Here is a 56,663-nt window from a genome sequence, read left to right as displayed (position 1 = left end):
GCCGAGGACTACGAGGTCCAGCCGGGCGACAGCCTGTGGCACATCAGTCAGCGCACCGGCATGTCGATCGGCGCGCTGCGCACCGCCAACGGGCTGGAACCGGACGCGATCCTGCGACCGGGCGACACCCTGAAGGTGGTGCGGGCCGACCCCGACCGCGGGCCCGACGGCCAGCGCATCGAATACGAAGTGCGTCCGGGCGACTCCCTGTCAGCCATCGCCCGCCGTCATCAGGTCAGCATCCGCGACCTGCGCCGCTGGAACAGCCTCAATGGCGACGGCATCCGCGCGGGCGAGACCCTGACCTTGTACCTGGCCAGCGCCGATCAGGAGGCCATCGCCCAGGGCGACGCCTGAATCGACACTCCCCACAAAGACACGAAACGGGCAAGGTCAGGGGACTTCACAGGAAGACAGGAAGGTCCGAAGGAATCCATGCCGCCAAGCGGCGCCGAGCTCGGACGGTAACCGGGCCAGCCCGGCCCATCCTGTCTAAAGCCTTCTATCCTTCCACCCTTCCTGTGAAATCCCTTGACCTTGCCCGTTTTCGTGCCTTCGCTGTGGCTCGCTGGCGATCCGCAGCCGGCGAAGCGCATGGCGACCGGCGGCAAAGACCGCGACTGGATTACACGGGGGTATCGGATTCCCGGGGTCTGGGGCGAGTGGCCTCCGGGTCCAGCCCCGCGGCCCGGAAAAGCTGCTCGAAGCGCCGCTGCGGCAGCTGCAGGCGCAGCTGGATACCCCCGTCCGGCGCGGTCTGCTCGGCCTCCACCGCCTTCTCCCCGTACAGCTGCGCGCGCAGCCGCCCCGCGGCGGCCGGGAGCTCCACCCAGCCCTCTACCATGGCCTCGGTGAAAGTCTCGGCCAGACGCTGCTCCAGCCGCTCGACCCCCTCGCCGGTGCGGGCCGACAACCAGAAGGCGTCGTCCGCGAGCCCGAAGCGCTGGTCCGGATCCTCGGCCGGGTTTTCCAGCTGGTCGATCTTGTTGTAGACCCGCCAGCACGGGACATCCTCGGCACCGATCTCCTTGAGCACCTCCTCGACCTGGCGGATGCGCGCCTCGCGCTCGGGATCGGCGGCATCGATCACATGCAGCAGCAGGGCCGCCTCGCGGGTCTCGGTCAGGGTGGCCTTGAAGGCCGCGACCAGCTCGTGCGGAAGATCGCGCACGAAACCGACCGTGTCCGCCAGGATCAGCGACTGGTGCGGCGCCAGGTCCAGCCGACGCAGGGTCGGGTCCAGGGTCGCGAACAGCTGGTCCGCCTGGTAGACACGGGAGTGCGTCAGGCGGTTGAACAGGGTGGACTTGCCGGCGTTGGTATAGCCCACCAGCGAGACCGTGGGGATCTCGTTGCGCAGGCGCGCCTGGCGGCCCTGCTCGCGGGTGCGCTCGACCTTCTCCAGACGCCGCTCGATGTGCTTGATGCGTCCGGCCAGCAGCCGGCGGTCAGTCTCCAGCTGGGTCTCCCCCGGGCCGCGCAGGCCGATGCCGCCCTTCTGCCGTTCCAGGTGGGTCCAGCCGCGCACCAGGCGCGTGGACATGTGCCGCAGCTGCGCCAGCTCCACCTGCAGCTTGCCCTCATGGGAACGCGCACGCTGGGCAAAGATATCGAGGATCAGGCCGGAGCGGTCCAGCACCCGGCACTGCAGGTGCTTCTCCAGATTGCGTTCCTGGCTGGGCGACAGCGCGTGGTTGAAGATCACCACGTCGGCCTCGAACGCCTGCACGGCCTCGCGGATCTCGTCCGCCTTGCCGGCCCCGACGAACAGCTTGGGATGCGGACGGTCACGCGACCCGCGCACCACCGCCCGGACCTCGGCGCCGGCCGAGCGCACCAGCTCGTCGAATTCCTGTACCTGGGCCTCGATATCGGGGTTGTCCCCGATGTTCAGCGCAACCAGGACCGCGGCATTGCCAACGGCGGCATCACCGCCACTCTCGGGACGTTCAAACAAGCTGGTGCAGACCTCCGCTCATGTTCAGGCGTCGTCCCCGGCCGAGGCCGCCTGCTCGTTCTCGTTGTTCATGTTCACCTGACGGGCCGGGACGATGGTGGAGATCGCATGCTTGTAGACCATCTGCGACACCGTGCTGCGCAGCAGAACCACGAACTGGTCGAAGGATTCGATCTGCCCCTGCAGCTTGATCCCGTTCACCAGGTAGATCGAGACCGGGATCCGGTCCCGACGCAGCGCATTCAGGAAAGGTTCCTGCAACATTTGCCCTTTGGCCATCGGTGCATTCCTTGATCGTTATTATTGGCGCCCGGCCCATCCGGCGTCTGCCCACTCGACGCTTTCCAAGCCTTTGTGAAGCGTAGCATACCGGCCGCCGCCCGCCGCCCGCCATGCCTGCCCGGCGTTAGCTGTGATCCCGCGACGGCGGGTCCGACGCAGCCGCCACCGCCCGGGTGCCCGCGGCCGTGCGAATCGCTGCCAGGGTCTGCGCCAGATCCACCCCCTCGGCCGCCAGACGGGCATGCAGCGGGAAGCGGCGCAACCCGGTGAGCTGGCGCTTGGCGAGCTGGCGGGTGGCCGCAATGGCGCGCTCGCGGAAGGTCGCGAAGTCGTACTCCCCGGCCAGCCATGCCCAGCCCTGGCGATAGCCGACTGCCCGCTGCGAGGGGTGTTCCGCGGTCAGGCCGGGACGCCGGGCGAGCGCCATCAGTTCGTCGACAAAGCCGGCCTCCAGCATCGTGTCGAAGCGTTGAGCGATGCGGCGGCGCAGGCGGTCGCGATCCTGCGGCCACAGCGCGAGCGAGACCCAGTCCGCGGGAACCTCCGGCGCCGCTCCACTCTGGAAGGAGGACAACGGCCGGCCGGAGGCGGCAAAGACCTCCAGGGCGCGCAGGATACGCTGCGGATCGTTCGGGTGGATCCGTGCCGCCGCATCCGGGTCGACACCCGCCAGCTCGGCGTGCAGGGCCGCGGAACCCGCATGGTCCAAACGCGCTCGCACCTCCGCGCGCACGGCCTCCGGCACTGGCGGGATCGGGTCGAACCCGTCCAGCAAGGCCCGCAGGTACAGCAATGTGCCTCCCGCCAGCAGGGCCACGCGGCCACGCGCGTGGATGGCGGCGATCGCGGCACGCGCATCCCGGGCAAAATCGGAGGCGTTGTAGGTGTCCTCCGGGTTGCGGACATCCAGCAGGTGATGCGGGACCCGGGCGCGCTCACCGGCATCCGGCTTGGCCGTGCCGATATCCATGCCGCGATAGACCAGTGCCGAATCGACGCTGACGATCTCCGCGTCCAGGGCCTCCGCCAGCGCCAGCGAGAGCGCCGTCTTGCCTGCCGCGGTCGGCCCGGCCAGCATTACCACCGGCGGCCGCTCGGGCCCGAACCCGTCCGGCGCGGACACGGCGTTCAATGCACGCGCCCGGGCCGCGCAGCGCGGCCGCACCGGGGCGCCAGCGCAGGTACAACCATGGCTCGGCGCTGCCTCACCGCCCGCGCAGGAACAGGCGATCCAGCGCCTGATGATCCAACTCGACCCAGGTGGGCCGGCCATGGTTGCACTGGCCGCTGCGTTCGGTGGCCTCCATATCGCGCAGCAGCTGGTTCATCTCGGGGAGGGTGAGACGGCGGCCGGAACGCACCGAGCCATGGCAGGCGATCGTGCCCAGCACGGCATTCATCGCGCCCTCGGCCCGGTGGCTGTAACCGACCGCCGCCAGGTCCGCCAGCACGTCGCGTACCAGCTGGGCGGTATCCTGACCGCGCAGCAGGGCGGGGGCCGCGCGCAGCACCAGCGTCTCGGGGCCCGCCCGGTCGAGTTCGAAGCCGAGCTCGCCCAGCACCTCGGCCTGGGTCTCGGCCAGTTCCGCCTCGGCCGGGGTAACCTCGAGGTTCTCCGGCACCAGCAACGGCTGCGAAGTGACGCGCGCGCCTTCCCATTCGCGCTTGAGGCGCTCGTAGGTGATGCGCTCGTGGGCAGCATGCATGTCCACCACGATCAGCCCGCGGGCATTCTCGGCGAGGATAAAGGTCTCGGCCACCTGCCCCAGGGCAAAGCCCAGCGGCGGCATCCCGTCGCCGTCCGGGCCCGGATCGGGCGAGGTCGCGGCAGCGCCGACCGCTCCCACGGCATAACGGTCCGGGCGGGCCTCGGCGACCGCGGGGGCGCCGCGAAACTCGGCCCAGGCCGCCTGAAAGTCCGGGTCACGAGACGGACGCGAAGACTCCCGGAATCCGGCCCCGGCACCGGAACCAGCCAGCCCCAGCCCGGACAGCCCGCGCTCCTGCCCGGGCGGCGGGGCCGCGATGCGCCCCCCGGGCACTCCCCCCGTCACCGGCACGGCCGTGGCATGCCCGGCATCACCCGGACGCAGGGCCGCCAGCGCCTTGTGCAGACTGTGGAAGATGAAGTCATGCACCATCCGCGATTCCCGGAAGCGGACCTCCTGCTTGGTGGGATGGGCATTGACATCCACCTGCGTCGGATCCAGCTCCAGCTCCAGCACGAACATCGGATGACGTCCGTGGTAGAGCACGTCCTGATAGGCCTTGCGCACCGCGGCAGCCAGCACGCGGTCACGAATCGCGCGGCCATTGACGAAGAAGTACTGCTGGTCGGGCTGCGCGCGGGACTGGGTCGGGGCGCCCAGCCAGCCGGACAGGGCGAGCCCGGCGCGCTGTTCGTCCACCGCAGTCGCGTGTTCCAGAAATGCCTCGCCAAGAAGGGCGCGCACCCGCTCCGCCGGGTCCCGGGCCGCCGGCAGGTCCAGGGTGACACGGTCGTTGTGACGCAGGCTGAAGGCTACCTCCGGACAGGCCGCCGCCTGGGTCCGGATGACGCCCTCGCAGTGGTTGTACTCGGTGCGTTCGGTACGCACGAACTTGCGCCGCGCGGGGACGTTGAAGAACAGATCCCGCACCTCGACCGTCGTGCCCACCGGATGCGCCGCCGGGGCAGCCTCGCGAAACACGTCGGAGCCATCTCCGGTCAGCCGCCAGCCGTTGCGCTCGCCGTCCACCATCGAGGTCAGGGACAACCGCGACACGGAGGCGATGGAGGGCAGGGCCTCGCCGCGAAACCCCAGCGTATGCAGGGCCTCGAGGTCATCCATGCAGGTGATCTTGCTGGTGGCGTGACGCGACAGCGCCAGGGGCATCTCGTCGCGATAGATCCCGCTGCCGTTGTCGCTGATCTGGATCAGCCGGACGCCACCCTGCTCTAGACGCACGTCCACCCGCGTCGCACCGGCATCCAGGGCATTCTCCAGCAGTTCCTTGACCACCGACGCCGGGCGCTCGATCACCTCGCCGGCCGCGATCTGGTTGATCAGTTGTTCGGAGAGCTTTGCAATCGCCACGGGCGACACCTGGAGACGGGAAACCGGGTGCCTAGCCTAACCGTGCCGGCGCCGCGGTGCCTAGAAAGCGAGCCCGGCAACGATGCAGGACGTGACCGGGTACCGGGCGGGAGTAGAAGTCCTCGGTGGACGCAGGCCTGTGCGCCCACCCACTGACCCCATTCAGGAATCGCGCGGGATCTGCAGGACCTGACCGGCGTAGATGCGGTCGTCGCTCACGTTGTTGGCCGAGCGCAGCTCCGCCAGAGACAGGCTGTAGCGATCGGCGATCCCGGAGAGGGTCTCGCCCGGGCGGATGATGTGCTGGTCCGGCTGCCCGTCCGCGATCAGCGTGCCCGGACGCGCATGGGTGGAGAAGTACGAACGCAGGCCAGTCAGCATCGCATCCGCCAGCGAACTCTGGAAGCTGGCACTGCGCAGCTTGCGTTCCTCCGATGGATTGGAGATGAACGCCGCCTCGACCAGGATGGACGGCACGTCCGGCGAGCGCAGCACCGCAAAGTTGGCGCGCTCCACCTCCGGCTTGCGCACCTTGCCCACCCGGTGCAGCTCGGAAATCATGCGCTCGGCCAGCGTGTTGCTGGCCTCCAGGCTGCCGCTTTGCGCAAGATCCAGCAGCACGTTGGTTAGGGAGTCGTCCTTGCCGTTGATCGGCACCCCGCCCAGGCTCAGGTCGGCCTGGTTCTCGCGCTGGGCAAGGAAACGCGCCGCCTCGCTCGAGGCCCCGCGCTCGGACAGCATATAGACCGAAGAGCCCTGCACGCTGCGGTTCGCGATCGCATCCGCATGGATGGACACGAAGACATCGGCATCCGCCTTGCGCGCACGCTCGATGCGTTCGCGCAGCGGCAGAAAATAGTCGCCGCTCCGGATCATCACCGCCTTCATGCCGCGTTCACTGTCGACGCGCTCGGCCAGGCGCCGCGCGATCTGCAGGACCACGTCCTTCTCGCGGGTGCCTGCCGGGCCGATCGCCCCCGGGTCGTGGCCGCCGTGGCCGGCATCGATGGCCACCACCACGTCGCGCAGATTCTCCTGCGAGCGTCCGCGACGGGCGCCGTTGCTGTTCTCGGCCACGCGCGGGGCGATGGCCTCGCCGGCGTTCAGGTCCAGCACCAGGCGGTGCGGGGCCCCCTGGGCCGGCATCAGCACAAAGCTGCGCGGCTCCACCGGCTTGCGCAGATCGAAGACCACGCGCAGGTCCGAACCATTGCGCGCTGCATGGCGCACGGCCTTGATCGCCGAGCGCGGGTTGTCGCTGATGGCAAGATCCTCGATCGCTCGGGCGTTCTCGAGGTCCACCACCAGGCGGTCGGGGGATTGCAGATGAAACATGGAGTAGTCGGCTTCGCCGTCCATGTCGAAGACCACGCGGGTGGTATCACCGTCCACCGACATGCGGACGCGCTGCACGCCGGTTCGAGCCAGGGCCGGCAGCGGCATACCGACCAGCCCGAGGGCAGTCATGGCGCGCAGCAGCTGACGGCGGCGCAGATTCGGCGATGTTGGTTGGCCCACGGCGATTCCCTTTGTAATCAGGGGGTCTGCCTACATTGTGGACGCTTTTTCTGGAAAAGCAATAGCGATTTTCTCGCCATATGAATTAGATACCACGCCTTTTGCGCGTGTCAGGCCAAGTCTTGGCAGCCCAGACCGGCCTGCTTGAGTGCCTGACGGTAGGGCGCGGCCTGCGGCCCCTCCAGGCGCAGCTCGCGCCCGGCAGCGGTATCCGCGCGGTGCGCCAGACGCACAACCAGATCCGGCGCGGGCAGCCAGCCGGCGCCGCGCTCCGGCCACTCCACCAGCCACAGGGCCCCGTCACCGAAGTCCTCGCGCACGCCCAGATACTCGAGCTCCTCCGGATCACCCAGGCGGTAGAGGTCGAAATGCAGCACCTGGCGCCCGTCCAGGGTGTAGGGCTCCACCAGGGTGTAGGTGGGGCTGCGCACCGCCCCGTGGTGCCCCAGTTGCCGCAGCAGGCCACGTACCCAGGTGGTCTTGCCGGCCCCCAGGTCACCCTCCAGGAACACGATGCGCGGGGCCTCCAGCCGCGCCAGCGCGGCACCGGCGGCCTCGGTGGCCTCAAGGTCGGCCAGTAACAACGGGGCAGGCGCGGCGGTCACGACACGGCCCCGGCCGCGGCCGGCAGGGCCGCGGCGAGATCCCCCGCCAGCATCCCGCGTTCACCGCCGATGCGGTCCCGCGCGATCCTGGCCGCTGCGCAGTGCCAGGCCGCCCCGGTCTCGGCGGCCTGGCGTGCCGCGGTGCCCTGTGCGCGCAGGGCACCAATGATGCCGGCCAGCACATCGCCGCTACCCGCGGTGGCCATGCCCGGATGACCACCCGTCACGCACGTGATCGGGTCTGCCCCGGGGCCGGCGACCAGGGTCCCCGCGCCCTTGAGCAGCACCACCCCGCCCAGACGCTCGGCCAGCGCGCGCACCTGTGCGGGTCGCGCGGCCTCGATACCGGACACGTCAGTTCCCTGCAGGCGGGCCGCCTCCCCGGGATGCGGGGTCAGCACCCAGTCCCGCCCCCGGCGCGGCGCGGCCGCGAGCAGGTTCAGGGCGTCGGCATCCACCACCGCCGGACAGGCGGCGTCCGCGACCGCCAGCCAGAGTTCCCGCCCCCAGGCGTCCTGCCCCAGCCCCGGCCCGACCACCACCGCGTCCACCCGGCGCAGCAGCGCCTGCAGCGGCGCGGCACCGGACACCCCCTGCACCATCAGTTCGGGGCGCTCCAGGTTGGCCCAGGCGGCATGTTCGGGGTGGGTGGCCAGGGTCACCCGACCGGCCCCGGCCCGCAGCGCGGCTGTGGCCGCCAGGCGCGCTGCGCCGGAATACCCCGGGGCCCCGCCCACCACCAGCACGTGACCGCAGTCACCCTTGTGCGCCCCCGGGCGCCGCGGCGGAAGCCCCTCCTGCCAGTCGTCAGGCCCCAGCCGGCGGGCGACCGGGGGTACCGCGGCAACAATCGCGGCGGGCAGCCCGAGGGTGTCGATCTCCACGGCACCGGTGTAGTCCACGGCGGCACCGGTATGCAGCCCCAGCTTGTCCGCGATCAGCGTCAGGGTACGGTCGGCGCGCACGGCGCGGGCGCACACCTGCCCGGTCTCGCTGTCCACGCCCGACGGGACATCGGCCGCAAGAATCGGGCATCCACTTGCGTTCAGGCGCTCCACCAGCTCGCCATAGGCATCGTCCAGCGGCCGCTCCAGACCGATCCCGAACAGGCAGTCCACCCAGACATCGGCCGCCTGCGGATCGAACGCCTCCAGCATCAGCACCTCGCCACCCGCTTCCTGCCAGCGCCGGCAGGCGCGGCGCCCGTCGGACTCGGGCCGCGCCCGCGAGGGCCCGCCATGGACCCGGACCACCAGACCCTCGGCCCGCGCGAGCCGGGCCAGCACGTAGCCATCGCCGCCGTTATTGCCGGGCCCGCAGAGGATCCCGAGGCGCCGCGCCTGCGGCCAGTACCGGCGCAGACCGTCCAGCAGGGCCCGCCCGGCGCGCTCCATCAGTTCGCCAGGGGCCATGCCCGGCAGGGCCATGCCGGCGGCATCCAGGGCGCGCATGCCCGCGTTGTCGAACAGTGCGCTGGTCAACGCTTGTGGGTCGGGTTCATGATTCACGCCATCACCTCCTCCGCGGAAGTCGAAATCGTGCCTGAGCGTCTCGATTCACGCCAATGTGCCGAACTGGCCGGCCGCATCCGGCAGCGCGCACGCGACCTGGGCTTCCAGGGCGTCGGCATCGCGCCCGCCGAGGTCCCGGTGCAGGATCGCCAGCACCTGGACGCCTGGCTGGAGCAGGGCAGCCACGGCGAGATGCACTGGATGGCCGCCCGCGCGGCCCTGCGCCACAAGCCGAATACGTTGTTTCCCGGGGTGCAGCGCATCATCAGCGTGCGCATGGATTACTTCCCCCCGGCCACGCGGCGCCCGGCCATCCAGCTCGCCGAGGGCGATGCCGCCTACGTGTCGCGCTACGCCCTTGGCCGCGACTACCACAAGCTGCTGCGCAAACGGCTGACTGCGCTGGGGCAGTGGATCGAGGGCGAAATCGGGCCGTTCGGCTATCGCGCCTTTACCGACAGCGCGCCGATCCTGGAGAAGGCCCTGGCGGCCCGTGCCGGGCTTGGCTGGATTGGCAAGAACACCAACCTGCTCGCACGCGAGAGTGGCTCGTGGTTCTTCCTCGGGGAGCTGTTCACCGACCTGCCGCTACCAACCGATACCGCCGCCACGGAACACTGCGGCCAGTGCACCGCCTGTCTCGAGGTCTGCCCCACGCAGGCCTTTCGCGGCCCCTACGACTTGGATGCGCGGCGCTGCATCTCCTATCTGACCATCGAGCTGAAGGGGCCCATACCGGAGGATCTGCGACCGTTGATAGGCAACCGCATCTACGGTTGCGACGACTGCCAGCTGGTCTGCCCCTGGAACCGTTTTGCCGAGGTCTCCGTGGAGCCGGACTTCAGCGCCCGGCACGGCCTGGACGCGGCGCGGCTGGTAGACCTTTTTGCCTGGGACGAGGCCGAGTTTCTTGCGCGCACCGAAGGCATGGCGATTCGGCGCATCGGGCATACCCAGTGGCTGCGCAACCTCGCGGTCGCCCTGGGCAATGGACCGGCGACGGTGGCGGCCAGCGCCGCCCTGAGCGCGCGCGCCGACCACCCCTCGGCGCTGGTGCGCGAACATGTCGCCTGGGCCCACCGCCGCCTGCGCAGCCAGGGGTCGCGGGACAACCAGACCGACACGCTCGACCGCCTGACCCACGCCCCCGGCGGGAACGCGACGAATTTCTGAGCGCGGCGGTTGCCACCCGGCGCCCCACGCGCGACACTCGAACGGCAGCCCGCCCACCCGAGCAACCTGCCAGCGGGGCACCACCCCGGCTCGAATCGCCAGGACACCCTCCCAACGCCATGCCCGAACAATCGGACGCCAAGCGCTACCAGCGGATCTTCGAACAGGCGCCCGAGGCCCATCTGGTCCTCAGCCGCAGCGGCGGCATCATCGCCGCCAACCGCGCGGCATGTGACCTGCTGGGCTACAGCGAGGCCGAGCTGATCGGCGGCATTCACGTCACCGACCTCGACCTGAACGCCACCCAGGAAGACGTGGAGCAGGCCCATTCCGCCCCCCGGCAACGCCTGCCGGCCCACTTCGAGAGCCGCTACCGGCGCCGCGATGGCAGCGAGTTCCCGGCCGAGGTGCACATCAATGCGATCCACACCGACGGGGAGCTCGAAGTATTCACCACGGTGCGCGACATCACCCGCGAGCGACAGTCGGTCCAGGCCCTGCGGACCGTCGAGGCCCGGCTAGGGGCGACCGTCCGGCATGCGCCACTGATCCTGTTCGCGCTCGATGCCGAAGGCCTGTTCACGCTGTCCGAGGGCAAGGGTCTCACTGCCCTGGGCCTGCGCCCCGGCGAGGTCGTCGGCCGTGATGTCCGCGAGGTCTATGCCCAGCATCCCGAGATCATCACCGCGGTGGAACGGGCCCTGCACGGCGAGACCTTCGAACTGGAGGTTGCGGTCAACGGTGCCCGCCTGAGCGTGTCCTGGATGCCGCTTCAGGATGCGGGCGGGGTGCTCGGCGTGGCCTGGGACATCACCTCCCTGCGCGCTGCCGAGGCAGCCACCGGGGCCGAGCGCGACCGCCTGCTGACGACCCTGCAGTCGATCGACGACGGGGTGATCACCGCGGATACCGAAGGCCACCTGACCTATCTCAACCCGGCGGCGGAGACCCTGCTGGGCCTGGATGCCGTCAGCGCCCAGGGCCAGCGGGTCGACGACCTGCTGGCCCTGGAAGACACCCGCACCGGCGCCAGCGTTCGGCGCCCGGTCGAGCAGTGCCTGGAGCACGGCGACACCATGGAGTCCCCGGAACGCGTGCTGCACAGGGCCGATGGCGGCACCCGGGTGGTGCGCGTGCTGGCGTCACCGTTGCGGCGCCCGGACAGCGCCCCGCAGGGTGTAGTAATCGTGCTGCACGACCACACCGAGCTGTGGCGTATGACCCAGCAGCTCAATCACCAGGCAACCCACGACGACCTGACCGGACTGTGCAACCGGCGCGAGTTCGAGCACCGCCTGGAGGCGGCACTGGACAACCTGGAGCCGGGACAGACGCCGCACGCGGTGTTCTACATGGATTTGGACCAGTTCAAGATCATCAACGACACCTGCGGACATCAGGCCGGCGACGAACTCCTGCGCGAGCTCTCCGAACGCCTGCGACACCAGATTCGCGAGGACGACACGCTGGCCCGCCTGGGCGGCGACGAGTTCGGGCTGCTGCTGCGTCATTGCCCGCTGGAACGCGCCAGGACCATCGCCGGGAACATCCTCGAAACCGTGCGTGACCTGCGCTTCGCGTGGGAGGGCCGCCGCTTCGATGTCGGGGTCAGTATCGGGCTGGTTCCGGTTGCCCCCCCGGTGCCCACGCTGCCCGAGGTCCTGAGCCAGGCAGACTCCGCCTGCTATGCGGCCAAGGAGGCCGGCCGCAACCGGATCTACGTGTGGCAACCCTCCGACCTGGGACTGCGGCGCCGCCGCGGCGAAATGGAATGGGTGGGACGCATCCGCGCGGCTCTGGAGGAGGAACGGTTCACCCTGTTCGGGCAGGCCGTGCACCCGCTGGCGAATACCGCCATGGATCTTGCCCATGTCGAGGTCCTGATGCGCCTGCGCGACGAGGACGGCCGCCTGGTACCACCCGGGACCTTCATCCCGGCCGCCGAACGCTACCACCTGATGCCCGACATCGACCGCCACGTGATCGACGCCACCTTTGCTCTGCTGGCCCGCCATCGCGCCACACACGGCGAGCGCCCTCAGGGCGAGCCCGCCGTCGCGATCAATCTCTCGGGACAGTCGCTGGCGCAGGAGAGCATGCTGGAGTTCGTGGTCGATCGCCTGCAGCACTACGCCATACCGCCACACAACATCGTCTTCGAGATCACCGAGACCGCCGCCATCAGCCATCACGAGCGCGCCCAGAGCCTGATCCGGGCACTGCGCTACATGGGCTGCCGCTTCTCCCTGGACGACTTCGGCAGCGGGCTGTCCTCTTTCGGCTACCTGAAGAACCTGCCGGTGGACTTCATCAAGATCGACGGCAGCTTCGTGCGCGACATCGCGCACAACGCAGTGGACACGGCCATGGTCACCGCCATCCACCGCGTGGGCCACGTGCTGGGCCTGCGCACCATCGCGGAGTGCGTGGAGTCGGAAGCCACCATGGAGCGCCTGCGTGAGATCGGCCTGGACTTCGTACAAGGGTTCTTCCTGTCGGAACCCACCCCCTTGGAACAGCTGTTGCCCCCGGCGCCCGCGAACGACCCTGCCTGAAGCCGCCACCAACCAATTTCTGAGTGTTTTCCTTGGTTTTTGCCGGCGCTTTCGCGCGCCGCGCAGGGACTTGCTAGCGTGCAGGCAAATCCCAATCGTGAAACCACGCACTCATGCCGTATTCGGAAGAACGTATCACCTCCACGCACCGCTGGTCGGACAAGACCTTCAGCTTCACCACGACGCGGCCGGAGGGCCTGGAGTTCAAGAACGGGCAGTTCGTGACGCTGGGGCTGCGCCCCGAGGGCAAGCTGATCCCGCGTGCCTACTCGATCGTCTCCGAACCCGAGGCCGAGGAACTGGAGTTCCTGAGCATCCACGTGCCCGATGGCGCACTGACCAGCCGCCTGGCCCAGGCCGGACCGGGCGACTCGATCTGGATCAACACCAAGGTCACCGGCTCGCTCACTTTCGACTACGTGCAGCCGGGCCGCACCCTGTACATGCTCGCTACCGGCACGGGGCTGGCCCCGTTCATTTCTCTGATCCGCAGTCCGGAGCTGTTCGAGCACTTCGACAATGCGGTACTGGTGCACAGCGTGCGTACCGTGGAGGAACTGGCCTACCGCGAGGAGATCGAGTCGCTCATCAGCAACCGCCTGCGCTACGTACCGACGGTGACCCGCGAGAACCACGACTTCGCCTGCCCGATCGCGCAGCAGCCGTACGACAACAATCAGCGCGGGGCCGACATGTTCCGCTCCGGCGAGCTCAGCCGCATCCTCAACCTGCCCCCGGCCGACCCGGAGCACGACCGCGTGATGCTCTGCGGCAACCCGGCGATGAACCGCGAGATGAGCGAGTGGCTGGTCGAACACGGCTGGACCCAGACCAACTACAAGGGGGTCGGCAACTTCACCGTGGAACAGGCCTTCGTGACCACGATGTCCGACGCCGACGACTGAGCCCGCTCAGCAGCGCTCAAGTTCCCGCCAGCAGGATCCAGCGCGCCTCGTTGATCCGCTGCAGGGTGGCCGTGTCGCCGCCCCGGTCCGGGTGGTGGCGCTGCGCCATCCGGCGGTACTGGCGGCGGACGCTGTCGGCATCCACGGGGTCGGTCAGCTCCAGCACCGCCAGCGCCTGATCGCGCCGCTGATCGCGCCCCATGCGGGCCCAGAACTCGCCCAGAAGCGCCTCCACCGCGGCCGCATCCATCCGCTCCAGCCGGGCCAGGTCCAGGTAGTAGGCGCGCAGCGGATCGTGTTGCGCCGGCAGGCCCGCCACGCCCGGCCGGGGTCCGCCCGTGACCGGTTCGATGCCGATATCCAGACAGTGAATACGCACCCACTCGCCTTGCGGCAGCAGCCTGTCGCGCAGCCGGTACAGGCAGTGAAACAGCAGGAAGTGGGTCTGGAACAAGCTCAACGGCTCCCGCAGCCGCGCGTCGGCAAAAAGTGCCACCCCGTCGTCGCGCAACTGCGCGATCAGGGCGTGTTCGCTCAGCCCGGATGGGCGCGCCCGCAGGCACCCCAGCACCGGTTCCAGCAGCGCCGCCACCGGCGCTCCGGCCGTGTCATCCGCCTCGATCATGCCTCCGGGAACTCCCCGTCGACATACACCCAGCGCCCGTCCTCGCGGCGAAAGCGGCTGCGCTCGTGCAGGCGCACCCCCTGCCCGCGCACCCGCGAGCGGGCGACGAACTCGACCCAGCCCTCCTGATCCTCCGGCCCGCCGGCCCCGGTCGCGCGGATCGCCAGTCCCAGCCAGCGCTGCTCCGGCTCCAGCGTCAGGGACTGCGGTCGCGTCGCCGCGGCCCAGGTGGCCAGCAGATAGTCCTCGCGCCCCTCGACGAAGGCGGCATAGCGCGAGCGCATCAATGCCTCCGCCGTCGGGGCCGCGGCTGCGCCGTCCAGAAACGGCCCGCAGCAGGCCGTCCGGTCCAGCCCGGACCCGCAGACGCATCCATCCCCCTTGCTGCAACTGGCCTTGCCCACGCGATACCTCCCCTCATCGAAGTCCCCGCCAGCATGCCCGAGCCATTGCCCCGGGTCGAACCCTTACTTTGGGGCTGGTCTTCCGCCCGTGGAAACGTTAGGTTGCGAAAGCACCCAGGGAGATACCGATTCATGGCCAACATCCTGATCATGGGCTGCGGCGATCTCGGCTGCGGCGTCGGAGAACGGCTCGCGGCGGCCGGACACACGGTCTGGGGCCTGCGCCGCCAGCCGGAACGCATCCCGGAACCGATCCAGCCACTGGCCGGCGACTTCGCCCGCGCCGACGCCCTGCCGGACCTGCCCCCGGCGCTGGATACCGTCTATTTCATCGCCACCCCGGGCGAGTTCACCGACGCCGCGTACCGCCGCGCCTACGTCGACGGCCTGCGCAACACCCTGGCCGCGCTGGAGCAGGCCCGCCAGCACCCGCGCCGCATCGTGTTCGTCTCCAGCACCTCGGTCTATGGCGCCGACGACGGGCGCTGGGTGGACGAGACCAGCCCGACCGAGCCCACCCGCTTCTCCGGGCGCTGTCTGCTGGAGGCCGAGCAGCTGCTGGCCGCCAGCCCGTTTGCCGGCGTGGTCGTGCGCTTTGGCGGGATCTACGGGCCGGGGCGCGAATACCACCTGCACAAGGTGCGCGAGGGTATTCGCGGCCAGCACGAGGCGCCGGTCTGGACCAACCGCATCCACCGCGAGGACTGCGTGGGGCTGCTGACCCATCTCTTCCACCTGGACGAGCCCGAGTCGCTCTATCTGGGCGTCGATGACGAACCGGCCCTGCGCCACGAGCTGCTCGGCTGGCTGGCGCAGGAGATGGAACTCGATCCCCCCGGGATGCCGCCGATGCCGGCCGGCGAGGTCTGCGGCAAGCGCTGCCGCAACGAGCGGCTGCATGCCAGCGGGTATCGCCTGCGCTACCCCGACTACCGCACCGGCTATCGCGCGCTGCTCGACCGGCTCGCTACCGCCTGAGTCAAGCCCTCACGCTCTCTGGCTGGACCGGGTTCGGGCCCCGATGTTTAGGTGGTTACGCCTAGCCGCGTGCCTTGTGGTGGCTGGCCATGGTTCGTCGCCTGGTGTTTACGGTGCCTCCGGTCCACATACTGCCGTGCGCTGACTCGCCAGCGCGCCCCGAGTGACTTCTTTGCTCGTGCAAAGAAGTCACCAAGAAACACGCCCGACTGCCGCGACCCCGGCCCGCTGTGCGGGCCGGGGTTTCCCTCGCTCCGAGGGTTTTCGCGGGCGGCGCTGAACTCGCTACGCCTTCGGCTCCGCTCAGACATCCAGCGCCTCTGATCCCGCGAAAACCCTCTCCACTCGGCGCGACGACAACGGGGGGCTCAAGGTCAAGACAACGGCCGCCCCGACGGTCTTACCAGTGGATGAAGGCTAGGTCTTCGAACATCTTGGGCACGCTCGGCCGTTGGCCGTTGCGTGCCGCGCCCGCGAGCGGGCGCCTGGGGCTTTCGGACGGCGATGCGCAAGGTTAGGCAGGTATATTGGGATGTCTCCTGTTTTGACCTTACTCCCCCGTATGGAGCCCCTCGCGGAGGGCGTGATGGGCCGGGAGAAGGCGCTGGATGTCTGAGCGGAGCCGAAGGCGCAGCGAGTTCAGCGCCGCCGGCCCAGCGCGCCCGGAGCGAGGTTCCCGGGCGGAATCCGGGTGCCCTTCTTTGGGTACTTTCTTGGGCAAGCAAGAAAGTACCTCGCGGCGCGCTGGCGAGTCAGCGCATGGCAGGCGGCGGACCGAAGGCACCGTAAACACCAGAGGACGAACCAGGGCCAGCCACTACTAGGCAGGCGGCCAGACATAACCAACGTAAACGCGATAGCGGACAGCGGGCGATGAGCGCGTCGCGCCGTTATAATGCGCGGCTTTCGCCCATTCCGACCCGAGCGCGCCCGCGATCATGGACAAGAGCTTCGACCCCAAGAGCATCGAGCAGACCCAGTACGAACGCTGGGAGGCCGCGAACATCTTCGCGCCGCCGGAGTCGGGCGAGGCCAGCTACTGCATCCTGCTGCCGCCGCCGAACGTGACCGGCACCCTGCACATGGGGCATGCGTTCCAGCACACGCTGATGGATACCCTGATCCGCTACCGGCGCATGCACGGCGACCGCACCCTGTGGCAGGGCGGCACCGACCACGCCGGGATCGCCACCCAGATGGTGGTCGAGCGCCAGCTCTCCGCCGACGGCAAGGGCCGCCACGACCTCGGACGCGAGAAGTTTCTCGAGGCGGTCTGGGACTGGAAGGACCAGTCCGGCGGCACCATCACCCGCCAGATGCGTCGCCTGGGCGACTCGGTGGACTGGTCGCGCGAGCGCTTCACCATGGACGACGGGCTGTCCGCGGCGGTGCGCGAGGTCTTCGTGCGCCTGCATGAAGAGGGCCTGATCTACCGCGGCAAGCGCCTGGTCAACTGGGACCCGGTGCTGCACACCGCGCTGTCCGACCTCGAGGTGCTGTCGGAGGAGGAAAACGGCCACCTGTGGCACTTCCGCTACCCGCTGGCCGACGGCTCCGGGCACCTGACCGTCGCGACCACGCGCCCCGAGACGATGCTGGGCGATACCGCCGTCGCGGTGCACCCGGAGGACGAGCGCTACCGCCACCTGATCGGCCAGACGATCAAGCTGCCGCTGGTCGGGCGCGAGATCCCGATCATCGCCGATGACTACGTCGAGGCCGAGTTCGGCTCCGGCTGCGTAAAGATCACCCCGGCGCATGACTTCAACGACTACGCGATGGGCCAGCGTCACGACCTGCCGGTGATCAACATCCTGACCATCGACGCCTGCCTGAACGACAACGTACCCGAGGCCTATCGCGGCCTGGACCGCTACCAGGCGCGGCAGAAGGTCGTCGACGACCTGGACGCCCTGGGGCTGCTGGAGAAGATCGACGACCACAAGCTGATGGTCCCGCGCGGCGACCGCTCCGGCACCGTGGTCGAGCCCTATCTGACCGACCAGTGGTACGTGAAGGCCGGCCCGCTGGCCGCGCCGGCGATCAAGGCGGTGGAAGACGGGCGCATCCGCTTCGTGCCGGAGAACTGGTCGAAGACCTACTTCGAGTGGATGCGCAACATCGAGGACTGGTGCATCTCGCGCCAGATCTGGTGGGGCCACCGCATCCCGGCCTGGTACGACAGCGATGGCAACGTGTACGTCGGGCGTTCCGAGGACGAGGTGCGCGAGAAGCACGGCCTGGGCGCCGAGGTGGCGCTGGAACAGGACGAGGACGTACTGGACACCTGGTTCTCCTCCGCGCTGTGGCCGTTCTCCACCCTCGGCTGGCCGGAACAGACGCCGGAACTGCGCGACTTCTACCCGACCAGCGTGCTGGTCACCGGCTTCGACATCATCTTCTTCTGGGTCGCCCGCATGATCATGATGGGCGAGCACTTCATGGGCGACGTGCCCTTCCGCGAGGTCTACGTCACCGGCCTGATCCGCGACTCGGAAGGCCAGAAGATGTCCAAGTCCAAGGGCAACGTGATCGACCCGATTGACCTGATCGACGGCATCAGCGCCGACGACCTGGTGGCCAAGCGCACCCAGGGCCTGATGCAGCCGCAGATGGCCGCGAAGATCGAGAAGACCACGCGCAAGGCCTTTCCCGACGGCTTCCCCGCGTTCGGCACCGATGCCCTGCGCTTTACCCTGGCGGCACTGGCCACCACCGGGCGCGACATCAAGTTCGACCTCGGCCGCATCGAGGGCTACCGCAACTTCTGCAACAAGCTGTGGAACGCCTCGCGCTTCGTGCTGATGAACGTCGAGGGCCACGACTGCTCGGCCGCCGCCGACCCCGCCGAACACCGCACCCTGGCCGATCGCTGGATCCTCGACCGCCTGGCCGAAACCGCCGCGACCGCCACGCAGCAGCTCGATGCCTACCGCTTCGACCTCGCCGCGCAGACGCTGTACGAGTTCACCTGGCACGACTACTGCGACTGGTACCTGGAGCTGACCAAGCCGGTCCTGAACGACGCGGCCACCCCGGACGCGGTCAAGCGCGCCACGCGTAATACGCTGGTCACCGTGCTCGAGGCCCTGCTGCGCCTGCTGCACCCGGTGATGCCGTTCATCACCGAGGCGATCTGGACCAGTGTGAAGCCGCATGCCGGCATCGGTGATGACGTCGAGTTCCTGGTGCAGTGCCGCTGGCCGGCGCAGGACGGCTTCCCGAATGACGCCACCGCCACCGCCGAACTCGACTGGGTGAAGGACTTCATCACCGGGCTGCGCCGCATCCGCGCGGAGATGGACATCGCCCCGGGCAAGCCGCTGCCGGTGCTGGTGAAGAACTGGAGCGAGGCCGACCAGGAGCGCTACACGCGCCACCGCGGTCTGCTGGAATTCCTCGCGAAACCCGAGAGCGTCACCTGGCTGGACGCCGGCGACGAGGCCCCGGAATCCGCGCTGGCGCTGGTCGACGAGATGCAGCTGCTGATCCCGCTGGCCGGGCTGATCGACAAGGATGCCGAGCTGGCACGACTGGACAAGGAGATCGGCAAGCTCGACAAGAACCTGGAGCAAAGCGAAAAGCGCCTTGCCAATGCAAGCTTCGTCGACCGTGCCCCGGTCGAGGTGGTGCAGAAGGAACGCGACCGCGTCGCCGAAATGCACGCCACCCGCGACCAGCTCGCCGCCCAGCGCGAACGCATCCGCGCGATGTAAGGGCAGGGTCAAAGGCGGTTAACAGGAAGATGGGAAGACAAGAAGTGGTTTTGGCTGACGGGTACAGATGAACGCCGGGTCGCACCCGAGGCAACTACTACTAGTGGGCGACCTTTAAGCCCCGTCCATCTTCCAAACTTCGCATCTTCCTGTGGACCGTCTTTGACCTTCGTCAGGTGATGCGTTCGAGCATGCCGCGGTGGCGGATCAGGCGGGCGAAGCCGCGACCCACGTGATACCAGTGCAGCATCCAGGCCTCCCGTGCCAGCCGGGCCGCGGACACACGCGAGTCCAACTCGGCCGGACAGGGGCAGACGCGCAATCCCATGCCACGCGCCATCGCCGTCGACCGGGCGAGATGGAAGCGGCTGGTAATCAGCACCAGCGGCTCGTCGTCATGCGGCTCCAGCGCCAGCAGGTCACGGGCGTTGCGCAGGTTCTCCAGGGTGTGCCGGGAGGCATCCTCCGTCTGGATACGCTCGGCAGCGATGCCATAGCGGCGCAGAAACGCGGCGCCCGCGGCGGCCTCGGTCGGGCCCTGCGGGGACGTCTGCCCGCCCAGTACGAGGATCCGGGCATCGGGGTTGCGCCGCGCCAGCCGCACCGCGCGCAACAGGCGCAGGCGGTACCCCGCCCCTGGCGCCCCGGCCTCCAGTTGCTGCCCCAGTACAAGGATGCACCGGCCCCCACCAGGACAGCGAAGCCGTCGCGACCAGCGCAGGGCATGGGTCCACAGCAGCAGCCAGGAGAGGCCGCCGGTCGCCAGGATGATCAGGTTCGACAGCGCGAAGGTCGCCAGGCCATCCGCGCCGATGCGTCCCAGTCCGACCCGTGCCGCGCCCACGCGAGCCTGCTCAGGCCTCGTCTTCGGGCGTGGTGCCACCGGTGAAATGCAGCCGCGCGTTGCGCCGGCGCCGCGCCCAGAAGTGCAGGGCCCGCGGCAGGTTCAGCGCCATCTGGGTGTAGTACACAGCCTTGAAGGCGCGCAGCGACCACTGCACGCGGGTATTGCGGTAGACATCGCCGGCCAGCAGGGAGATCACCGCCTGCTCCATGCCCAGCGTGTTGCGCGGCCCCATGAACAGCTTGCGCATCACCGGACTGTTGAAGCGGTAGATCAGCCAGGAGAAGCGGCGCACGCCGCGGCGCACGTCACGCTCGAAGGCGCGCAGGTAGCGTCCGGCACGCGCCGGGCGCTCCAGGCAGCGGTCCACCGCATCGGCGGCGCGGAAGGCGCCCGACATCGCGATATACACCCCGCTGGAGAATACCGGGTCAACGAAGGTAAAGGCATCGCCCACCAGCAGGTAGCCCGGCCCGTGGGCCTGACGCGAGCGGTAGGAGAAGTTGCCGGTGGCATTCACCGGGCCGGCCAGTTCCGCTCCCTGCATGCGTTCGAACGCCGGGGGGCACAGCTTCAGGGTCTCCCACAGGAACGCCTCCGGCTTGGTCCGGCGCGTCTTCAGGTATTCCGGAAAGCACACCGCGCCCACGCTCATCGCACCGTCACGCAGCGGGATCATCCAGATCCAGCCATGCTGGAACCAGTAGATGCTGATGTTGCCGGCGTCGCGGCCCGGGCGCCGCGGCACATGGTCGAAGTGTCCGAAGATGGCCGCGCTGTTGTGCTCGGGGTTGCGCATCTTCAGGTCCAGGCGCCGCGCCAGGAAGGTATCGCGCCCGGAGGCATCGATCACGAAGTCGGCCTCGAACTCCAGCGTATTGCCACCCGCATCACGTGCGGTGACCAGCTGAGTGCCCCCCTGCGCCGGGTCGGCCAGGGCCACGTCGGAGACGGTCACCTCCTCCAGCACCCGCACGCCCAGACGCGTACTGTTTTCCAGCAGCAGGTGATCGAACTCCGAACGCCGCACCTCGTAGGCCGAGGCCGGGGTGTCGTCGTTCAGGGCACGCTCGAAGTAGTAGGTGCGCGGCGCATCGGGCGCCTCGGGTATGGTGAACTCGGCCCCGTGCTTGGGGATGCCGATGGTCGCGATCGCCTCGGCGACCCCCAGTTCCTCGAACAGCGGCATGTTCATCGGCAGCAGGGATTCGCCGATATGGAAGCGAGGATGGCGGGCCTTTTCCAGCAGCACCACATCGCGGCCCTTCTGCGCCAGACGCGAGGCAACGGTGGAACCGGCAGGACCTCCCCCGATCACCAGCACCTGACAACGACCGTCCGTTGCCATCTTCTCTTCGGGTTGTCCCAAACTCCGCCTCCAGAATTCCCATCCAGCCCGCCAGAACGGCGACCCGAACTGGTCGCGAGGGTACCACGGCCCCCCGCGTGTGAGTATCATCGGCCCCCAGCAGGGTTACCGCCGCGTGAACCGGAAGTTCGACGGCGATCACGTAACCGCACCACACCATCATCCCGGGGGGGGGAACACGTGGCATCGCAAACAGCGTTCGAACAGGAAGTCGCCCGACTGATCGTCGACAGCCTCAATCTGGAGGACATCGCGCCCGAGGACATCGAACCCGAGGACGCCCTGTTCCGTGAGGGCCTGGGCCTGGACTCCATTGATGCCCTGGAGCTGGCCCTGGCGATCTCGCGTGCCTATGGCGTCCAGATCCGCTCGGACGACGAGAACAATCGCCAGATCTTTGCCTCCCTGCGCGCGCTGAGCGCCCATATCGAGGCCAACCGAGCCGCGTCGTGAACACACCCCTCGCCGCCAGCGTGGCCCTGGGCTATCCGGTTGCGGTGGTACTCGGCGTCACCCACGGCTGGCCCCTGCTGCCGCTGAGCATGCTGGCCGCCCTGATCCTGGTGGCCAGCTGGGGGGTCCTGGCGGCCACCGGCCGCGTGCTGCTGGCGACCGGCCTCGGCGCCGGCATTGCCCTGCTCCTGGCGTTCGATGCCGGCAGCTGGCTGCTGTACACCGTGCCGGTACTGGTCATGGGCCTGCTGAGCTACCTGTTCGCGCGCTCGCTGCGGCCCGGTTCGACCCCGCTGATCACCCGCTACGCCCTGGCCATGGGCGCCTCCGACACCGCGCCGGTCCATCGCTACACGCGTCGCCTGACCCTCGCCTGGGCCCTGCTGTGCGCCACCATGGCGCTCGCCTCCGTCGCCCTGGCGCTGTTCGCCCCGGCCGGCGCCTGGGCCCTGTTTGCCAACGGCGTCAACTACCTGCTGCTGGCCGCCCTGTTCCTGCTCGAGTATCCGCTGCGCCGCTGGCTGCTGCGCAACGAACCCCGTAACGGCTTCTTCGCCTACCTGATCGAGCTGGCGCGGGCGGATCACCAGCGCATCCTGAGGCACCCGTGACGGCCGCATCCTCCGCGGAAAAGGCCACCCGCCCCCTGATGACCAGCGCCCCGACGCCGCTGGCGTACATCGGGGAGCGACCCATTACGCGTGCCGCCTTCCTTGCCGACGTTCAGGCCCTGGCCGCACGCCTGCCTGCGGCGCGCGCCGCGTTCAACCTGTGTCAGGACCGCTACCACTTTGCGGTTGCCTTTGCGGCCCTGCTGCTGCGCGGCCAGACCAGCCTGCTCCCGCCGAACCGCGGGCGCACCACCCTGGCCGAGATCGCCAGCCAGCATCCGGATGCCCACGCCCTGGTGGACGGGCCGGACGCCGAGATCGATGTGCCGATCCTGCGGGTCTCCGCCAGCGGCGAGGCCGGCGTGGCCGCGAGTCCGATCCCCGAGATCCCGGCGGACCAGACCGCGGTCCTGGCCTTCTCCTCCGGCAGCACGGGTGCGCCCACGGCCCATGCCCGCTCCTGGGGCGCGCTCGACGCCGTCACCCGCCAGGCCGTGGCGTGTTTCGAGCTGCAGCAAGGCCCGGGCCCGGTACTGGTCGGGACCGTCCCGCCACAGCACATGTACGGGCTGGAATCGACCCTGCTGTACGCGCTGCTGGGGCATGCCAGCGTCCTAGCGGAGCGTCCGTTCTATCCGGCGGACGTTCGTGCGGCGCTGTCTGCGCATGCCCCGGCCGTGCTGGTCACCACCCCCTTCCATCTGGGTGCCTGCCTGCGCGCGGGCCTGGACTGGCCGCGGCCGCAGCGCATCCTCTGTGCCACCGCGCCGCTGCCCCCGGAGACCGCCGCACAGGCCGAGCGGGTGTTTGGATGCCGCCTGGACGAGATCTACGGCTGCACCGAGGCCGGGGCCATCGCCACCCGGCGCACGACGGCGGAGACCGACTGGACCGCCTACCCCGGTGTGCAGGTGTTCGGCACCGATGCGGGCCGGGTTCGGGCGCAGGGTCCCCAGCATCCCGAGCCCGTCCCGCTTCCGGACCATATCGAGGCCCGCGACCCGCACCACTTCCGCATGGAGGGCCGCCTGGCCGATCAGCTGAATATCGCCGGCAAGCGCGCATCCCTCGCCGACCTGAATCGACGCCTGAACGCCATCCCCGGCGTGCTGGACGGCGTGTTCATTCCGCCCGCGCAGGCTGCGGATGGCGCAGGCATCGCGCGCCTGGCGGCCCTGGTGGTCGCTCCCCGGCGCAGCTCGGCCGAGATCCAGGCCGAGCTGGCCCAGTGCATGGACCCGCTGTTCCTGCCGCGCCCCCTGGTCCGTGTCGATCACCTGCCACGCTCCGCCACCGGCAAACTGCCGCGCCAGGTCCTGCTGGATCTGCTCGCCAGGCACGGCGAATGCGCCTGAGCGCAGCCCCCTGATGGTCACCCCGGTCCAGTCCGGCACCCGCCGCATCGGCGCCGACCACCCGGCGCTGCCCGGTCACTTCCCCGGCCACCCGGTGGTCCCGGGCGTGGTTGTACTGGACCAGGTCGCGGCCGTCGCACAGGCACACGGCCTGGGCTCGATCAACGCGCTGCCGCAGGTCAAGTTCCTCGCGCCGCTGGCACCGGAGACCGATTTCCGCGTCGAGATCGACCCGCCCGGGCGCGGCGGCCGCCGGGCCTTTCGGGTCATCACCGTGGATGCCGCGCCCGAGATCACCCTCTGCGCGGGCCAGCTCGTCACCGCCACACCCGCGGCATGAGTCGGGCCTGGTTCCAGCAACAGGAGCGGGGATCCCCGCTGGCCCTGCGCATCATCCTGTGGGTGGCGTTGAACCTCGGGCGCCGGGCCAGCCGCGCGCTGCTGTACCCGATCACCGCCTATTTCCTGCTGTTCGCTCCCCGCTCGCGCCACCACAGCCGCCGCTACCTGCGCCGCGTCCTCGGCCGCGAACCCGGGCTCGGCGACCTCGCCCGGCATCTGCACTGTTTCGCCGCGGTCACCCTGGATCGAGTCTTCTTTCTGGCCGGCCGCGACGACCGCCTGGACGTGCGGGTGCATCACCGCGAGGTCTTCCTGCGCCATGTCGAGAGTGGCCGCGGCGCCATCCTGCTCGGCGCCCACCTGGGCAGCTTCGAGGCCCTGCGGGCACTGGCCGTCGGCAAGCATGACTTTCCGGTCCGGGTGCTGATGTACCCGAACCACAACGAGGGCATCACGCGCCTGCTGGAGAGCCTCAATCCGGACGTCGCCGCCGCGGTCATCCCGCTGGGACGCACCGAGACCCTGATCCAGGCCCGCGAATGTCTGGACCGGGGCGAACTGGTGGCCACCCTGGGCGACCGCGTCGCGGAGAGCGACAAGATGGTCGCCTGCCGCTTCCTCGGCGACACCGCCCTGTTCCCGCAGGGCCCCCTGCTGCTCGCCGCCGTGCTCAAGGTCCCGGTGATCCTCTGCTTCGGGCTCTACCGTGGCGGCAACCGCTACGATATCGTCTTCGAACCCTTCGCCGAGACCATCGAGGCCCCGCGCGGCCAGCGCGACGAGGCCCTCGCACAATGGGTACAGCGCTACGCCGACCGCCTGGAGTCCCGGGTGCGCGAGGCCCCCTACAACTGGTTCAATTTCTATGATTTCTGGGATGAAGGCGCCCGCCGGGGGGAAACCGATCAATGAACAGGCTCGCATGGATACCCCGGCTTTCCCGCGACCCGGCGCGGCGTGCAGTGAAGGCGAGGCCTGACCTTCGTCGTGTCGCGGCCGCCCTGGCCCTCGCCACAGGCATGTGCCTGCCCATTGCCGCCCCAGCGGATGACCGTCTCGGGACGATCCTGGATACGCTCGCCCGGGACGAACCCGCGACCCTGGTGTTCGAGGAACGCCGCGACGACCCAATGCTGGAGTTCGCCGAGACCCGCACGGGCACACTGGCCTTCGAGCCCCCCGACCGACTGACCCGAGCGGTGGAGGGTCCGCGCGGCGAGACCGTGCGTATCGAGGGCAACACCCTCACCCTCGAGCGTCGCGGCTCCAGCCGCGAGATCGATCTCGACGAACAGCCGGCTCTGGCCACCCTGACCGGCCTGTTTCGGTCCCTGCTGAACGGTGACCGCGAGACGCTGGAGACGGATTTCGAGATCGAACGCACGGGAGATGCCGCCGACTGGACCCTGGAACTGACGCCGCGCGACCGCGCGCTGCGGCGCATGGTCCCCGAGCTGACCCTGAGCGGGGCCGACGGCGAACTCCGCGAACTGATCACCATCGAGGCCGGCGGCCACCACAGCCGGATGCGGTTCGAGCCACCGCAGGCCGCGGACTGAAGCATGCCGCCGCGCTCCCGGGCCGCTCTGGCGCTGTGGCTGGTCGCGCTGCTGCTGGCGGCCCTGACCCTCGGCCTGCGCGGCGAAGTGGTCACCGACCTCCAGGGCTTTGCCCCGGACCCCGTCAGCGCCAGCGGCATCCCGCTGGATGCGGGTGCCGGCCCGGCCGGGCGTACCCTGCTGCTGGCCATCGAGGGGGGTGATGCCAGAGCCCGCGCCGATGCCAGCGATGCCCTGGTGGCCGCACTGGAGGCCGCACCCGGCGTCGCGGGCATCCACAACGGCCGTCCGGACCCGGACGCGCCAAGCCTGGAACTCCTGATCGAATACCGCTACCTGCTGAGCCCCGAGATCGACGCCGGGCACTTCGAGCCGGAACGCCTGGGCAAGGAGCTGGAGGCCCGGCGCGACGATCTCTCCAGTAGCGTTCCGGCACTGCCGCGCGAGCTGATCCCGCGCGACCCCACCGGCCAGACAGCGGTTGTGCTGGAACAGCTCGGCAGCGGTGGCGGGCGCGCCGCGACCGGCCCCGGCGGCGTCTGGGTCGATCGCGACGCCGGCCGGGCGCTGCTGGTCCTGCACAGCCACGCCGAGGGCATGGATCTGGATGCCCAGGCCGAACTGATCGCGCGCACACGCGCGGCGTTCACACGTATGGCCGCGCCCGACCTGCAACTGCGCATCGCGGGGCCGGCGCAGATCGCCGTCGAATCCCGCGCCACCATCCGCACCGAGGTGGTCTGGATCACCAGCGCGGCCAGCCTGGCCCTGGCCCTGCTGCTGGCCCTGGTGTTTCGCCATCCGCACCCGGTGTGGCTGGCCGCGGTACCGCTGGCCAGCGGCATCCTGGTGGCCGCGGCGGTCGTGACCCTGGTGTTCGGTCATCTGCACGGGATCGCGCTGGCCTTCGGCATCACCGTGCTCGGGATCGCGCTGGACTATCCCCTGCACCTGTTCAGCCATGCCCAGCGTCCGCGCAGCGCCGATATCCATCAGGTGGCCCGCGAGCTGTGGCCCGCGATCGCACTCGGAGCGGGCAGCACGATACTGGTCTACGCGCTGATGGCCATGACCGGTTTTTCCGGCATGGCCCAGCTGGGCCTGTTCGTGCTCACCGGGGTCGCGGTGGCGGCCCTGGTCACACGCTGGGTTCTGCCTCCGCTGCTGCCGGCACGCCTGCGCCGCGAGGGCCTGCCCCCGCTGCGCCTGCCCCTGCCCGCCGCCCTCGCGGCGCCAGCGCCGACCGCCCGCTGGGGCCTTGCCGCGCTGGCGCTGGGCGCCCTCGGCGTGATCGCGACCGCAGACCCCTTCCCCTGGGAGGATCGCCTGTCCGCGCTGCACCCGGTGCCGGAGGATCAGGCCGCGCTTGACCAGGAGCTGCGCAGTGCGCTCGGACTCGCCGACGTGCGCCATGCCCTGCTGGTCCACGGCGACACGCCGGAGCAGGCGCTGCAGGCCAGCGAGGCGCTGACACCGGAACTGCAGGCCCTGCGGGCCGCCAGGATCCTCGACGGTTACCACCACGCCGCGCAGATCCTGCCCAGCCAGGCCCTGCAGCGCAGCCGCCAGGACGCGCTGCCGACCGCCGCCACCCTGCGCGAGCGGGTCGATGCAGCCGCAGCGGGGCTGGGCTTTCGCGCGGGCGCCTTCGAACCGTTCGTGGCCGACGTGGAGCGCGCCCGTCAGCAGACCCCGCTGGCCCCGGAAACCCTGCCCGAGGGCCTGCTGCGCAACGCCCTGGCGCCCCTGCTGCAGCCGCGCGCCGACGGGCCCGGCTGGATCGCCTGGGTGCGCCTGCGCGGGGTGCAGGATCCGGACGCCCTGGCGCGCTGGGCCGACACCCTTGCGCTGGACGGGGATCGCGTGCAGTACGTCGACTTTTTCCGCGCCTCCGCGGACCTGGTCATCGACTTTCGCAACGAGGCCCTGCAGCGTCTGGCCCTGGGCATCCTGGCCGTAGCTCTGCTCCTGCTGCTGGTGACACGAGCCCCGGGACGCAGCCTGCGCATCCTGGCCGCGGTGGGCACCGGCCTGGTGCTGACGGTCGCAACCCTGATCCTGCTGGGGGTGTCGCTGTCGCTGTTCCACCTGATCGCGCTGCTGCTGATTACCGGCCTGTGCCTGGACTACGCGGTGTTTTTCAGTCGTCCGCTCGCGGATGCCACCGCGCGCCTGCGCAACCTGCGCTCGGTCAGCGTCTGCGCCCTGTCCACACTGGTCGTATTCGGGCTGCTGGCGCTCTCCAGCCTGCCGGTGCTGCAGGCCATGGGTCTCACTGTGGTGCTGGGCGTGGTATTTTCCTTCCTCGCAGCGGCCCTGCTGGCCCCCGAGGGCCCGCCACGCGACTGATCCGACCGGCTGTCCGTTCGGCCCATCCAGCCGGTGCTGCCTCCGGCCACAACCCGCAGAAAGCCGCTTCATGGATCCCCTGGTTATCACCGCCCACACCCTGACCAGCGCCGCCGGCACCGGCCGCGCCGCCAATGCCGAGGCGCTGCGGCGATCCGCGAGCGGGCTGCGGCCCTGCGACCTGCCCGCGATCCACCTGGACACCCATATCGGTCGCGTACCCGGCGTGGAGGCGATCACCCTGGAAGGGGCACTGGCACCGTTTCTCTGTCGCAACAACCAGCTCGCCGAACTGGGGCTGCGCCAGGATGGATTCGCCGAGGCCGTGGCGGCGGCAGCCGCCCGTCACGGGCCCGACCGCGTGGCGGTCCTGCTCGGGACCAGCACCTCCGGTATCGCGGCCACCGAGGCCGCCTACCACCAACGCGACCCGCAGACCGGTGCCCTGCCGCCGGACTACGACTACCAGCACACCCAGAACATGTTCTCGCTGGCGGATTTCGTGGCCACCCGCCTCGGTCTGAACGGCCCGGCCATGGTCGTGTCCACCGCCTGTTCGTCCAGCGCCAAGGTATTTGCCGACGCCCAGCGCTTCATCGCGGCGGGGCTCTGCGATGCCGCCGTGGTGGGCGGCGTCGACAGCCTGTGCAGCATGACCCTGTATGGTTTCAACGCCCTGCAGCTGGTCGCCGCTCGGCCCTGCACACCGCTGGACCGCGACCGTGCGGGGATCTCCATCGGCGAGGCCGCGGGCTACTTTCTGCTGGAACGGGCAGGCAGCAGCCGCCATGGCCCGCGCCTGATCGGTCACGGCGAATCCAGCGATGCCCATCACATGTCCGCGCCGCACCCGGAGGGCCGCGGGGCCGCCGCCGCCCTGAACCAGGCGCTGGCACGGGCCGGCTGCCGTGCTGAAGATGTCGATTATGTGCTGATGCACGCGACCGCCACGCCGGCCAATGACCGTGCCGAGGCCCGCGCCCTGAACGCCGGCCTGGGACCGAACTGCCGGGTCGCCGGCAGCAAGGGCCTGACCGGCCATACCCTGGGTGCCGCCGGGGCCGTCGGGGTCGCGCAGGCCCTGGCCAGCCTGGACGGCCAGTTCGTGCCCCCGACGGCCGGCCTGCGCACACCGGACCCGGAACTCGGGCTGGACGCCCGCACCGAGGCCGAAGAACGCCCGGTGACCCGCGTGCTGGTCAATGCCTTCGGTTTCGGCGGCAACAACTGCAGCCTGCTCCTGGAGACCACCGCATGAACCCGATCGGCCTGTATGCCGTGGGTCTGCTGGGCCCGGGGCTGGAAGACTTCGCCAGTGCCCGTGCCGTGCTCGCGGGCGATGCCGTCCTCACCCCGGACGCGGTACGCGCCCCGCCGCCCGGTCTGCTCCCCGCCAACGAACGACGCCGTACCACCGCCACCATCCGGCTGGCGCTGAAGGTCGCGGAGGAGGCGACCGCGGACGCAGATCGCAGCCAGCTGCGCAGCGTATTTGCCTCGTCCTCCGGCGACATGGACATCATCGACCGGATCTGTGACGCCCTGACCCAGCCCGACCCGGTCGTGTCGCCGGTGCAGTTTCACAATTCGGTGCACAACGCCCCTGCCGGCAACTGGTCGATTGCGACCCGTAACCCGGCCCCGGCGACGGCCCTCTCGGGATACAACGCAAGCTTTGCCACTGGCCTGCTGGAGGCCGCGACACTGCAGCTGGCCGAGGGCGGCGAGGTCCTGCTGGCCTGTTACGACGTGCCGTCGATGGATACCTTCATCCGGGTGCGGCCCATCACCCATCCGTTCGCGGTCGCGCTGCGGCTGGGGCCGGCCTCCGGAGCCCCATGGCGCCTGACGCTGGATTTCGCACAGGGCGCCCCGGAGGACCGCTGCCTGAGCGATGACCTCGAGACCCTGCGCGACAGCAACCCGGCCGCGCGCGCGCTGCCCCTGCTGGAACAGCTGGTCCGGGGCCACGGCGGACATGTTAGGCTAAAGGCACCATTGGGCCGCTCTCTGGGTATCCGGATCGAGCCCTGACCATCCGCCCGGATCAGGAAGATCCCGCGTATGTCGCTCCAGCCCGACACCCTCAATCACGACGCCATCTGCCAGCGGCTGCCGCACGCCGGCGCGATGTGCCTGCTGGACACGGTGGAGGCCTGGTCCGACAGCCGCATCCACTGTCGTGCCAGCAGCCACCGCGACCCGCACAACCCGCTGCGCAGCGAGGACGGGCTGCCGGCCCTGGCCGCCCTGGAATACGGCGCCCAGGGCATGGCGGTGCACGGGGCCCTGCTGGCCGCTTCCGGGCCTGCCCGCGCCGGCTACCTGGCGGCCGTGCGGGACCTGCAGGTACAGCCCGCCCCACTGGATGGGCTCGAACACCCCCTGGACATACACGCCGAACGCCTGCTGTCGGATGCCGGCAGTTCCATCTACCTGCTGGAGATCACCGCCGGCGGGCGGGCGGTGCTCAGTGCCCGTGCAACCGTGATCCTGCAACCCGCCGACGAGGAACCCGCCCCATGAACCCGCGCGCCCTGATAACCGGTGCCAGTGGCGCTATCGGCACCGCCATCGCCCACACCCTGGCCGCCGCCGGTCACGAGGTGATCCTGCACGCCCACCGCAACCGCGACACCGCCGAAGCCGTCGCCACGACGATCCGGGACGCGGGCGGCAGGGCCCGGGTCGTCGTATTCGACATCACCGATGGCAGTGCCTGCCGAGAGGCCCTGGAGCCGCTTGCCGCCGAGCAGCCCGTGCAGATTCTGGTACACAACGCGGGCGTACACGACGATGCCCCGCTGGCCGGCATGAACCCGGGGCAGTGGGCCCACCCGATCGAGGTCGGACTCAACGGCTTCTACAACGTAACCCAGCCCCTGCTGCTGCCGATGATCACCACCCGCTGGGGCCGCGTCATCGCCATCACATCGGTAGCCGGTCAGCTCGGCAACCGCGGCCAGTCCAATTACGCGGCGGCCAAGTCCGGACTGCACGGGGCCATCCGTTCGCTCGCCCAGGAAGTCGCCTCGCGCGGCATCACTGCCAATGCCGTGGCCCCGGGCATCATCGAGAGTCCGATGAGCGCCTCCAGTTTCGACACCGAGGCCATCCGCTCCATGGTGCCGATGCGGCGCGCCGGGCAGCCGGAGGAAGTCGCCAGCGTGGTGGGCTTCCTCGCCAGCGCCGCGTCGAGCTATGTCTCGGCGCAGGTCATCGGCGTCAACGGCGCCCTGGCCTGACCCTGCCATGTCCGAGATTGTTGCCCTGATCCCGGCCCATAACGAGGCCGCCACCATCGAGGCCGTCATCGCCGGGGCCCGGGTGGATCGGGTGATCGTGATCGACGACGGATCCGACGACGCCACCGCAAGCCTCGCCAAGCGGCAGGCCGAAGTCCTGCGCCAGGGCTGCAACCAGGGCAAGGCCGCCGCGCTGTGGGCCGGTATGCAGCACGCCCTGACCAGTGGCGCCAGCGCCGTGGTGACCCTGGACGCCGATGGCCAGCACGACACCACGGAGATCCCGGCCCTGCTAGCCGCCTGGCGCGAAACCCCGGATCGCCTGATCCTCGGTGCCCGACTCAAGGGGCGCGAACACACCCCGCCGCTGCGGCTGTTCGGCAACCGCATGGCGGATTTCTGGATCGCCTGGGCCTCGGGGCAGCCGCTGCAGGACTCCCAGTCCGGGTTCCGGCTGTATCCGGCAGCGCTGCTACGGCAGCTCGACCTGCCCCACCACCGGGGACGCAGCTTCGTGTTTGAAAGCGAGGTCCTGATTGCCGCCGAACGCCTGGGCTTTCCGGTCCGGGTGGTGCCGGTCCGCTGCATCTATCCGGAGAACCACCGCCCCAGTCACTACCGCCCCACCGCGGACACCCTGCGCATCATTGCCATGGTGGCCGGCCACCTGCTGCGCCGCGGCATGCGGCCGCTGGGACTCGTGCGTTCGCTGGGCGTGATCCCGCGCTAGCAGGAGTCCGCCAGAACCAGGCAGGCGATCCTGGAATTGGCGAACCCGCGGGGCTACACTCGCGGCGCATGCAAAAGGGAGAAAACACCATGAATACCAGGACGTTGCTGATCATCCTCTTCACCGCACTGATCGCGCTGGCCGGCTGCCGTGGCACGGTCCCGGTGCATGACATCAGCGATACCACGGTCCGGAATGTCGATGGCGATCAGCCCAGCGCGGAACAGATGGAACGCGCCATCCGCACCGCGGGCGTCGCGCTGGGCTGGCGCATGGAAGAGACCGAACCGGGTCTGATCGAGGGGCGCCTCAATCTGCGCGAGCACGTGGCGGTGGTGGAGATCCCGTACGCCGCAGGGCAGTACAGCATCCGCTACAAGGACAGCAGCAACCTGAATTACGCGGACGGGCAGATCCACCCCAACTACAACAACTGGGTCCAGAACCTGGACGACCAGATTCGGGCCCAGATCTCCGCTCTCTGAGCCTCGGAGCCAGCGCGGAAAAAGAGCCGCTACAGGAAGACGGGAAGACCGGAAGGGATGCAGGGGGCGTAATCCGGACGGATTCCCCAACGCCATGATCAACTTCCGGTCTTCCAGCCTTCCTTTCAGCGCTTTTCAGCTTTTCCCCTGGGCTTCGTGGCGGTAACGGTCGGTTCCGCCGCGGCGGTCAGTCAGTCAGTCGGGACGCGGGCGTTCGTCCGGCTTGCGGTTCTCGCCGCCCGTGGCCTTGTGCGCCGGTTCGTCGTCCTGGGCATCCGACTCGTTGGCACCCCCGGCCGCCTCGCCGGGGCCCGCGCCATAGTCACGGCGCGTCATGTGTGACAGCAGCTGGCCGGCCCGGTCCTCCAGACGCTCGCGCGTGGGCTTGTCAGCCAGTTCCTCCGCGCTCTGCGCCAGATGGTGGTAGAGGTCGCGGTAGGATCCCGCCATGGTCGCGAACAACGTGGCCGTGCGATCGAAGTGGTCATTGACCTGGCCCCGGTAGCGCGTCAGTTCCTGCATGCGCCGGTCCAGTTCCTCTTCCAGCTCGCGGATCAGCTTGCGTTCGTCACTGGTCACACGCCCCACCCAGAAGCCCACCAGCGCCGCCACCACGATGGCCAGAATCCCGAGGGCCATCCACAGCCCTGTTGCTGTCTGCTCTTCCACCACGACATCCTCTGCAAATGGAGCCGCCATTGTGCCGCAGGCCCACGCCGAACGCACTGTCAGGGCCGCACGCATGTCGCCAGACGCGTGTGGCGGCATCGCTTTTGCGAGCCGGGGCGCAGGATCGGGGCCCGGTAAACACCGCCCCATACGGCCGCGCCCGGTGCCCGCCGGATCCGGGTGGTCGACACAAGCGTGCCCGGAGCGCGCGCCCTGGCCATGCTACCCTCGCCACAGCCCGTCAGAATACCGTCCGGAACGCAACACAAAGAGCCCGTCACGCCATGATCGATCCGCAACACGCACAGCAGATCCGCCAGGCCCAGGCCGGCCTGATCCATCTCGTGGTTCAGGCCACGCAGAACCCGGAGACCCGCCGCGAACTGGAACCGGTCCTGAACCAGGCCCACGAGGCCGGCTGGGGTGAACTGATCAAGCGCATCCGCCGCGTCCTCGAGGGGGAACGCGATGCGTCCCTGCTGCACGGCCTGGATGACGAAGACACGGTGATCCTGACCGCGATCCTGTCCGGCCTGCAGGACCCATCCACCCTGCCCGATCCGGACCAGAGCGGAGACCCGACCCAGGCCGCGCCGGGGCTGGCCCAGATGATCCATGGCGCCGCCCGGGGCGATGCCCAGTCGCTGCACTGGCTGTCCCAGATGGCCGAGCAGATGAGTCGCGCCGGGGGTGACATGGCGCGGCTGGGCGGTATCACCAAGCGCCTGGTGGATGGCGAGCGCGATCCCGACGTACTGTGTCGTGGCATGGGATCGCAGGGGGAATCACTGGTGCTGTCGATCCTTGCGGAGCTGGGCAAGCTGGAGCATCACTGAGGCCATCATGCTGCCCACCGCCTCGCGATCACGCCGGTACCGCACAGGGTGGCCCGGGCCGCGTCTGATCCTGATCGCGATGGCCCTGTGGCTGTTGCAGGGCTGTGCCGCGGTCACGCTGCAGCCTCCTCCGGCACCGGACGACCCGGTCACCGTCGCCGTGCTGGATCACGGCCGCCATGCCAGCCTGGTCCTGCCGGCTGCAACCCCGAACACCTGGATGCGCTACTCCTACGGCGACTGGAATTACTACGTCGAACGCCGCACCAACCTCTCCGTGGGGCTGGCCGGCCTGATTACGCCCACCCGGGCCGGGCTCGGCCGCCAGATCCTGGGCGGCGCGGACCTGCCGGCCGCGATCCGCGACCAACTGCGGGTTCCCCTGGAGGCCTCGCATCTGCTGATCGTGTCCGGCGCCCGGGCAACCGCCCTGCGCGAGGAACTGGAGGCCATCTGGCTGGACGGGCATGACGATCGTCAGGTCACGGCCGAATGGGGCATGGCCTTCGTCGAGCACCCGGAGGCCTACACCCTGCGCAACAACTCCAACCGCATGGTCGCGCGCTGGCTGACCCGGCTGGATGTCGAGGTCTCGCGCGCCCCGATCCTGTCGAACTGGCAGGTCGAATCTCCCTGAGACCCGCGGACGCACCACCACTTCGAACCAACCCCGAAAGGCGTGCACAGGAAGACGGGAAGAATGGAAGCTTCCTGAAAAGCCGGGCCCACCAGCTCCGCGCGCGATGACAGGACAGGGCGATGGCTCCCCGGCCGCACAGACCCCGGGCCAGAGGGACTGCACCCCTTCCTACCTTCGCATCTTCCTGTGCATGCTTTTTGGATGGGTTGTCCCTGCCGGGCTTCGCGGTTCACGGGCGGCGACCGGTCAGAGGCCGTGGGCCCACTCGAGCACCGCGTCCTGCAGGTTTTGCCCCATGCCGCGGTGGGCCCGGGGGTCGTTCACCAGCACCACCACGGCCAGGTCTTCTCCGCCCCGGGTGCGCACATAGCCCGCCACCGCGGACACCTCGTTGAGGTGCCCGGTCTTCAGGTGCATCCGCCCGCGCAGTTCCCGCTGGCTGCCATTGCGGAAGCGATTGCGCAGCGTCCCGTCGAGCCCGGCCAGCGCCAGCGAGGACTGGAACTCCGGGCGCTGCGGATGCTCCCAGCCGGCGCGCAGGATCGCCCCCAGCTGCGCGGCGCTCATGCGGACGTCGCGACTCAGGCCGGCCCCGTTGTCGACCACCATGCCGTCGACCCCGACCCCAAGCCCGTGCAGCGTCTCCACCAGCGCCGCGCGCCCCTTTTCCATGGTCGCAGGCGGCGTGGAATGCCGGGCTCCCAGGGTCAGGAGCAGGTGGCGCGTCATCACGTTCGAGCTCCATTTGTTGGAGACCCGGATCAGGTCCGAAAGCGGCCGCGAGGTGTGGCGCAGGATCGGCTCGTCATACAGCACCGGAAGCACGCCGGGGCGGATGTCGCCGGTCAGCTCGCCGCCCCACTGCGCCCAGTGCAGGCGGAACATCTCGGCATGATTGGCCTCGGGCGTGACGACCGAACGCAGCAGCTCGTAATCGCCGCAATTGACCGGGTACTCGCCCGCCAGCGTCACGCGCTGTGCCTCGGGATCGGCATGAAAACGGATACCGCGCTGCCAGCCCCCGCAGCTGCCCCGCGTTGGCTGCAGGCGGTTGACCACATCCAGCCCCGGCAGGGGTGGGTCCACGGTCACGTCGATCCCGTTGCCGCGGCGCTCCGGACGCACGCGAAAGCGCTGGGCATTGGCATTCACATGCAGGGCGTAGGGCAGCTGATTGTAGGCCCGCAGTGGCTGATCGTTGAAATCGGACGGGCTGCCCGCGGTCAGCTCGAAATGCGAGGCATCGAGGATCACGTTGCCCTCGATCCGCCTGAGCCCGGTCTGGCGCAGCTGTCCCAGCATGCGCCAGTGTTCCTCGCTCACCATGCCGGGGTCCCCGGTGCCCCGGATCACCAGGTCTCCGCGCAGGACGCCGTCGCGCACAGGGCGCGTGACCCAGATCTCGGTCGTCCAGGTGTAGTCCGGCCCCAGCGCGTGCAGCGCCGCCAGCGAGGTCGCCAGCTTCATGGTGGACGCGGGGTTATACAACCGGTCGGTATTCAGGCGCGCAAGCACCTCGCCATCCGACATCCGCTGCACCCAGAGGCCGACGTTGTCCGGCGGCAGACGCTGACTCTCGATGGCCCGCTGCAGGGCATCGGGCAGATGCTCGAACTGCGCCTGAGCTTTCGCTGGCACCAGCGCCGCCAGCAGGAGCAGCCCCGCCGCCACGCCCGCAAACCCGAGCCGAGCGCACACCCGGGCGCGGGAGAAGATGCAACATCGAGACATACGACTGGCCATCCTGCACGAAACCAACATGAAGGCTTCTATAGTGTGCCGCGGCCCGCCCCGGAACAAGCCCCGGCCGCGGCCGGATTCACGCCCGGGGCCAGGGGAAGTCGAGCACGTCCTCGATATGCGCGCACCCCAGCAGCTGCATCAGCAGACGATCCACCCCGAGCGCCACGCCTGCGCAGTCGGGCAGTCCGGCGTCCAGGGCCGCCTCCAGGTGATGGTCCAGGGGTGGAAGGGGCTGCCCTCGCGCCCGTCGCATTGCGATGTCGCGCTCACGGCGCTGGCGAAACACGTCCACGTCGATCAGCTCATGGTAGCCGTTGGCCAGTTCCAGCCCGCCCCAGTACAGCTCGAACCGGGCGGCGTACCCGGGTCGCTGCGGACAGGGCCGCGCCAGCACCGCCTGGCTCTCCGGGTAATCCACCAGGATCGTCAGCCGGTCCGAAGGGAAATCGGGCGCCAGCACCAGGCTGATCAGGGCATCCAGCCAGCCGTCGCGGTCCAGTTCACCGCCGATGCTGAGACCCCGTGCCGCCGCGACCCGCTCCAATTCCGCGGCGTCCGCGGTGACCGGATCCAGCCCCAGGGCAGACCGGAACAGGTCGGCATACGCCACCTCCTCGCAGCCCCGGGGCGCGCGCCACTCGGGCACTTGCGCCGCCAGGTCCGCGATCAGGGCGACCACCTCGCGCGCCAGCGCGTGGTGGTCCAGATCGTGGCGATACCATTCCAGCAGGGTGAATTCAGGGTTGTGCCGGGGCCCGGATTCGCCGCCACGAAAGACCCGGGCGATCTGATAGATATCCGGCGCGCCCGCAGCGAGCAGACGCTTCATCGGGTATTCGGGCGAGGTCTGGAGGTAGCCACATGCGCCGTCGGGCGCCTGAGCCACCCAGCTTTCCAGCATCGGGTCCTGGGGTGCCCCCTGGCTCAGGATCGGGGTCTCGACCTCGAGCACCCCGCGCGCCGCGAAGAACGCGCGCAGGCCAGCCAGCAGGCGGGCCCGCGCGCTGCGGGCCACGCCCGGCGCCGCCGGGCGCCAGTCACTCATGGCGGCCGACGCCGATCAGACGCGCGAGACGTACTCGCCGGAGCGGGTATCGACCTTGACCGTCTCGCCTTCCTCCACAAACAGCGGGACCTTCACCACCGCGCCGGTCTCCAGGGTGGCCGGCTTGGTACCGCCCTGCGCGGTATCGCCCCGCAAGCCCGGATCACACTGGGTGATTTTCAGCTCGGTGAAGGACGGCGGCACCACCGACAACGGCTCGCCGTTCCACAGCGTCACGGTGCAGACATCCTGCTCCTTCAGCCACTGCCCGGAATCCCCCAGTGCGGCTTCAGTCACGGCGTACTGCTCGAAGGTATCCGGCACCATGAAGTGCCAGAACTCGCCGTCGGTGTAGAGGTACTGCATCTCGGTATCCATCACGTCGGCGGCCTCCACCGACTCGCCGGACTTGAAGGTCTTCTCCAGCACCCGACCGGTACGCAGGTTGCGCAGCTTGACCCGGTTGAAGGCCTGGCCCTTGCCCGGCTTCACGAACTCGTTTTCCACGATGGACTGCGGGTCCCCGTCCAGCAGGAGCTTGAGCCCGGCCTTGAATTCGTTGGTACTGTAGGTTGCCATTGCGTGCTGTTCCTCGATGATTCGTGGCGCGGGCATACGGCCCCGTCCGGAAACGATCCATGCCCACAAAGCCCGTCATGATAACGCGCGAACCGCGCGGAACCCAGCCACCCGCGCCGCGCCCGACGCCGGCCTGGCAGCAGGCGCTGGCCAGTGCCATCCGCGACCCGGAGATCCTCCTGCGACGCCTGGGCCTGGCGCCGGACGCCGTACCCGGGATGCAGGAAGCAGACCGGCTGTTCCGCACCCGCGTCCCGGAGAGCTACCTGGCGCGCATGCAGCCGGGCGATCCGCGTGACCCGCTGCTGCTGCAGGCCCTGCCCCGCGGCGAGGAGACGCACGAACAGCCCGGGTTCGTCAGCGACCCGGTCGGCGACCACGACGCCCTGGCCGCGCCGGGGCTGGTGCACAAGTATCACGGCCGCGTCCTGCTGCTGACCACGGGGGCTTGCGCCATTCACTGCCGCTACTGTTTTCGCCGCGAGTTCGACTACGCCGACCACAGCCCCGCGCGCGATGACTGGGATGCCGCGCTCGCCTATATCGCCGGGCACCAGGAGATCCGCGAGGTCATCCTCAGCGGGGGGGACCCGCTGGCACTGGGCGACCACCGCCTGGCCCGGCTCGCCGAACGCCTGGCGGATATCCCGCACCTGCAGCGCCTGCGCATCCACACCCGGCTCCCGGTCATCCTGCCGGAGCGGGTCGACGCGGCCCTGCTGGGCTGGCTCGGGCAGGGCCGACTGCAGCACATCATGGTCCTGCACGCGAACCACCCGCGCGAATTTGCGGCACCGGCCGACCAGGCCCTGCGCCGGCTGGCCGCCGCCGGGGTCACCCTGCTCAACCAGGCCGTGCTGCTGGCCGGCATCAACGACGACGCCGATACGCTGGCCGAACTGCAGGAGACCGGGTTCCACCTGGGTGTACTGCCCTACTACCTGCACCAGCTCGACCGCACCCGGGGTACCGCGCACTTCGAGGTATCCGCCCATCGTGCCCGGGCCCTCTATCGCGAACTGCATGCGCGCCTGCCCGGCTACCTGGTGCCGCGGCTGGCCCGCGAAATCCCCGGCGAACCCGGGAAAACCCTGCTGGCGCCGTTTCCCGCTCGTGAATGAGGCGCGCGAGCACCCGCACCAAATACACGGTTTGCTGCTAAAGTAATGGCGTGATCCCGAATTCCCCGGGGGGCGCGCCGCAAGCCGCGCCGCCCGGATTCCGAACCTGTACGCAACCGGCCCTGCGACCACTGGACACCTCATGCTGCAAAGCCTGCCCGATCTGCCTGTCCAACCGGCCGGTCCCGGCAGTTTTCCGCATCAGACCCCGCAGGCCCTGCGAGCATGGTGCGCGGAGCTTCCCGGCAGCGAGCCCGAACTCGCCATCCGCCAGCTTGGCGAAGCCCTGGGCGACCTCAACACGGTCGCCCTGCGGCCCGGGCGGCGCGCCGAATTCCTCGACATCCTGGAGCAGCACCTGCTGCCCCTGCTCCCGACCGTTGAACGTCTGCTGCGCCAGCGACCGCTGCCCCTGGGGGCCCGCAGCCGCGAACGCGCGGAGCTCTTCGGCAGCGTACTGCGCCAGCTCGCCCAGGCCGAGCTGCTGGTCGTTCGCGAACGGCTGGACACCGAAGACCCGCGCCACGGCAACCGCCTGACGCGCCCCCTGCAGGCGGCCGTGGCCCTGCTCGGGGCCCTGAGCCTGCACTACTGGCGTCTGTACCGCAGCGTGCCCGCGGGCCACTGGCAACAGACGTTCGACCTGCTGCGCCTGGCCCGCAACCAGGGCATCTCCGGCCAGCCCGCCACCAGCGAGCAGCGCTTCGGCCCGCTCCAGGTCGACAGCATCGAACGCATGGCGGCGCGGCTGATCGTGCTGGGCAGTACCGATACCAACGCGCTCAAGATGGGGGAGATCGATCTGCTGGTGCGCTGGATCAATGATCTGGCGGTGGAGTGCCGCGCGGCCCCCGACTCCAGCGCCCACCCGGACCTCCCGGTCCTGCGCTGCGATCTGGATCGCGACCATGCGCCGGGACTGGTCCTGCGCGGCAGCCCGGATGGCGACTCCGCCTGCTTTGTCGAGCTCGGTCCGGTGCTGGAGGCCCTGCGCGAGCATCCCGAGCGCCTGGAGCCCGGCTCCCGGCGCGAGCCCAGCCAGCTGGCCGAGCACCTGCTGCGCCTGTGGTCGCATCTGCCGACCCGCCGCCACAGCCGCGAAACCGCGCGCGACCAGCAGCGCATCTGTGTGCTAGGGCTGGAGCGCATCCACGATTTTCTGCAGTCCGAACTGGAGGCCGCCCGTCGGGCGCACGAGGCAGCCGCGGAGGACGGCCCGGAAGGCCCCGGGCCACGCCCCCTGCAGAAGCGCGACCGCGGCGTCAGCGTCTTCGAGATGTCCAGTGCCGCGCGCCGCGGGTCCGATCTGGCCCTGGTCGACGGCCCGCGCACCGCCGGGCGCAGCCAGGATCTCCAGCCGCTGGCCGACGACACCCCGGACAGCGGCGCCATGGCCTGGGAAGACATCAGTCACGGGCTGGAAATCGCCTCGCATGAGGAACCCCGCGGCCCTATTACCAAGCGCCACCCGCCGGAACACTGGAAGGTGGACGACATCGGTGCCGGCGGCGTGCGCCTGCGCCTGGACAACCCGCAGCAGCCATTGCTGATCGGCGACCTGGTCGGCCTGCGCGCGGTGGATGGCCATCGCTGGACGGTCGGTGTGCTGCGCTGGATCCGCTACGAGGATCCACCGGATGCGGCAGGGGATGGCGCCACCAGTATCGGCGTGGAGTTTCTAGCCAACCGCTGCCTGCCCATGCAGATCCAGGATTTCCGCAACGGGCTCGCCGCCGGGACCCCGCAACCGGGCCTGTTCGCGCCGCAACGCACCGATACCGAGGGCGCAGCGCTGTTCCTGCCGGCACAGGTATTCGATCACGAAAAACGGGTGGTCTGCTGGCTGAACGGCCGCGCCCGGGTGCTCGAACTGGACAGCGAGCGCACAGGCACTACGCTGTTCACCGAGGTCGGGTGCCGGATGACCGCGCGCGAGGTGTCGCAACCGTCCGCCGACACCGCCGAACCCGACGATGGCCCGTCACTCACGACCCGCAACCCCGAAGATTGGTCTCCATGAACGAAACCATCCGCACCCTCTTCGTCACCAACAACCCCAACCGCGCCGAAGAGGTCATCAGCAGCATCCGGACCCACGGCAGCGCGATCCGTCCGGAACAGGTCGCCACCAGCGACGCGCTGGCCGCGGCCCTGGAGGAACGCCGCTTTGACGTGATCGTGCTGATCGAACCGGACTTCGGGCTCAGCCGCGAACACGTCGACGAGGCCCTGCACGCCTCGGGCCGGCGCACCCCGCTGGTCATCCTGACCGAGCGCCCGGAGGGCGAACGCCTGGAGGATTACGTCGCCGGCGCCCACGCCGTGGTCGACCACGAGCTGCACGAGTTGGCCGGCATCCTCACCGTGCGCGCGGCCGAACAGTTCCAGCTGCGCCAGCGCATGGGGCGCATGGACGCCTCGCTGCAGGAGTCCGAACGCCGCTGCCAGCTGCTGCTGGACAACTCGCGCGACGCGATCGCCTACGTCCACGAGGGGATGCACATCTACGCCAATGCCTCCTGGCGCGAACGCTTCGGGATTGCCGATCCCGAGGATGTCGAGGGTCTGCCGCTGATGGACCTGATCGCGCCGGAAAGCCGCGACGAACTGAAGGCGCTGCTGCGCCGCTTCCAGAACGGCGAAGAGGGTGAGCAGGCCCATCAGGCGTTCCAGCTGCAGTCATTCGACGGCAGCCCGTTCGAGGCCAACCTGCGTCTGTCCACCGCCAGCGTCGAGGGCGAGGCCTGCACCCAGGTCCTGCTGGATTCCACCCAGGAAGATCCGGAGCTCGCGGAAAAGATCGATTACCTGTCGCAGCGCGACCTGGTCACCGGGCTGTACAACCGCCAGCACTTCACCGGGATGATCGAGACCGTGCAGGGCCAGGCCGCGCAGACGGAGAAGCCCTTCGCGCTGATCACCCTGGCGGTGGACCGCTTCACCGACATCCGAGCCACCGTCGGCATGTCCGCCAGCGACCTGCTGCTCGCCGACATCGGCAAGTTGATCGAGGATCACTTCCCCGAACCGGCCATCGCCGCCCGGCTGGAGGCCGAGCATTTCGGCATCCTGGTCCCGGATACCCGCCGCAACGAGGTCGAGTCGCGCATCCACGGCCTGATGGAAGCGGTAACCGGCCGCGTCTTCGAGCTCAGCAATGCCTCCACCAACTGCACCCTGTCGATCGGCGTTGTGATCGCCGACGAAACCGCGGTCGACACCGAAGAGCTGGTGTCGCAGGCGGACCGTGCGCTGCAGGAGGCGGTGGAGGCCGGTGGTGGCGCCCATCGCTTCTTCCGCCCGGCCGAGGGCGAAATGACCCAGGGCCAGCTCGACCAGCAATGGAAGCTGCGCATCCAGGATGCCCTTGACCATGACCGCCTGCAGCTGCTGTACCAGCCGATCGTGAACCTGCACGGCAACGACCGTCCGCGCTATTCCGTCTTCGTGCGCCTGCAGGACAGCGAGGGCCACATCCACGAGCCGGAGGCCTTCCTGCCCAGCGCCGAGCGCACGGACATGGCCCAGCCCATCGACCGCTGGATCCTCAAGGCCGCGCTGGGTGTACTCGCAGAACAGCTGAAGCAGGACCCCGGCACCCAGTTCTTCCTCAAGCTGACCACCGGCTCCCTCGGCGATCCGTCCGTGGTGACCTGGCTGCACGACGACCTGCACGCACTGCGCATCCCGGCCGACAACGTGGTGGTGGAGCTGAAGGAACCCACCGTGGTGACCCACCTGAAGCCCGCCATTCACGTTGGCCGCGGGCTGCAGGAGATGCACGGCCACCTGTGCATCGACGACTTCGGCAATGGCCTGAACCCGTTTCAGCTGCTGCAGCACCTGGAGGCCGACCACATCAAGCTGGACCCCTCCTATGTGAAGAACCTGGCGGAGAGCGAGGAGAACCAGCAGCTGATCCGCGAACACATCGAGACCGCGCATGCCAAGGGCAAGCAGGTGATCGTCCCGTATGTGGAAGACGCCAGCGTGCTCGCCGTGCTCTACAGCCTGAACGCGAACCTGGTCCAGGGGTACTTCCTGCAGGCACCGATGCCCGCCCCCACCTTCGACTTCACCTCGACCTGAGCCCCGCGCGCCCGCGCTCCACTTTTCACCACAGAGCGCACGGAGAACACAGAGAAAAGCGGTCTACAGGAAGACGGGAAGATCGGAAGAGGGATGATGTGGGCGGTTGCGTGGGCACTATCGGTGCCGTGCCACGTGGCGGTCAACGGTCCATCCCTTCACCCAAAAAACCTCCCTGTCTTCCAAACTTCCTGTAAATCGCCCTTGCCCTTGCCCGTTTTTTCTCCGTGGCCTCTGTGCACTCTGTGGTGCAACAAACACGAGCGGCCACAGGCACGACGATGGCGGGGCTACCTGGACCAGAACTTCAGGTCCTCGAAAAAGCCCTTCACCCCGTCCAGCCAGGACTGCGCCTGCGGGCTGTGCTTGGTCCCGCCGGCCTGAGTGGATTCTTCGAACTGGCGCAGGAGCTGTTTCTGCTCCTTGGTCAGATTGATCGGCGTCTCCACCACCACGCGGCAAATCAGGTCGCCGACCGCACCGCCGTGGACCGACTTCACGCCCTTGCCCGCCACGCGGAACTGCTTGCCGGTCTGCGTCTCCGCGGGAACCTTCAGCTTGACCCGACCATCCAGCGACGGGACCTCCAGATCCCCACCCAGCGCGGCGGTTGCAAAGGACACCGGCACCTCGCAGTGCAGGTCCGAGCCCTCGCGCCGGAACAGCTTGTGCGGCTTCACCCGCACCTGCACGTAGAGATCGCCGGGCGGGCCACCGTTCATGCCCGCCTCGCCCTGGCCGGCCAGGCGGATACGGTCGCCATTGTCCACTCCGGCCGGGATCTTCACATCCAGGGTGTTCTGCTCCTGCACCCGGCCCTTGCCGTGGCAGGACTTGCAGGGGCTGGAGACGATCTTGCCGGCGCCCTCGCAGCGCGGGCAGGTCTGCTGCACCGAGAAGAAACCCTGCTGGATGCGCACCTGCCCCACACCGTTGCAGGTCGGGCAGGTCTCCGGCGAGGTCCCCGGTTCGGCGCCGGAGCCGTCGCAGGCCTCGCAGGAGACGGTGGTCGGGATGCGGATCTTGACCTCGGTGCCGAACACGGCCTCCTCGAGCGTCAGGTCCAGGTTGTACTGCAGGTCGGAGCCGCGGTAGGCCCGCTGCCCGCGGCCGCCTCCGCCACCCCCGAAGATATCGCCAAAGATATCCTCGAAGATGTCGCTGAAGTTGGAGCCCCCGGCCCCACCACCGAAGCCCCCGGCTCCGCCGTCCACACCCGCGTGGCCGTAGCGGTCGTAGGCCGCCCGCTTCTGGTCGTCGCTGAGGACATCATAGGCGGCGCGCGCCTCCTTGAACTTGGCCTCGGCCTCGTCGTCCCCCGGGTTGCGGTCGGGGTGATACTTCATCGCGAGGCGGCGAAAGGCCTTCTTGATGTCGGCGGCCGAGGCGTCCTTGGAGACGCCCAGCACCTCGTAGTAGTCGCGTTGTGACATGGTCATTCCCGGCTAGCCCGAATGTTCGCGTGAACGCGGAGTACCTTCACGCAAACGCCCGGAGTCACGAGTACCCCGGGCGCGGCGTTAATTCAAAAGGGAAACGCAGATCTCCCTGGCGGTGGGGCGCCAGGCCCCACCGGGTGTGGCGTCAGCCCTGCTTCTTCTGGTCGTCGTCGACTTCCTCGAACTCGGCGTCCACGACATCATCCACCGGCTGCTCGCCACCGGCCTGCTCGGCCCCGGCCTCGCCCGCGGCATCCGCGCCCTGGGCATAGGCCTTCTCGGCCAGCTTGCCGGAGGCCTCGGCCAGCTTCTGGGTGGACTGTTCGATGGCCTCGACGTCATCCCCCTCCATGGCCTTCTTCACCTCGGCGACGGCCGCCTCGATCGCGGTGCGCTCGTCGTCGGAGACCTGATCGCTCAGATCCTTCAGCGACTTCTCGGCCGAGTGCACCAGGGCGTCGGCCTGGTTGCGCGCGCCGACCAACTGCTGGAACTTCTTGTCTTCCTCGGCGTGGGCCTCGGCATCCTTGACCATCTGTTCGACTTCCTCGTCGGACAGGCCGGAGGAGGCCTTGATCACGATCTTGTTCTCCTTGCCGGTCGCCTTGTCCTTGGCCGAGACGTTCAGGATGCCGTTGGAGTCGATGTCGAAGGTGACCTCGATCTGCGGCACACCGCGCGGCGCGGCCGGGATGTCCTGCAGGTCAAAACGGCCCAGCGACTTGTTGGCGCTGGCCATCTCGCGCTCGCCCTGCAGCACGTGCACGGTCACCGCGGTCTGGTTGTCGTCGGCGGTGGAGAACACCTGGTTGGCCCGGGTCGGGATGGTGGTGTTCTTCTCGATCAGCTTGGTCATCACGCCGCCCATGGTCTCGATACCGAGCGACAGCGGGGTCACGTCCAGCAGCAGCACGTCCTTGACGTCACCACCCAGCACACCGCCCTGCACCGCGGCGCCGACCGCGACGGCCTCATCCGGGTTCACGTCCTTGCGCGGCTCCTTGCCGAAGAACGCCTGCACCGCTTCCTGCACCTTGGGCATACGGGTCTGGCCACCCACCAGGATCACGTCGTCCACCTCTGAGGCGGACAGGCCGGCATCCTTCAGCGCGACCTTGCAGGGCTCGATGGAGCGCTTGACCAGGTCGTCGACCAGACTCTCCAGCTTGGCGCGGGTAATCTTCAGCGCCAGGTGCTTCGGCCCGGTGTTGTCGGCCGTGATGTACGGCAGGTTGACCTCGGTCTGCTGGCTGGAGGACAGCTCGATCTTGGCCTTCTCGGCGGCCTCCTTCACGCGCTGCATCGCCAGCGGATCGCCCTTGATGTCGATGCCCTGGTCCTTCTTGAACTCCTCGACCAGGTAGTCGATCAGGCGGTTGTCGAAGTCCTCGCCACCCAGGAAGGTATCGCCGTTGGTCGCCAGCACCTCGAACTGGTGCTCACCGTCGACCTCGGCGATCTCGATGATCGAGACGTCAAAGGTACCGCCACCCAGGTCATACACGGCGATCTTGCGATCCCCGCGCTGCTTGTCCATGCCGTAGGCCAGCGCGGCCGCGGTCGGTTCGTTGATAATACGCTTGACCTCGAGCCCGGCGATCTTGCCGGCGTCCTTGGTCGCCTGGCGCTGGGAGTCGTTGAAGTAGGCCGGGACGGTGATCACCGCCTCGGTCACGGTCTCGCCCAGGTAGTCCTCGGCGGTCTTCTTCATCTTCTGCAACACCCGCGCGGAGATCTCCGGCGGGGCCATCTTCTTGCCCTGCACCTCAATCCACGCATCGCCGTTGTCGGCCTTTACGATGCTGTAGGAGACCAGCTTGATGTCCTTCTGGACCTCGCCCTCGTCGAACTTGCGGCCAATCAGTCGCTTGGCCGCGAACACGGTGTTCTGCGGATTGGTAACCGCCTGGCGCTTCGCGGACTGACCGACCAGCACCTCGCCGTCGTCACTGAACGCGACGATGGACGGGGTGGTGCGAGTGCCTTCCGCGTTCTCGATGACCTTGGCCTGGTCGCCTTCCATCACGGCGACGCAGGAGTTGGTGGTCCCGAGGTCGATACCGATGATCTTGCCCATGATTGAAATCTCCTGATACGAAAAAGTGGCGCTGCAGAGCGTCGTGACTCTGCCAACTTGTACGGGAATCTGGGGGCCCGGTCCGGGTTTTCAAGGGACGGCATCCAGACGCCCCCCGACCCGACCGGGCGGGCCGGTCAGGCGCTCTCGTCGATGTTCGGCGAGGTCGGTGCCTTGGAGACCACCACCATGGCCGGGCGCAGTACGCGATCCTGCAGCATGTAGCCCTTCTGCATGGTCGCCACCACGGTGTTCGGCGGGTTCTCCGGGTCTTCCTGCATGGACATCGCCTGATGGCGCTCCGGGTCGAAGCGCTGGCCGGTCGGGTCCTCGGCCTGGATGCCGAACTTGTCGAAGACCTTGGTCAGGTTCTTCAGGGTCAGCTCGGCCCCCTCGATGATGCGCTCGACATCCTGGGTCTCGCGGGCCGCCTTCAGCCCCATCTCCAGCGAGTCGCCCACCTCCAGCATCTCGGAGGCGAACTTCTCCATCGCGTACTTGTGCGCGTTCTCCAGCTCGCGCTCGAAGCGCCGGCGCTGATTTTCCAGTTCGGCCTGCGCGCGCAGGGCCTGGTCGCGACGCTCCTCGGCCAGGGCCTCGAGCTCCTGCAGCCGTGCCTCGGTATCGCCCTCGCCGGGGTGGTCGCCATGGGCCTCGGGGGCCGCCTCGTTCCCGGTCTCGAGCTCTTCCGGTTGTTCCTGGGGTTCCCGCTGTTCCGACATGCTGGCCTCGCGAATCAATGAAAAGTGGAACCGCCCGCCGGGTCGCCAGCCGGCAGGCGGGGTATTCGGGTTGACTACGGGGACTGTGGGGGCACCCGTCCGGGTTTCAAGGGTGGCCCGCTACTTCGGGTCGCCCGGCGGCTGCTCGCCCAGCGCCGAGCCGAGCAGGCGCGCGGTCACGTCCACAATCGGGATCACCCGGTCGTAGGACATGCGCGTGGGTCCGATGACCCCCAACACGCCGACCACCTCGCCATCCACACTGTACGGCGCAGTCACCACCGAGCAGTTCTCGAACCAGTCCAGTCCGGACTCGCGGCCGATGAAGATCTGCACGCGGTCGCTACGAATGCACTGGTCGAGAATCCCGAGAATCTCCTGCTTCTCGTTGAAGGCCTCCAGCAGCTGGCGCAGGCGCTCCATGTCCGCCAGCTCCTCGTAGCCGAGCAGATGGGTCTGGCCGGCCACGACCACGTCGTCCGGGTCCTCGTCGCCGACCGCCTTCTCGCCCAGATCGATCGCCGCCAGCATCATCGCGTCGAGGTCGTCGCGCACGTCGCGCATCTCGCGCAGCAGCTCGGCCCGCACGGCGTGCAGGCTCTTGCCCGCCAGGTGGGCGTTCAGATAGTTAGCCATGCGCTGCAGCTCGTCCTGGCCAAAGTCGCGCTCCAGCTCCAGCACGCGGTTCTGCACTTCCTTGCCGTCGATGACCAGGATCGCGAGGATGCGGCCCTCGCCCAGGCGCAGAAACTCGATCTGGCTCAGCGCGACGTTGCGATGCCGCGGCAGGCGCACCATCCCGGCCATGCGCGTAACCCGCGACAACAGATTGCTGGTGGTGTCCATCAGATCCTGGGTACTGGCGTTCGGGTCGAAGCCGGACTGGATCGCGCGCACCTCATCCGGAGAGGGATTGCGCACCTCCAACAGGCTGTCCACAAACAGCCGGTATCCGGCCGGCGTCGGGATGCGACCGGCCGAGGTATGCGGCGAATGGATCAGACCCATGTCCTCGAGATCCGCCATCACGTTGCGTACAGTGGCCGCACTGACACTGAGTCCCGAGGTGCGCGCAAGGGTGCGCGAACCCACCGGCTGGCCGTCCCGGATGTAGCTCTCGATCAGGGTCCGCAACAGGGTACGGGCCCTGGCGTCCAGATTGATCGTTGCGTGATCCATGGGTCGTCAGCGCTCCACTCGGTCGAGTGCCAGGAAACTACAGTCTTCGGTTACACCCGATACAGGTCAAGAAACCCCGGGTGCAGTCGCAGTCCCTTTTCCGGATAATGCCGGCATGATGCCAGACTTCAACAAGGTCGGACTGGTCGGCAAGACCAGCGATTCGCGCACCGCCCCGCTGGTCGCGACGCTGGTCGGTCTGCTCCAGGAGCGCGGCCGCCAGGTCTTCATGGAACAGGAGATCGACGGCTTCGAGCGGCCGGAGAGCGTCGGCCTCCTGCCGCTGGACGAACTCGCCCGCACAGTCGACCTGCTGATCGTGATCGGTGGCGACGGCACCCTGCTGGCCACCGCCCGCCAGGTTGCCGATGCCGATACCCCGCTGCTCGGGATCAACCTGGGTCGCCTGGGATTCCTCGTGGATGTCTCCCCGGACACCGCCCCGGAGGAACTGGGCGAGGTCCTGGACGGGGCCTTCGAGCGCGAGCCGCGGGCGATGCTGGAGGCCGAGCTGATCCGCGACGGGGTCACCATCCACCACGGGATCGCGCTGAACGACGTCGTGGTCCATGTGCTGAGCGTGGTACGCATCATCGAGTTCGACACCGCGATCGACGGCATGGACATCGGCCGTTTGCGCGCCGATGGGCTGGTGGTGGCCACACCCACCGGCTCCACCGCCTACGCCCTGTCCGCCGGCGGGCCGATCCTGACGCCGCAGCTGGACGCGATGGTCATGGTCCCGGTCTGCCCGCACAGCCTGAACCACCGCCCGCTGGTGGTCAGCGGCCGCTCCACGGTGGAGATCCGCCTGTCCAGTGGCAGCCGTTCCCCGGCCCAGGTCGCGCTGGACGGTCAGGAGAACGTGGACTTCGCCCCGGGCGACCTGCTGCGCATCCACCGTCGCGAACAGGCCCTGACCCTGATCCATCCCCGCGAACATCACTTCCTGCGCGTGCTGCGGACCAAGCTGCGCTGGGGCGAGCAGCCCTGACCCCGCCATGCTGCGACTGATCAGCATCCGCGACTTCGCCATCATCGACCAGCTGGAACTGGAGCTGGACACGGGCCTGAGCGCCCTGACCGGCGAGACCGGGGCCGGCAAGTCCATCCTGATCGACGTGATCGGCCAGCTGCTGGGCGACCGTGCGGATGCGGGCATGGTGCGCGAGGGGGCCGAGCAGGCCGATCTGTCCGCGGAGTTCGCCCTGCCCGGGCAGGGCTCGGCCAGCACGTGGCTGGCCGAGCAAGATCTGGCGGACCCCGATGACGACGCGGTGCTCCTGCGGCGGGTCCTGACCCGCCAGGGCAAAAGCCGCGCCTGGATCAACGGCCGCCCGGTCGCGGTCGGCCAGCTGCGCACGCTGGGCGAGTGGCTGGTGGACATCCACGGCCAGCACGCCCATCAGCAGCTATTGCAGCGCGACACCCAGCGCCTCTGGCTGGACGGCTTCCTCGAAGGCGACCAGGTCTCCCGCGTGCGCGAGGCCCACAAGGCCTGGCGCGAGGCCGCCCGCGCGCTGGAGCAGGCCCGCGAGAGCCAGGCCGACACCTCCGACCGCCTCGACCTGCTGCGTTTCCAGACCACCGAGCTGGCCGAACTGGCCCCGGTACAGGACGAATACCCGCAACTGCTGGTCGAGCAGAACCAGCTCGCCCACGGCACCGAAGTGCTGAGCGCGCTGCAGACCGCCAGCCGGCAGATCGAGGACGACGCCGGTGTCGATGCCCAGATCGGCCATGTGCTGCACGCGCTGCAGGACGCCGCGCAGCACGACGAACGGGTCAACCCGGCTGTGGAGCTGCTGGAATCGGCGCGCATCCAGATCGACGAGGCCGGCGACACCCTGCGCCGGCTGGCCGACGGCATCGAACTGGACCCGGAACGCCTGGCCGAACTGGACCAGCGCGTCGGCGAGTACCTGCGCCTGGCGCGCAAGCACCGGGTCGATCCCGAGGCCCTCCCGGGCCTGCACGACGAACTGCAGACCGAGCGGGACGCCCTGGAAAACGGCGACCAGACCCTCGAGGCCCTGGAGGCTCGCGAACAGGAGACCCGTACCGCCTTCGACAAGGCTGCCAAGGCGCTCAGCAAGGCCCGCCAGCAGACCGCCAGGCGCATCGGTCAGGCAGTTACCGACACCATGCAGGAGCTGGGCATGGCCGGCGGCCACTTCGAGATCGCGATCGAGCCCGCCGACAAGCCGCAGGCGCACGGTGTGGATCAGATCGAGTTCCGCGTCGCCGCGAACCCCGGCGCCGCCCCGCAGCCGATGGCCAAGGTCGCCTCCGGCGGCGAGCTCTCGCGGATCGGGCTCGCGCTACAGGTGCTGGCCAGCCAGCAGCAGACCGTGCCCACGCTGATCTTCGACGAGGTCGACAGCGGCATCAGCGGCGCGGTCGCCGAGGTCGTCGGGCGCAAGCTGCGCACCCTGGGCGAGCGCCATCAGGTCCTGTGCGTGACGCACCTGGCGCAGGTCGCCGCCCAGGCCCACCAGCAGCTGGAGGTGCAGAAGTCGCACGGCAAGGACGGCACCCGCACTGCCATCCAGCCGCTGGACGACGAACGCCGCGTGGAGGCCCTGGCCCGCCTGATCGGCGGCACCCAGCTCACCGAGACCACCCGCACCCACGCCCGCGAGCTCCTCGCCTCTGCTGGCTAGTCCTGCACGAAGACCACAAGGCCCTGCGGTTCAGGGCTGTGCCGGCCAGGCGCCATCCGCCAGATGGCGTGCGCCGGGCGGCAGACGCGGCATCCAGTAGATCCAGAGGGCCGCCGGGCCCTCCTCGGTCCAGGCAGGCACCAGGGCCCGGCGGTACTCCCCGCGGCCGTCCGGGCGCACACCCTCCAGGGCATCGACGCGCGGCAGCGTCCGCGCCGGGTCGGGCAGGCGAATCCACTCGCCGTGCACCCGCCCCTGTGCCGCCTCCGGGGCGGGCGGCGCGAGCCCCCGAAAACGGCGCTGACGCCCCGCGTCGCGGGCCGGGTCCTGCCCGGCCCTCAGGAGAATACTGCGGTCGGGGATCTGCACGGCGGGATAGCCCACGGGCAGGTCATAAAGCGACCCCGCGATGGTGGCCGTTCGAACCCGTAGGGCCCGCGCACAGAATGCGCGGTGGTTGGCGCAGCCTCGTTTCAGCGTCCCGTATACGAACAGGTCGATGTAGCCCGACATCGCTACTCCTGCGGGAGCTTTACCACCGGGCGCCACAGGCGTGCGGACTCCGGCACCTGGCCGGGCCAGTCGACCACGTAGTCGATCAGGGGAAGGTCCGGGGCATCACACTCGCGGATGACCCGGCCGGCCACCGAGACGCGGGCGCGCTTGACCGTCTCCGGATCGCCCGTCAGAAGGGGGTGCCAGGTAGGTAGCGGCTGGCCCTCGAAGCGCAGCCGGTAGGCGCAGGTCGGCGGCAGCCAGTGGTAGTTGGGCAGGTCTTCCAGGGTGAGCTGGATGCAGTCGGGCACGAAGTTGCGGCGGTTCGCGTAGTCCGAGCAGAAACCGGTCTCGCAGTCGAGCAGGTCGCAGGCCAGCCAGGTAAAGGCCAGCTCGCCCGAGTCCTCGTCTTCCAGCTTGTGCAGGCAGCAGCGCCCGCAGCCGTCGCACAGGGCCTCCCACTCCTCGTGGCTCAGCGTCTCGAGCGGGCGCTCCCAGAACGGGACCGGCTGCGGCGCATCGGGTTCAGTCATGCGCTCCCGGCTCCGGGTCCCCATGGTCCTCGCCCAGCCGGCGCCGGCCCTCGTCGCGCAGACGCTCCACAGTCTGTCCCCAGCGCTCCTGGGTCACGTAGTGCATCAGCACGCGCCCGCGGCGCGGCACCAGGATCGCCAGTCCCGCCTCGGGATAGAGCCAGTAGCCGTGATCGGAATCGATGCGCATGCGCTCGCGCGGCTCGCCAAAGCGCTCGACAATCAGATCTTCGTTCCAGCGGGCCCGCGGGACGTAGCTCAGCTCCACGATCGGCACGTTGCCGAGCGAGACCAGGGCGTCGTCACTGAGGCCATAGCGGCGCGCCCCGCTGGGCATCGGGCGTTCGGAAGTGACCTGGGCCTCGATCCGGTCCAGCGCGGCCGTGTCCAGATCCGGGCGCAGGATCAGGTTCGCCTCGAATGGCGGGATCCGGGCGTTCACGTAATACGCCTCGACCGAACGCGAACCGTCAGCATCCACAAACAGACGGATATCCGGCACCGGCAGCCGGTACATCAGGTCGGCCATCGTAGTCTCGCCCAGCACGATCCCGAGCACGCGCGTGCGCTGGCGATCACCCACCTCGATCTGCCAGGGCAGGTCGGTGAACTGCTGACTGCGCATGCCACCCGGGTTGGAATACACCCACATAGCCAGAGCCAGGATCGCCACCATCGCGCCCATACCCACAATCCAGCGTACCTGCATGCCCTGCGCCCTCGTGCGTCTTCGGAAAACCGCGTCTCCCGGGGCCGGCCCCGCGGCGCCGGCATTCCGTATAATGCCGGCCTCCCGCTGGCCACCGGATGACAGCCCACCATGTTCTCACGTTTATCCGCCTGGATCACCGCCCGTTCCGTGCCCGGCGCCGCCCGCGGACGCATGGTCGTACTCGGCCCTCACGCCACGCTTGCGGCCGCCGGCGACTGGCTGCAGGAACTCGCCGCGACGACGGGCGCGATTACCATTGGCGTAACGGATGTCCAGCAGGACAGCGCGGCCCCCGTGCCGGGGCTTGAGGTTCCGGCGCTTGCCCTGCCTCCGGCCCTGGCTGAGGAGCGCCTGCCGCGCCTGCAACCGCGCGCGGTGCTGGTCATCGGGGCCGCCAGCGATCTGGGTTCTGCCCTTGCGCGACTGGAGGCGCCTCGCATCTGGGTAAACGCTGCGGGCGAGGCACCGGCCGGCGTGGACTGGGCGCTGATACTTGCGGCGCGTGCAGATGCCGCCCCGGCTTCGGCCGAGGTGATCGGGGACCCGATCGCCGGGGCGGTCACACTGCCGGAGATGCCGGCGTGCGATCCCGCCTTCTGTGAACGTTTTCGCGAGTACCACGAAAAAGGCTGGCCCATCCTGCTGGCCCCGAACACGGGTCCCGGCGAGGAGGCCTTCGCCTTTGCCGTCCTGTTTGCCGTCCTGCAGAAGACCGCCGCGATCCTGATGCTCGCCCCAGCGGACCCGGCCCGGCACGAGCCGGTCTATCGCGACGCGATCAAGTACTCGCTGCCCATCATCCGTCATAACCGTTTCATGACATCGTTCGTGCCGCGCAAGAACCGGGTGTACTACATCGAGGACGCCGAGACCTTGCAGGCGGCCTACAACTGCGCCGACATCACCCTCCCCGGGGGCACCCTGGCCGCCAGCGAGACACCACCGGACCTGGGGCTTCCTCTGGTGCATGGCAGTGCCGTCATTTGCGGCCCGGCGGCACACGAGCAGCACCCGGATGCCGCCACCCGCCTGCGCATGGCCGCCGAACACACCGGACTGGTCGCCCGCGGCGAGGACCCGGAACAGGTCGCCAGGGAAGTCCTGGCCCGACTGTCAGAAGGGGTTGACCGCGAGGCGCGGCGCCAGGCGCTTGCGGCGTGGCAGGCCCGCCAGGCCGGCGCCCGGGCATCCATCCAGACCCGCCTGCAGGCCGTGCTCGGCGCAACCGGGGAAGGCCGGACGGGGACTTCTCGGTAGACTGCAACTAATTGATCTATAATCAGGTCTACAGGCAGTGAACGCTGAACGAAACGGGTTCCACACATGATTGATGGAAGCGCCGCCCTGAAGGGCATCCAGAACGGCATGACCAGCATGCGCCAGCAGGCGCATACGGTGGCGACCGAACAGGCCGGATCCCGTGACAGCACCAGCGCGCAGGTGGGCATGATTGCAAGCCAGAACCAGATCGAGGCCGCAGTGAAGTCCCTGCAGGCCGAAGACCGCATGATCGGCTCACTGCTGGATATACGCGCCTGACCGCACACCACAGGAGGCTCGTCGAGACACGCGATGGAAGTCCCGGTCACCAATCCCTCAGCCGCGGTACCGCTCGGCACACGCCCGACTGGCAGCGACCGGCTGGGCCTCGGGCAGCTTGCCACCCCGGCGGATTTCGACCGCCCGCTGAATGACCCCGAGGCCGGCGCGCCCCGGCGCGCCATCGAGGACCGCCCGGAACAGGATCAGAACCGGCGCGGGGAGGGCGAACAGCAGGAGTCAGGGCTCGGGTTTCCCCCGCGTTCGGAACAGGAAATGGCTTCCCGGGCCCGGGTCGCGGCCCAGATCGAGGCGTTTCGCAACGGCGACGACACCCGCGAGACCGCAGCGCCGGACGGCGGGGCATTGTCGGGCGTTGGCGTCGAGGCCCTGCGTCGCCGCGTGGAGCTCGCGGTCAGCCTGGCAGGCCCGAGCGAAGAGCCGCGGCGCGAACTGAACGTGGTGATCTGAGCCCGGCGCCTGCGTTGCCACGGGCCTGCGCTACTGCAGGCGGCCCGCCCCCGCCGCAGCATGACTCCCCAGCCATTCCCGGGCACGTTCGCCCGCGTGCAGCCGCTGCTCCGGACTCAACTCGCGGGCCACCCGCTCGCGATAGCGCGCCGCACTGGCCACCCCCATTTCGGCCGCGATGGCGTACCACTTGAACGCCGAGACATCGGAGCGCTCCACACCCTCGCCCATGGCGAACAGCCGCCCGAGATTCGCGGCCCCGCGGCCTTCACCCGCCTCGGCCGCCAGCAGATACCACTGCGCCGCCTGCTCCGCATCCTGCGGCAGACCACGCCCCTCGTCGAACTTGAGCCCCAGGTTGAACATCGCCTGGGCGTTGCCCCGCTCGGCCGCGAAATGAAACCAGCGCGCGGCCTCGTTGGCATCCTGAACCACGCCGTCCCCCTGCTCGTGCAGCACGGCCAGGTTGAACGCCGCATCCGGAAAGCCGGCATTCGCCGCCTGCAGGTACCAGTGCGCGGCCCCGGCGGCATCGCGCGACAGGTGCTGCCCTTCGTCCAGCAGCACGCCGAGGTTGTAGGCGCACTGGGCATCCCCCATACGCGCGCCCTGCTGCCAGTAACGGATAGCCGCCCCGGTGTCGCCGGCCGCCCACGCCTGCTGCGCCTGCCCGATCAGCTTGTCGGTGTCGGAAGATTCGCTCATGTCGGTCCAGTAGTGGGATCACTCAATCGCCTGTCCACACCGCGACTCTACCGACGGCGATCACGGCCGTCGATCAACCCCTGCCGAAAGCGTGATGCTCCACCAGCCACCCGGCCCGGGGTGGACAACAAGCCCCGGGAAACGGGCGCCCTTGAAAGCGTGCATGAATCACAAAGTGTACCCGCGGGTGTGAACACGCCCCGGGATAATCCTGTCCCCTGCCCCGAACGCGCAATTCATTTTTCTTTCGCAAACCTGAATAAGGAGCGCATGCAATGAAACGATCCACCGCCATCATGGCCACCCTCGCGATCGCCCCGTTTGCCCTGCTGGTCGGCTGCGCCGACGACGGGATGGACATGGACGAATTCGAGCAGCAGCAGATGGAACAGCAGGAGATGCAGCAGGACGGTGGCATGCAGGCACCGCCGGCCGAAGGCGAGATGCAAGAACCGCCGGAGGGCGACCCGATGCCCGAGCCGGAGGGCAGCATGGAGCCGCAGGAAGGCCAGGAGGGTGGCGGCGCCGAATTCTGACCTGGCCGTACCCAGGAACGATCGTCTCGCGGGCAGGCATGAGGCCGCCCGCAACAAAAAGGCCCGGGCGGGTTCCCCCGTCCGGGCCTTTCTGTGCACAGGGACGGCCTAGGGAGACGCTGATTGAATCGCACGTCCGCGCTCGAGTCGCTTTTGCGTGCGAACAAGGCGCGGTGACTGCCGTGCAGTCATTCTGCACAAGGGAACCGCAACGCCGTTCCC

At 69.1% G+C, this 56,663-nt stretch carries 53 protein-coding genes and 1 pseudogene (1 of these 54 running past the window's edge); 31 read left to right on the top strand and 23 right to left on the bottom strand.

The window, feature by feature from the left end:
• Positions 1-357: the 3' end of a LysM peptidoglycan-binding domain-containing protein gene (locus tag D000_RS0111650; RefSeq protein WP_018873705.1), read on the top strand. It extends 1,221 nt beyond the left edge of the window; only the last 357 of its 1,578 coding nucleotides appear in the window; the start codon falls outside the window, past its left edge; it ends in the stop codon at positions 355-357.
• Positions 358-625: 268 nt separating this feature from the next.
• On the opposite strand, the gene hflX is transcribed toward D000_RS0111650, so the two are convergent.
• The 7 genes from hflX to D000_RS0111615 form a co-directional block, all read right to left on the bottom strand.
• A complete protein-coding gene (gene hflX / locus D000_RS0111645) occupies positions 626-1,957 on the bottom strand; it encodes a ribosome rescue GTPase HflX (protein WP_018873704.1) in 1,332 nt (443 codons plus the stop codon).
• A gap of 24 nt (positions 1,958-1,981) precedes the next feature.
• On the bottom strand, positions 1,982-2,236 hold the full coding sequence (hfq, locus tag D000_RS0111640) for an RNA chaperone Hfq (RefSeq protein WP_026279962.1): 255 nt from the start codon (positions 2,234-2,236) through the stop codon (positions 1,982-1,984).
• 127 nt (positions 2,237-2,363) lie between these two features.
• The gene (miaA, locus tag D000_RS13515) at positions 2,364-3,317 is read right to left on the bottom strand and encodes a tRNA (adenosine(37)-N6)-dimethylallyltransferase MiaA (protein ID WP_051074981.1); all 954 of its coding nucleotides are present in this window, start codon (positions 3,315-3,317) and stop codon (positions 2,364-2,366) included.
• Positions 3,318-3,444: 127 nt separating this feature from the next.
• The gene (mutL, locus tag D000_RS0111630; RefSeq protein ID WP_018873701.1) at positions 3,445-5,316 is read right to left on the bottom strand and encodes a DNA mismatch repair endonuclease MutL; all 1,872 of its coding nucleotides are present in this window, start codon (positions 5,314-5,316) and stop codon (positions 3,445-3,447) included.
• Between the two features lie 162 nt (positions 5,317-5,478).
• Entirely contained in the window at positions 5,479-6,783 is a 1,305-nt protein-coding gene (locus D000_RS0111625) for an N-acetylmuramoyl-L-alanine amidase (protein WP_051074983.1), read from the bottom strand.
• A 161-nt stretch (positions 6,784-6,944) separates the two neighbouring features.
• A complete protein-coding gene (gene tsaE, locus D000_RS0111620) occupies positions 6,945-7,439 on the bottom strand; it encodes a tRNA (adenosine(37)-N6)-threonylcarbamoyltransferase complex ATPase subunit type 1 TsaE (protein ID WP_018873699.1) in 495 nt (164 codons plus the stop codon).
• Positions 7,436-8,920 carry a bifunctional ADP-dependent NAD(P)H-hydrate dehydratase/NAD(P)H-hydrate epimerase gene (locus D000_RS0111615; protein ID WP_018873698.1) on the bottom strand — a complete coding sequence of 495 codons (1,485 nt, stop codon included), beginning with the start codon at positions 8,918-8,920 and terminating at the stop codon, positions 7,436-7,438. Before D000_RS0111615 ends, tsaE begins: the two co-directional genes overlap by 4 nt.
• An 18-nt stretch (positions 8,921-8,938) precedes the next feature.
• On the opposite strand from D000_RS0111615, the gene queG reads away from it, so the two are divergent.
• The 3 genes from queG (at position 8,939) to D000_RS0111600 (ending at position 13,583) form a co-directional block, all read left to right on the top strand.
• Positions 8,939-10,123 (top strand): tRNA epoxyqueuosine(34) reductase QueG, encoded by a 1,185-nt coding sequence (gene queG, locus D000_RS0111610; RefSeq protein ID WP_018873697.1) that lies wholly within the window; start codon positions 8,939-8,941, stop codon positions 10,121-10,123.
• A gap of 119 nt (positions 10,124-10,242) precedes the next feature.
• Positions 10,243-12,678 (top strand): EAL domain-containing protein, encoded by a 2,436-nt coding sequence (locus D000_RS0111605; protein ID WP_018873696.1) that lies wholly within the window; start codon positions 10,243-10,245, stop codon positions 12,676-12,678.
• A 113-nt stretch (positions 12,679-12,791) separates the two neighbouring features.
• Positions 12,792-13,583 (top strand): ferredoxin--NADP reductase, encoded by a 792-nt coding sequence (locus tag D000_RS0111600; protein WP_018873695.1) that lies wholly within the window; start codon positions 12,792-12,794, stop codon positions 13,581-13,583.
• Positions 13,584-13,599: 16 nt separating this feature from the next.
• On the opposite strand, the gene D000_RS0111595 is transcribed toward D000_RS0111600, so the two are convergent.
• Complete coding sequence (locus tag D000_RS0111595; protein WP_018873694.1) at positions 13,600-14,208, bottom strand: DNA-J related domain-containing protein; 609 nt, start codon at positions 14,206-14,208, stop codon at positions 13,600-13,602.
• Complete coding sequence (locus tag D000_RS0111590) at positions 14,205-14,612, bottom strand: YchJ family protein (protein ID WP_081616674.1); 408 nt, start codon at positions 14,610-14,612, stop codon at positions 14,205-14,207. The genes D000_RS0111595 and D000_RS0111590 overlap by 4 nt, the downstream gene beginning before the upstream one ends.
• Before the next feature lie 132 nt (positions 14,613-14,744).
• Here D000_RS0111590 and D000_RS0111585 point away from each other — a divergent pair, with 132 nt between their 5' ends.
• The 3 genes and pseudogenes from D000_RS0111585 to D000_RS0111580 all read left to right on the top strand — a co-directional run bounded on the left by D000_RS0111585 (position 14,745) and on the right by D000_RS0111580 (position 19,306).
• Entirely contained in the window at positions 14,745-15,590 is an 846-nt protein-coding gene (locus D000_RS0111585; RefSeq protein WP_018873692.1) for an SDR family oxidoreductase, read from the top strand.
• 410 nt (positions 15,591-16,000) lie between these two features.
• A pseudogene (locus tag D000_RS14500) lies at positions 16,001-16,206 on the top strand (hypothetical protein).
• A 322-nt stretch (positions 16,207-16,528) separates the two neighbouring features.
• Positions 16,529-19,306, top strand: coding sequence for a valine--tRNA ligase (locus tag D000_RS0111580; protein WP_018873691.1), 2,778 nt, complete (start codon positions 16,529-16,531; stop codon positions 19,304-19,306).
• Between the two features lie 172 nt (positions 19,307-19,478).
• Here D000_RS0111580 and D000_RS0111575 read toward each other — a convergent pair whose 3' ends face one another.
• Complete coding sequence (locus tag D000_RS0111575; protein WP_018873690.1) at positions 19,479-20,150, bottom strand: YdcF family protein; 672 nt, start codon at positions 20,148-20,150, stop codon at positions 19,479-19,481.
• 10 nt (positions 20,151-20,160) lie between these two features.
• Positions 20,161-21,498 (bottom strand): tryptophan 7-halogenase, encoded by a 1,338-nt coding sequence (locus tag D000_RS0111570; protein WP_018873689.1) that lies wholly within the window; start codon positions 21,496-21,498, stop codon positions 20,161-20,163.
• A gap of 201 nt (positions 21,499-21,699) precedes the next feature.
• Here D000_RS0111570 and D000_RS0111565 point away from each other — a divergent pair, with 201 nt between their 5' ends.
• The 13 genes from D000_RS0111565 (at position 21,700) to D000_RS0111505 (ending at position 32,648) form a co-directional block, all read left to right on the top strand.
• Positions 21,700-21,972 carry a phosphopantetheine-binding protein gene (locus D000_RS0111565; RefSeq protein ID WP_018873688.1) on the top strand — a complete coding sequence of 91 codons (273 nt, stop codon included), beginning with the start codon at positions 21,700-21,702 and terminating at the stop codon, positions 21,970-21,972.
• On the top strand, positions 21,969-22,583 hold the full coding sequence (locus D000_RS0111560; protein WP_018873687.1) for a hypothetical protein: 615 nt from the start codon (positions 21,969-21,971) through the stop codon (positions 22,581-22,583). Before D000_RS0111565 ends, D000_RS0111560 begins: the two co-directional genes overlap by 4 nt.
• Before the next feature lie 38 nt (positions 22,584-22,621).
• Positions 22,622-23,938 carry an AMP-binding protein gene (locus D000_RS0111555; protein ID WP_038047882.1) on the top strand — a complete coding sequence of 439 codons (1,317 nt, stop codon included), beginning with the start codon at positions 22,622-22,624 and terminating at the stop codon, positions 23,936-23,938.
• Positions 23,939-23,951: 13 nt separating this feature from the next.
• Positions 23,952-24,278, top strand: a complete 327-nt coding sequence (locus D000_RS0111550) for a hypothetical protein (protein WP_018873685.1) — start codon at positions 23,952-23,954, stop codon at positions 24,276-24,278.
• Positions 24,275-25,192, top strand: coding sequence for a lipid A biosynthesis acyltransferase (locus D000_RS0111545; protein WP_018873684.1), 918 nt, complete (start codon positions 24,275-24,277; stop codon positions 25,190-25,192). The genes D000_RS0111550 and D000_RS0111545 overlap by 4 nt, the downstream gene beginning before the upstream one ends.
• Before the next feature lie 107 nt (positions 25,193-25,299).
• Positions 25,300-25,839, top strand: a complete 540-nt coding sequence (locus D000_RS0111540) for a LolA-related protein (RefSeq protein ID WP_018873683.1) — start codon at positions 25,300-25,302, stop codon at positions 25,837-25,839.
• A gap of 3 nt (positions 25,840-25,842) precedes the next feature.
• Positions 25,843-28,188, top strand: a complete 2,346-nt coding sequence (locus D000_RS0111535) for an MMPL family transporter (RefSeq protein ID WP_018873682.1) — start codon at positions 25,843-25,845, stop codon at positions 28,186-28,188.
• Between the two features lie 70 nt (positions 28,189-28,258).
• Entirely contained in the window at positions 28,259-29,446 is a 1,188-nt protein-coding gene (locus D000_RS0111530; RefSeq protein ID WP_018873681.1) for a beta-ketoacyl-ACP synthase, read from the top strand.
• Positions 29,443-30,222 (top strand): beta-ketoacyl synthase chain length factor, encoded by a 780-nt coding sequence (locus D000_RS0111525; RefSeq protein WP_018873680.1) that lies wholly within the window; start codon positions 29,443-29,445, stop codon positions 30,220-30,222. Before D000_RS0111530 ends, D000_RS0111525 begins: the two co-directional genes overlap by 4 nt.
• 30 nt (positions 30,223-30,252) lie before the next feature.
• Positions 30,253-30,714 carry a hypothetical protein gene (locus D000_RS0111520; protein ID WP_018873679.1) on the top strand — a complete coding sequence of 154 codons (462 nt, stop codon included), beginning with the start codon at positions 30,253-30,255 and terminating at the stop codon, positions 30,712-30,714.
• Positions 30,711-31,433, top strand: coding sequence for a 3-oxoacyl-ACP reductase FabG (gene fabG, locus D000_RS0111515; protein ID WP_018873678.1), 723 nt, complete (start codon positions 30,711-30,713; stop codon positions 31,431-31,433). Before D000_RS0111520 ends, fabG begins: the two co-directional genes overlap by 4 nt.
• Before the next feature lie 7 nt (positions 31,434-31,440).
• Complete coding sequence (locus D000_RS0111510; protein ID WP_018873677.1) at positions 31,441-32,163, top strand: glycosyltransferase family 2 protein; 723 nt, start codon at positions 31,441-31,443, stop codon at positions 32,161-32,163.
• Positions 32,164-32,252: 89 nt separating this feature from the next.
• Positions 32,253-32,648 (top strand): hypothetical protein, encoded by a 396-nt coding sequence (locus tag D000_RS0111505; RefSeq protein ID WP_026279958.1) that lies wholly within the window; start codon positions 32,253-32,255, stop codon positions 32,646-32,648.
• Positions 32,649-32,843: 195 nt separating this feature from the next.
• On the opposite strand, the gene D000_RS0111500 is transcribed toward D000_RS0111505, so the two are convergent.
• A complete protein-coding gene (locus tag D000_RS0111500) occupies positions 32,844-33,317 on the bottom strand; it encodes a YhcB family protein (RefSeq protein WP_026279957.1) in 474 nt (157 codons plus the stop codon).
• Positions 33,318-33,601: 284 nt separating this feature from the next.
• Here D000_RS0111500 and D000_RS0111495 point away from each other — a divergent pair, with 284 nt between their 5' ends.
• Both D000_RS0111495 and D000_RS0111490 read left to right on the top strand, forming a co-directional pair.
• Positions 33,602-34,153 (top strand): hypothetical protein, encoded by a 552-nt coding sequence (locus D000_RS0111495; RefSeq protein WP_018873674.1) that lies wholly within the window; start codon positions 33,602-33,604, stop codon positions 34,151-34,153.
• Positions 34,154-34,160: 7 nt separating this feature from the next.
• On the top strand, positions 34,161-34,790 hold the full coding sequence (locus tag D000_RS0111490) for a hypothetical protein (RefSeq protein WP_018873673.1): 630 nt from the start codon (positions 34,161-34,163) through the stop codon (positions 34,788-34,790).
• A gap of 249 nt (positions 34,791-35,039) precedes the next feature.
• Here the strand turns inward: D000_RS0111490 and dacB are convergent, their stop codons facing one another.
• The 3 genes from dacB to efp all read right to left on the bottom strand — a co-directional run bounded on the left by dacB (position 35,040) and on the right by efp (position 38,160).
• Positions 35,040-36,452 carry a D-alanyl-D-alanine carboxypeptidase/D-alanyl-D-alanine-endopeptidase gene (gene dacB, locus D000_RS0111485; RefSeq protein ID WP_026279955.1) on the bottom strand — a complete coding sequence of 471 codons (1,413 nt, stop codon included), beginning with the start codon at positions 36,450-36,452 and terminating at the stop codon, positions 35,040-35,042.
• A gap of 160 nt (positions 36,453-36,612) precedes the next feature.
• Complete coding sequence (epmA, locus tag D000_RS0111480) at positions 36,613-37,581, bottom strand: EF-P lysine aminoacylase EpmA (protein WP_018873671.1); 969 nt, start codon at positions 37,579-37,581, stop codon at positions 36,613-36,615.
• 15 nt (positions 37,582-37,596) lie between these two features.
• Positions 37,597-38,160, bottom strand: a complete 564-nt coding sequence (gene efp / locus D000_RS0111475; RefSeq protein ID WP_018873670.1) for an elongation factor P — start codon at positions 38,158-38,160, stop codon at positions 37,597-37,599.
• Between the two features lie 77 nt (positions 38,161-38,237).
• Here efp and epmB point away from each other — a divergent pair, with 77 nt between their 5' ends.
• The 3 genes from epmB (at position 38,238) to D000_RS0111460 (ending at position 43,370) form a co-directional block, all read left to right on the top strand.
• A complete protein-coding gene (gene epmB / locus D000_RS0111470) occupies positions 38,238-39,281 on the top strand; it encodes an EF-P beta-lysylation protein EpmB (protein ID WP_018873669.1) in 1,044 nt (347 codons plus the stop codon).
• 142 nt (positions 39,282-39,423) lie between these two features.
• Positions 39,424-41,301 carry a hypothetical protein gene (locus D000_RS0111465; protein ID WP_018873668.1) on the top strand — a complete coding sequence of 626 codons (1,878 nt, stop codon included), beginning with the start codon at positions 39,424-39,426 and terminating at the stop codon, positions 41,299-41,301.
• Positions 41,298-43,370, top strand: a complete 2,073-nt coding sequence (locus D000_RS0111460) for an EAL domain-containing protein (protein WP_018873667.1) — start codon at positions 41,298-41,300, stop codon at positions 43,368-43,370. The genes D000_RS0111465 and D000_RS0111460 overlap by 4 nt, the downstream gene beginning before the upstream one ends.
• 290 nt (positions 43,371-43,660) lie before the next feature.
• Here D000_RS0111460 and dnaJ read toward each other — a convergent pair whose 3' ends face one another.
• From dnaJ to hrcA, 4 genes are all read right to left on the bottom strand, one after another.
• Positions 43,661-44,809, bottom strand: coding sequence for a molecular chaperone DnaJ (gene dnaJ, locus D000_RS0111455; RefSeq protein ID WP_026279954.1), 1,149 nt, complete (start codon positions 44,807-44,809; stop codon positions 43,661-43,663).
• A gap of 145 nt (positions 44,810-44,954) precedes the next feature.
• Positions 44,955-46,886 carry a molecular chaperone DnaK gene (gene dnaK / locus D000_RS0111450; protein ID WP_018873665.1) on the bottom strand — a complete coding sequence of 644 codons (1,932 nt, stop codon included), beginning with the start codon at positions 46,884-46,886 and terminating at the stop codon, positions 44,955-44,957.
• A gap of 137 nt (positions 46,887-47,023) precedes the next feature.
• Positions 47,024-47,608 carry a nucleotide exchange factor GrpE gene (gene grpE / locus D000_RS0111445; protein ID WP_018873664.1) on the bottom strand — a complete coding sequence of 195 codons (585 nt, stop codon included), beginning with the start codon at positions 47,606-47,608 and terminating at the stop codon, positions 47,024-47,026.
• A 120-nt stretch (positions 47,609-47,728) separates the two neighbouring features.
• Positions 47,729-48,787, bottom strand: coding sequence for a heat-inducible transcriptional repressor HrcA (hrcA, locus tag D000_RS0111440; protein WP_018873663.1), 1,059 nt, complete (start codon positions 48,785-48,787; stop codon positions 47,729-47,731).
• Between the two features lie 115 nt (positions 48,788-48,902).
• Here hrcA and D000_RS0111435 point away from each other — a divergent pair, with 115 nt between their 5' ends.
• A complete protein-coding gene (locus D000_RS0111435) occupies positions 48,903-49,781 on the top strand; it encodes an NAD(+) kinase (protein ID WP_018873662.1) in 879 nt (292 codons plus the stop codon).
• A gap of 7 nt (positions 49,782-49,788) precedes the next feature.
• The gene (gene recN / locus D000_RS0111430; RefSeq protein ID WP_018873661.1) at positions 49,789-51,450 is read left to right on the top strand and encodes a DNA repair protein RecN; all 1,662 of its coding nucleotides are present in this window, start codon (positions 49,789-49,791) and stop codon (positions 51,448-51,450) included.
• Between the two features lie 30 nt (positions 51,451-51,480).
• On the opposite strand, the gene D000_RS0111425 is transcribed toward recN, so the two are convergent.
• From D000_RS0111425 to D000_RS0111415, 3 genes are read right to left on the bottom strand one after another with little or no spacing between them, the layout of a single operon-like run.
• Positions 51,481-51,963 carry a gamma-glutamylcyclotransferase gene (locus tag D000_RS0111425; RefSeq protein WP_018873660.1) on the bottom strand — a complete coding sequence of 161 codons (483 nt, stop codon included), beginning with the start codon at positions 51,961-51,963 and terminating at the stop codon, positions 51,481-51,483.
• A gap of 2 nt (positions 51,964-51,965) precedes the next feature.
• Positions 51,966-52,478: a YcgN family cysteine cluster protein gene (locus D000_RS0111420; RefSeq protein WP_018873659.1), complete on the bottom strand. Its 513-nt coding sequence runs from the start codon at positions 52,476-52,478 to the stop codon at positions 51,966-51,968.
• Complete coding sequence (locus D000_RS0111415; protein ID WP_018873658.1) at positions 52,471-53,187, bottom strand: hypothetical protein; 717 nt, start codon at positions 53,185-53,187, stop codon at positions 52,471-52,473. The genes D000_RS0111420 and D000_RS0111415 overlap by 8 nt, the downstream gene beginning before the upstream one ends.
• Positions 53,188-53,298: 111 nt before the next feature.
• Between D000_RS0111415 and D000_RS0111410 the strand changes: the two genes are divergently transcribed.
• The 3 genes from D000_RS0111410 to D000_RS0111400 all read left to right on the top strand — a co-directional run bounded on the left by D000_RS0111410 (position 53,299) and on the right by D000_RS0111400 (position 55,200).
• Positions 53,299-54,447, top strand: coding sequence for a hypothetical protein (locus D000_RS0111410; protein WP_018873657.1), 1,149 nt, complete (start codon positions 53,299-53,301; stop codon positions 54,445-54,447).
• Between the two features lie 66 nt (positions 54,448-54,513).
• Positions 54,514-54,729, top strand: a complete 216-nt coding sequence (locus tag D000_RS0111405) for a hypothetical protein (protein ID WP_018873656.1) — start codon at positions 54,514-54,516, stop codon at positions 54,727-54,729.
• Positions 54,730-54,762: 33 nt separating this feature from the next.
• Positions 54,763-55,200 carry a hypothetical protein gene (locus D000_RS0111400; protein ID WP_018873655.1) on the top strand — a complete coding sequence of 146 codons (438 nt, stop codon included), beginning with the start codon at positions 54,763-54,765 and terminating at the stop codon, positions 55,198-55,200.
• Between the two features lie 30 nt (positions 55,201-55,230).
• On the opposite strand, the gene D000_RS0111395 is transcribed toward D000_RS0111400, so the two are convergent.
• Positions 55,231-55,905 carry a tetratricopeptide repeat protein gene (locus tag D000_RS0111395; RefSeq protein ID WP_018873654.1) on the bottom strand — a complete coding sequence of 225 codons (675 nt, stop codon included), beginning with the start codon at positions 55,903-55,905 and terminating at the stop codon, positions 55,231-55,233.
• 275 nt (positions 55,906-56,180) lie between these two features.
• On the opposite strand from D000_RS0111395, the gene D000_RS0111390 reads away from it, so the two are divergent.
• The gene (locus tag D000_RS0111390; protein WP_018873653.1) at positions 56,181-56,441 is read left to right on the top strand and encodes a hypothetical protein; all 261 of its coding nucleotides are present in this window, start codon (positions 56,181-56,183) and stop codon (positions 56,439-56,441) included.
• Positions 56,442-56,663 lie beyond the last annotated feature (222 nt).

Origin of the sequence: Thioalkalivibrio sp. ALJ16, from assembly GCF_000377345.1 — a bacterium.
In the GTDB taxonomy this organism is placed as follows: domain Bacteria; phylum Pseudomonadota; class Gammaproteobacteria; order Ectothiorhodospirales; family Ectothiorhodospiraceae; genus Thioalkalivibrio.
The sequence above is the reverse complement of the archived record's forward strand: the minus strand, read 5'-3'. Positions and strand labels throughout refer to the sequence as shown.

Excerpts from the sequence above, each read along its gene's own strand:
- D000_RS0111570 (WP_018873689.1), bottom strand. The coding sequence starts at position 21,498 with ATGGCAACGGACGGTCGTTGTCAGGTGCTGGTGATCGGGGGAGGTCCT.
- D000_RS0111525 (WP_018873680.1), top strand. The coding sequence starts at position 29,443 with ATGAACCCGATCGGCCTGTATGCCGTGGGTCTGCTGGGCCCGGGGCTG.
- hfq (WP_026279962.1), bottom strand. The coding sequence starts at position 2,236 with ATGGCCAAAGGGCAAATGTTGCAGGAACCTTTCCTGAATGCGCTGCGT.
- D000_RS0111580 (WP_018873691.1), top strand. The coding sequence starts at position 16,529 with ATGGACAAGAGCTTCGACCCCAAGAGCATCGAGCAGACCCAGTACGAA.
- D000_RS0111435 (WP_018873662.1), top strand. The coding sequence starts at position 48,903 with ATGATGCCAGACTTCAACAAGGTCGGACTGGTCGGCAAGACCAGCGAT.
- D000_RS0111625 (WP_051074983.1), bottom strand. The coding sequence starts at position 6,783 with ATGACTGCCCTCGGGCTGGTCGGTATGCCGCTGCCGGCCCTGGCTCGA.
- epmA (WP_018873671.1), bottom strand. The coding sequence starts at position 37,581 with ATGAGTGACTGGCGCCCGGCGGCGCCGGGCGTGGCCCGCAGCGCGCGG.
- D000_RS0111415 (WP_018873658.1), bottom strand. The coding sequence starts at position 53,187 with ATGCAGGTACGCTGGATTGTGGGTATGGGCGCGATGGTGGCGATCCTG.
- D000_RS0111535 (WP_018873682.1), top strand. The coding sequence starts at position 25,843 with ATGCCGCCGCGCTCCCGGGCCGCTCTGGCGCTGTGGCTGGTCGCGCTG.
- recN (WP_018873661.1), top strand. The coding sequence starts at position 49,789 with ATGCTGCGACTGATCAGCATCCGCGACTTCGCCATCATCGACCAGCTG.
- D000_RS0111510 (WP_018873677.1), top strand. The coding sequence starts at position 31,441 with ATGTCCGAGATTGTTGCCCTGATCCCGGCCCATAACGAGGCCGCCACC.
- D000_RS0111585 (WP_018873692.1), top strand. The coding sequence starts at position 14,745 with ATGGCCAACATCCTGATCATGGGCTGCGGCGATCTCGGCTGCGGCGTC.
- D000_RS0111545 (WP_018873684.1), top strand. The coding sequence starts at position 24,275 with ATGAGTCGGGCCTGGTTCCAGCAACAGGAGCGGGGATCCCCGCTGGCC.
- D000_RS0111555 (WP_038047882.1), top strand. The coding sequence starts at position 22,622 with ATGACCAGCGCCCCGACGCCGCTGGCGTACATCGGGGAGCGACCCATT.
- D000_RS0111540 (WP_018873683.1), top strand. The coding sequence starts at position 25,300 with ATGTGCCTGCCCATTGCCGCCCCAGCGGATGACCGTCTCGGGACGATC.
- D000_RS0111410 (WP_018873657.1), top strand. The coding sequence starts at position 53,299 with ATGTTCTCACGTTTATCCGCCTGGATCACCGCCCGTTCCGTGCCCGGC.
- efp (WP_018873670.1), bottom strand. The coding sequence starts at position 38,160 with ATGGCAACCTACAGTACCAACGAATTCAAGGCCGGGCTCAAGCTCCTG.
- D000_RS0111595 (WP_018873694.1), bottom strand. The coding sequence starts at position 14,208 with ATGATCGAGGCGGATGACACGGCCGGAGCGCCGGTGGCGGCGCTGCTG.
- epmB (WP_018873669.1), top strand. The coding sequence starts at position 38,238 with ATGATAACGCGCGAACCGCGCGGAACCCAGCCACCCGCGCCGCGCCCG.
- queG (WP_018873697.1), top strand. The coding sequence starts at position 8,939 with ATGATTCACGCCATCACCTCCTCCGCGGAAGTCGAAATCGTGCCTGAG.
- D000_RS0111400 (WP_018873655.1), top strand. The coding sequence starts at position 54,763 with ATGGAAGTCCCGGTCACCAATCCCTCAGCCGCGGTACCGCTCGGCACA.
- dnaK (WP_018873665.1), bottom strand. The coding sequence starts at position 46,886 with ATGGGCAAGATCATCGGTATCGACCTCGGGACCACCAACTCCTGCGTC.
- D000_RS0111405 (WP_018873656.1), top strand. The coding sequence starts at position 54,514 with ATGATTGATGGAAGCGCCGCCCTGAAGGGCATCCAGAACGGCATGACC.
- D000_RS0111460 (WP_018873667.1), top strand. The coding sequence starts at position 41,298 with ATGAACGAAACCATCCGCACCCTCTTCGTCACCAACAACCCCAACCGC.
- D000_RS0111490 (WP_018873673.1), top strand. The coding sequence starts at position 34,161 with ATGCTGCCCACCGCCTCGCGATCACGCCGGTACCGCACAGGGTGGCCC.
- D000_RS0111395 (WP_018873654.1), bottom strand. The coding sequence starts at position 55,905 with ATGAGCGAATCTTCCGACACCGACAAGCTGATCGGGCAGGCGCAGCAG.
- D000_RS0111520 (WP_018873679.1), top strand. The coding sequence starts at position 30,253 with ATGTCGCTCCAGCCCGACACCCTCAATCACGACGCCATCTGCCAGCGG.
- D000_RS0111530 (WP_018873681.1), top strand. The coding sequence starts at position 28,259 with ATGGATCCCCTGGTTATCACCGCCCACACCCTGACCAGCGCCGCCGGC.
- miaA (WP_051074981.1), bottom strand. The coding sequence starts at position 3,317 with ATGCTGGCCGGGCCGACCGCGGCAGGCAAGACGGCGCTCTCGCTGGCG.
- D000_RS0111600 (WP_018873695.1), top strand. The coding sequence starts at position 12,792 with ATGCCGTATTCGGAAGAACGTATCACCTCCACGCACCGCTGGTCGGAC.
- D000_RS0111425 (WP_018873660.1), bottom strand. The coding sequence starts at position 51,963 with ATGTCGGGCTACATCGACCTGTTCGTATACGGGACGCTGAAACGAGGC.
- D000_RS0111420 (WP_018873659.1), bottom strand. The coding sequence starts at position 52,478 with ATGACTGAACCCGATGCGCCGCAGCCGGTCCCGTTCTGGGAGCGCCCG.
- D000_RS0111550 (WP_018873685.1), top strand. The coding sequence starts at position 23,952 with ATGGTCACCCCGGTCCAGTCCGGCACCCGCCGCATCGGCGCCGACCAC.
- fabG (WP_018873678.1), top strand. The coding sequence starts at position 30,711 with ATGAACCCGCGCGCCCTGATAACCGGTGCCAGTGGCGCTATCGGCACC.
- grpE (WP_018873664.1), bottom strand. The coding sequence starts at position 47,608 with ATGTCGGAACAGCGGGAACCCCAGGAACAACCGGAAGAGCTCGAGACC.
- D000_RS0111465 (WP_018873668.1), top strand. The coding sequence starts at position 39,424 with ATGCTGCAAAGCCTGCCCGATCTGCCTGTCCAACCGGCCGGTCCCGGC.
- hrcA (WP_018873663.1), bottom strand. The coding sequence starts at position 48,787 with ATGGATCACGCAACGATCAATCTGGACGCCAGGGCCCGTACCCTGTTG.
- D000_RS0111390 (WP_018873653.1), top strand. The coding sequence starts at position 56,181 with ATGAAACGATCCACCGCCATCATGGCCACCCTCGCGATCGCCCCGTTT.
- D000_RS0111505 (WP_026279958.1), top strand. The coding sequence starts at position 32,253 with ATGAATACCAGGACGTTGCTGATCATCCTCTTCACCGCACTGATCGCG.
- D000_RS0111605 (WP_018873696.1), top strand. The coding sequence starts at position 10,243 with ATGCCCGAACAATCGGACGCCAAGCGCTACCAGCGGATCTTCGAACAG.
- D000_RS0111495 (WP_018873674.1), top strand. The coding sequence starts at position 33,602 with ATGATCGATCCGCAACACGCACAGCAGATCCGCCAGGCCCAGGCCGGC.
- dnaJ (WP_026279954.1), bottom strand. The coding sequence starts at position 44,809 with ATGACCATGTCACAACGCGACTACTACGAGGTGCTGGGCGTCTCCAAG.